The following is a 57671-nucleotide window of genomic DNA, read 5'->3' as shown; positions in this document are numbered from 1 at the left end:
AATCAGCACATCTCCCTCGTCGTTGTTATCCATCCCACCAAGAATGTTCAAAATCGTTGATTTTCCAGCACCAGAAGCTCCAAGAATGATGACCAATTCTCCTTTTTCGATGTCAAAAGAGATGTCATTATTGGCAATGATTTCTGTGTCTCCCATTTGATACCGTTTGTAACTATGCTTCATTTCAATATAAGCCATCGTCTTTTCCTCTTTCAGTTTCCATGTCCAATAAAATAAACAAGCTGTTGATTGAATCCTATCTTTATTATAAAATAGACTTACCATAAAGGCAATCATCAATCATCAACAGAGTGTTCATTTAAGGAGTATTATGGTACAAAATCGGCAAACACGCGCGACCTACTCATTGCCAATCTAAGTTATCTCCAACAAAACCATGACTTGATTTATGCCGTTTCTCAAAGTCATTACCTCAATTTCCGTGAAACAATCCGTGAATTCATGCTTAGCATTGTAACTAACGAGCAGCACAAACTTCAAACCGAACACTTTTTAAAAGAAAATTTCACCATTTCTGAAAAATATGCGCTTGAAGTTTTTCTATCTAGTGTAGAGGGCATTATCTCACTTTGGATTTCAAGTGGCACTAAAGAAACACCTGAAGAAATGACGAATACGATTTTACAAACATTTGATTATGACGCTTGGCAATGATAAAATGAAAAAAACTCTATTTCTAAAAGGGATTTTCCCAATTAGAGATAGAGTTTTTAATATACATCTTTTCTAGCTTAGTTTTCACTATCATCTAAGCGTGATTTTCTAGCAATATCTGCCAAAATATGATTTACAAATTCTGCAACTGTTTCTGTATGCGTTTGTTTTTGACCATAACGGCGGACATTCACTGTACCATCTGCTTGTTCCTTGTCTCCTACAATCAATTGATAAGGAACTTTGTGGGTTTGACTTTGACGAATCTTGTATTGCATTTTTTCATTACGCTCATCGACATCCACACGGACACCACGATTGCGCAGTTCTTTCGCCACTTTCCAAGCATAGTCAGCATGTGCTTCATTAGAAATCGGAATGACCGTCACTTGATGAGGAGCAAGCCAAGTCGGGAAAGCACCCTTGTAAGTTTCAATCAAGTAAGCAATAAAGCGCTCCATAGTAGACACAATACCACGGTGAATCATGACTGGACGATGCTCTTCACCGTCTGCTCCGACATAATGAAGGTCGAAACGTTCTGGCAACAAGAAGTCCAATTGAATAGTGGAAAGAGTTTCTTCATTTCCGAGAGCCGTTTTTACTTGAACATCCAACTTAGGACCGTAGAAAGCAGCTTCACCTTCTGCCTCAAAGTAGTCCAAACCTAAGTCATCCATTGCTCCTTTTAACATGCGTTGAGCATTTTCCCACATTTCATCATTATAAAAATATTTATGTTTGTCATTCGGGTCACGATAAGACAGACGGAAACGATAATCTGTGATATTGAAGTCTTTGTAAACATCAATCATCAAATCCAGCACATGTTTAAATTCTTCTTGAATTTGCTCTGGCATGACAAATAAGTGAGAATCATTCAGTGTCATTTCACGGACACGTTGAAGTCCTGAGAGCGCACCTGATTTTTCAAAACGGTGCATCATACCAAGTTCTGCAATACGAATTGGCAGCTCGCGATAAGAATGCACATGGTTTTTATAGACCTCAATATGGTGTGGGCAATTCATCGGACGAAGAACAAATTGTTCACCGTCTCCCATATCCATTGGCGGAAACATATCTTCTTGATAATGTTCCCAGTGCCCAGAAGTTTTGTATAATTCTACACTTGCAAGCGGTGGCGTATACACGTGTTGGTAGCCATCATTGACTTCGCGGTCTGTAATATAGCGCTCTACGATACGACGAATAGTCGCACCATCTGGAAGCCAGAATGGAAGACCTTGCCCAACTTCAGGAGAAATCATGAAAAGATCCAACTCTTTACCGAGCTTACGGTGATCACGTTCCTTCGCTTCTTCACGCATTTGAAGATAGTTTTTTAGGTCTTTCTTATCAAACCAAGCTGTTCCATAAATCCGTTGCATCATAGCATTGTCACTATTTCCACGCCAGTAAGCACCCGCTACATTTAACAAATGGAAAATTTGAATGCGCCCAGTTGATGGCACGTGAGGTCCACGGCAAAGGTCCACATATTCACCTTGACGGTAGATCGTAAGGCCTCCTTCATCTTCTGAATGCTCCTCAATCAATTCCAACTTGTAAGGATCATTCTTGAAAATTTCTCGTGCTTGGTCTTTTGTCACTTCTTCGCGAATTGACGGGAAATTCTCCTTGACAATCTTCTTCATTTCTTCTTCGATACGAGGCAGATCTTCGTTGGAAATCTGTCCTGCAGCATTGTCCGTATCATAGTAAAATCCGTCTTGAATAGCTGGACCGACACCCAAGTGAATGTCTGGAAAGAGACGACGAGCCGCTTGGGCAAAGAGATGAGCTGTTGAGTGACGCAAAATAGGCAGGGCATCTTCATGGTCAGGTGTGACGATTTCGATGCTACCATCTTCTGTGATAGGGCGAGTTGTGTCAATCAATTTGCCGTTAAATTTACCAGCCAAGGCTTTCTTCGCCAAAGAATTACTGATAGATTGGGCAATGTCAAAAGTTGTGCTGCCTGATTCGTATTCACGAACAACGCCATCTGGGAAAGTAATCTTAATCATATGTTTCTCCTTTAATATCTATTGTATTTGTATGGGGTAATTTTAAGAGCCTGGCAATCTCTTTTGCAGTCTCCTTTTCTGACCGACTGCCATCTGTTATGAGGCTGGGATAGCCTAATTTCTGGGCTTCCTTCCGTACCGGTTGGGCAAACAGAATGTCCCGCTGCATCCCGTTTTCAAAATCCTGCTCAGGATTGGATGAAGCTGAGGCAAAAAGTGTTTCTGCTTCTACTCTTATTTAGTAATAAACGAATAACGCAGTCGGCGATTGGGCTCTTCATTCGCTTTTAAAGCTCGGAAGAGCACCTAATCGCCCTTGCGGGGGCGGGACTACGAACTTAAAATTTTCAAGAGAAGTTCTGTCCCGCTCCCCATTCTCTCTGCCGATAATGCTTTTTCTGAAAATCCGCTACCGGAGTCAGGCATAGATAGGAAACTGCCGGTTCTTCAAGGCCCTTTACCAAGTGAGGCAACAGCCCTGCTCCTTCCAGCAAGAGTGGCTGCTCTTGATGTTCTATCAAGTAAGATGTCACATAAGGAAAAATCTCCTCATAAAAACGCCATTCCTCATCCGCTATCTCCTCTGGACTTCTCAGCCAGATTTGATTCGGACTTCTGTCCTGTCTCAGAAGGGAAATCGGCTTTGCGCTTGCTTTTGCTTGGTCCATCATCTCGTCTACCAGATCATCTAGCTTGATATGAAGCAACCTATACTGCTGAGCAAGAAGGGAAGCGATCGTTGACTTCCCGCTGCAAGGCGATCCACCAATCATATAGAGCATATCTCTGCCTCCTTCCGACAAAACAAAAAGCGACATCCTAAAAGGACGTCGCAACGTGGTTCCACCTTCATTTATGTACAACAAAACAGTTTGTTGACACCTCTGATTGGCTCTAACGTAGCCACCGTTTTATGTTTGCATAAAATCAAACGAGTAGTATCAAATTAGACTTTCTATGCGTTTTCAGCAACCACGCACTCTCTACTAGAAAGGAACTAACTGACTTGTCTCTAAAGAGTATTATAGCACGATTGAAAAATTTTGCAAGTCTTATGAAGTGTATTTTGTTTTGGAACCATTCGAAACAACACAGCAAGTTAAAATAAGGCTTTGTCCGTACTCAAGCTTGCAAAAGCGTGCACCGATTCGGTGCTTTTTTCTTTCTCTTCTTTCAATCAGAAACACAAAAAAACAGCCATGCGGCTGTTTTTACTTTTATCCTACAGAACCTTCCATACTCATATTGATGAGCTGATTAAGTTCGACTGCGTACTCCATTGGGAGTTCTTTGGTAATTGGCTCCATAAAGCCATTGATAATCATGGCAGTTGCTTCTTCTTCGCTAATACCACGGCTCATAAGGTAATAAAGCTGGTCTTCTGAAACCTTAGAAACCTTAGCTTCGTGTTCAAGTGCAACATTTGAATTGTGAATTTCGTTAAATGGAATGGTATCTGAGCTAGACTCACCATCCATAAGAATCGTGTCGCACTCAATGTGAGACTTTGAACCAGCACTGTTCTTGCCAAAACGGACTTGACCGCGGTAATCCGTCTTACCACCGTCTTTTGCAACAGACTTGGAAATCAATGTGCTAGAAGTCTTCGGCGCATTGTGATAGACTTTACAACCCGCATCCAAATGCTGACCATAATTAGCAAAGGACATGGAAAGAACAGAAGTTCTTGCATTGCGGCCATTCAAAATGCTACAAGGGTATTTCATATTGACCTTGCTACCCAGATTTCCGTCAATCCATTCCAAAGTACCGCCTTCTTCAACCGTTCCACGCTCTGTCACCAGATTATAAACATTGTCTGACCAGTTTTGAATAGTTGTATAGCGGAAAAAAGCATCTTTTTTGACAATAATTTCCACATTTGCAGCATGAAGACTATTGGTCGTATAAGTAGGCGCTGTGCAACCCTCAATGTATTGAATAGAGCCACCCTCTTCTACGATAATGAGCGAGCGTTCAAACTGACCGGCATTTTCTCCATTGATACGGAAATAGGTCTGAACTGGCACCTGACATTGAACATTTTTAGGAACATAGATAAATGTGCCACCTGACCAAACAGCACTGTTCAAAGCGGAAAACTTGTGCTCTGCATTAGAAATGACTGTTCCAAAGTATTTTTTTACCAAATCCGGATATTCTTGTACTGCTGTGTCGGTATCGGTAAAGATAATGCCTTGCTTGGCAAATTCTTCTTTCATGTTGTGATAGACTACTTCAGATTCATACTGAGCAACTGCTCCTGACAAAAATTGACGCTCTGCTTCAGGAATACCCAGACGCTCAAAGGTTTTCTTTATTTCATCTGGTACTTCATCCCAACTTCTAGCCCGATCCCCACTTAATTTTTGATAATAGATAATATCATCAAATCGTATGCCGGATAAATCTGGTCCAAAATCAGGCATGGGCAATTTATGGAACAACTCTAAAGAACGCAAGCGATAATCCAACATCCATTGCGGCTCATTTTTAATTTCAGAAATTTCACGAACAACCTCTTCTGTCAAACCTTTGCCTGTCGAGAACAAAGGTTTCACATCGTCATGAAATCCAAAGGCATAATCTCGTTCTTTCGTCATCTCATTCCTCCCATTGATACAAATTCTCTTCTCTTATTATACTATTCTATATTAGAAATGTCAGAATATATGCCTAAAATCGAATAAATTAAGCTAAAAAAGGCTAGGAAAATTTCCCAGCCTTCTTACATGATTACCGTACTTTTTCGGCTAATGCTTCAGCGAACTTCTCCAGATTTTCAATATCTTCATCTTCTGCTGATAGATCGACTTTTACATTTTCAGCACCTTTTTCAGCACCTGTCGCTGCAAAAGCGCGATCAAAGTCATCTACGGCCTTACAAAACTCATCATAGAATGTATCGCCCGACCCGACAACACCATAAATCTTTCCGGTCAAGTCAAGACTAGCTAAATCTTCATAAAAATCAACAATTTCATCAGGCAACTCGCCGTCACCGTATGTGTAAGAAGCAACGATTGCGATGTCTGCTTCTAGAAATTCCTCTGCATCAACCGTTGTGCATTCATCAATATCTACTTCTAAACCAAGTTCTTTTAATTTATCAGCTACAATATCTGCGATTTCTTCTGTGTTTCCTGTCATACTCGCAAATACAATTTTTGCTAAAGCCATAATTTCCTCCAAAAAATTCTATCAATTCATTATAACACATTGAACAAATAGTTGCACTTGAAACCTCTTAAAGGTTTGTTACTCCTCACTTTTGCTTTTTAAAATAGCTATCTTATGATACAATGAATAAAAGGTATAGCGGAGGTTATCATATGGAAATTTTCAAGCAAATTTTACATAAAATTAAAGAATATGATACGATTATCATTCATCGTCACATGCGACCCGATCCTGATGCATTAGGAAGTCAAGTCGGTTTGAAAAAATTACTTCAAGTCAATTTCCCTGAGAAAAAGATTAAAGTAGCAGGAAAAACTGAACCTACTCTTGCTTGGCTAGCTAAAATGGATGAGGTTTCAGACGATGATTACAAACATGCTTTAGTTATTGTTTGTGATACAGCAAATACTGCTCGGATTGATGACGAACGGTACAACAAAGGAGATTTTCTCATCAAAATCGATCATCATCCAAACGATGACATTTACGGGGACATTTCTTGGGTAGATACTAGCTCTAGTAGTGCTAGTGAGTTAATTGCTCTCTTTGCATTGGAAAATAAACTGAAACTAGATGATTATTCTGCTAAACTGCTTTATGCTGGAATTGTCGGTGATACAGGACGTTTCCTATATCCTGCCACAACCGCCCGCACAATGGCTGTCGCAAGTAAACTTCGCGAATATCCCTTTGATTTTGCTGCTTTAGCTCGAAAAATGGACTCTTTCAGTTATCAAATCGCTAAACTCCAAGGCTATGTTTACGACCATTTAGAAGTCGATGAAAATGGTGCAGCTCGTGTTATTCTGACGCAAGAACTTCTCAAAGCCAATCATTTAACAGATGCTGACACTTCTGCTATCGTTTCAGCTCCGGGGCGTATCGACAGCGTTGAATTATGGGGAATTTTTGTTGAGCAAGAAAATGGCAATTACCGCGTTCGACTAAGGAGTAAATTTATCCCAATCAATGAAATCGCTAAAAAACACGATGGAGGCGGTCATCCCCTTGCCAGTGGTGCCAATGCTTACTCCAAAGAAGAAATCGAAGAAGTTTATCAAGAATTGAAAGAATTGGCAAAAAGACCATAAAATTGAGAGAAAAGACTTGTCAAAATAGTTAGAATTTGGTAAACTGTCAAAGTAACGAATCTATGGCTCGCAGAGAGACCATGGCAGAAAGGAAATTTTTAAAAATGAGAAAAGATATTCATCCTGAATACCGTCCTGTTGTCTTTATGGATACTTCAACTGGCTACAAATTCCTTAGTGGTTCTACTAAGTATTCTAGCGAAACTGTTGAGTGGGAAGATGGAAACACTTATCCTTTGATCCGTGTGGAAATTTCATCAGACTCACATCCATTCTATACTGGACGTCAAAAATTCACTCAAGCAGATGGACGTGTGGATCGTTTCAACAAAAAATACGGTCTCAAATAAAAATCGTATTCACATTACAAAGAATGTTGATAATAAGCCTTTTCCAATTTTGGGAAAGGTTTTTTAGTACAATCAAAAAAACTTGGAATCTATGACATTATAACTTCCAAGTTTTTACTCTTTTTTTTGCATTCAGTATTTTAATTGCTGAATAACCAATACATGGCTATCTTTCACACCATATAAACTATGAGGCTCATTGGGTTCCATGGTTAAAAAACTTCCGGGAACGAGTTGGACTGTTTGACCAGATGCCGTAAAATCAACCTTTCCCTCTAGACAGACAACAGTCACCAAAGCATCAGCCTTGTGTTCAGGAATTCCTGCTCCTTCTCCTAAGTGAAGATGACGGATGATGCGACTAGTTTCTTCAACAGGTGTTTCCACGACATCAATAGTAGGGTTCATTGTATAAGTTTTCATGTGTATTGTCTCCTTGTATTCAATTTTAATCCTTATAATCTCCCCCAGCAAAACCGTAATATTCTTCTAAAGATAGTCCTGAATCTGCAATCGCTTTTGCTTCTTTCCCAACATAACGCAGATGCCATTGCTCTGGCATATATCCAGTTTTGTCTTCTTTACCATTTAGATAGCGCACGACAAAACCATATTCAGCTGCATGTTTTAAAAGCCATTGGCTCGCCTTTTCTTCTGTTACTAGATTTCCGTCTGTGCCAATCAAGTCAAATGCCAAACCTGTTTGGTGTTCACTATAGCCAGGTCGAGCAGAATAACGATCTGCTGCTTCTTTCCCGTCTTGATTGACATAATTTTGATAAAGAGTCACCTGTGTTTGGTAACTACGGAAACCGCTATATTGATTACTGATAGGATAGCCTTCACGCTGCATAGCAGCAATCAACTCCAGCAATTTTGCTTTAGCAGTAGGATTTTCACCGGGATTGTAATCTGAAGATAATGGATAATGTTTATTTGCGATGACAATTTCATCGTATTTTCCTTTTACACTATAGTAAGAACCATTATAATGAACTTTTGCTTTTTTCTTTGCTTGCTCAGAGGACGCAACTTTTGCAGATGTTGCTTTTCTTTCTTGTTTCGTTTCCACATTTGTTTTCTTTTCCCCACAAGCTGTCAAAAGAAACAAACTCGCTACTAATAAAATCCCAATCCTTTTTTTCATCTGTATCGCCTCATTTATAGAATTTTCTAATTTTCATTATAAGCGTAGATATACTGTATGTCAATTCAAAAAAGCATGCATTTGCACACTTTTAATTTTTCTAGTTAATCATTTAAGACGACCACTTTACCAAATCCCGCTTGACTTTCGATATAAGAATGGGCTGCTGGGATTTGCTCTAATGAAAAGATTCGTTGAGGAGATACATTTATCTGGTAAGCATCAATATAGCTAAAAAGTTCATCAATAAGCTGCTGGCTCACATTGCCTGAATAAAAACTAGTCAAAAAACTATTATTTTTTATTTCTACGATTGGGTCAAACTCCTCTACATACCATTTGCCACCTAATTGACCAGTGTTACAGATAATTCCTGCACTTTGAATATGGTCAAATGAATTTTTTAGAGTAGCTGGACCGACTAATTCAAGGATTTTATCAAACTTTTCCTCGGTTTGCAAAACTCCTTTTTCATCTAAAATAATCTCATCAAAGCCTTGATGTTGAAGCAAATCTTTTTTAGCAAGAGAACGAACTGCGCCAACTACACGATTCTGTGGGAATTGCGCCTTTACCAATTTTAAGAAAGCTAATCCAACACCACTTGTCGCAGCTCGGACTAAGATTGAATCTCCCTTTTTTATCTGCAGATTTTTGAAGGAGCCAAAAGCGGTATAATAGGTCTCTGGTACCGCTGCTAACTCAGACCAAGGTAATTGGCTATCTACGGGATAAATCTGCTCATTTGGAAGTAGGGCATATTCAGCATAAGAACCGTCAAAAGCACGTCCCATTTCACCCATGATAGAGACAATTTTTTGTCCAATTTGTAAATCTCCCCTTGTTGTTTCAACTACTTGTCCTACACACTCAATCCCTAAAATGCGTGGGAATTGAACAGTTGGAGATAAACCTTTTCGAGTGAAAATTTCTGAATGATTGATACCAAAACCTTTAATTTTTACTAGAGTCCAGCCTGCTTTTACATTCGGAATTTCTCGCTCTTCTAGAACAAATTTTTCTGGACCACCAGGCTCATAAATCACCATGGCTTTCATTTTTTGATTCATAGAGCTTCTCCTTAGCTCGCTAATTCTAGTAGTTTTCTGACAAAATCATTTGCAGGCTGCGTTTTTATTTCCTGTGGAGTGCCATATTGCTGGATTTCTCCCTTATCTAAAACAAGGATTTTCGTGCCTAACTTCAAAGCTTCTGCTATATCGTGCGTGATAAATACGACTGTAATGCCGGTTTCTTCATGCAGTAATTTTAATTCACGCTGTAGCTGATAGCGCGTAATAGCATCCACTGCTCCAAATGGCTCATCCATTAGTAAAATATTAGGTGTTGCAGCTAATGCTCGGGCAATTCCCACTCGTTGCGCCTGCCCGCCCGAAAGAGCTGCTGGGTAGCGATTTTTTAGCTGAGTATCCAAACCAAGCATAGCTAACTTTTCATCGATAATCTTCTCTATTTCTGCTTGATTTTTCTTTTGCAAATTCAAGACAAAAGCGATATTCTCGGCAACTGTTAAATGAGGAAAAAGCCCATTTCCTTGAATCGAATAACCGATGTTTCGCCGCAATTCAATCAAATCCGTGTCCTGCACATCTTGACCATTGATAAGGATTTGCCCTTGATTCGGCTTGACCAAACCATTTATCATCTTTAACAATGTCGTTTTGCCCGAACCAGAAGTCCCCACAACTGTCAGAAAAGTGCCATCTTCAATCTTTAGATTTAGATTTTTAATAATGTCTTGATTTCCATATGATTTGCTGACATTTTTATATTCAATCATTTCTTCAAAATCCCTTTCTCTACAAGATAGTCATGAGCAACTTTTTCTGGTTCCTGTTTTTCTGTGTCAACCTTGTAATTAAGGTCTGACATTGCTGCATCATCTAAGATATTATTTAACTTCGCCAGGGCTGTTTTCAAATCTGGATATTTGTCTAACGTTTCTTTGCGAACAATCATTCCAGCCTGATAGGAAGACCACATCCCCTTGTCGTCTTCCAGCGTAACTAAGCCAGAATTGTGTAATTTCCCATCCGTAGTGAAAATATCAATCACGTCTACTTGTCCTTCTTTTGCCGCCTGATATTTTAAACCACTATCCATGTCTACTGTGGATTTGAAGTTCAGCTTGTAGGTTCGTGCCAAGCGATCATAACCTGCATCTATCGCAAAGAAATCATACTCTGCACCGAAGGTCAACTCTGGGGAGACACTAGATAAATCACTATTATTTTTGAGCCGATATTTGTCGGTCCGCGCTGCATTTGAATAATCAGTCACATGAAGATAAATCACTATTATTTTTGAGCCGATATTTGTCTGCGGTTTCCTTGCTAACAGCAAGTCGATAAGTATTGTTAAAGCCAAAACTTCCAACCCATGTTAGTTGATATTTCTTTGCATAATCTTTTATCAGACTGTCAAATTGATTTTCACTATAAGTACCCTTCTTTTTCATGACCACTTCCCAAAGCGTACCAGTATAATCTGCATAAATATCAAATTCACCTTTAACCATTGCTGGATGGATATTTGAGGTACCACCACCAACACCTTTGGTCATTTTGACCTTAAGATTGGTGTATTCTTCAATAACTTGTTTTTGCATTTCTCCTAAGATATAGTTTTCTGTCTGTGGCTTGGTCGCAATCTTGACAGTTCCACCCATTGGATTCATCTGGAAAAATGCGATTGTTCCTGCCGCCAATAGAGCTATGGAGCCTACAATAGACAGCCATTTTTTGGATACTTTTTTATGGTTTAAGATTGATTTTTCAACCAAAGAAAGGAGAAAATCAAAGACCAGTGCCAACAGAGCTACTAAAACACTTCCGACTAAGGTCAAGGTTTGATTATTAGTGGTAATTCCACGATAGATTGCAACCCCCAGACCACCAGCACCAACGAAAGAAGCAATCCCAGCTAGAGCTATGGTCATTGTCACCATATTGCGAAAACCTGCCATCATGACTGGAAAAGCAAGTGGCAACTGCGCTTTTGTTAAAATCTGCTTGCGAGTAGAACCCATTCCTTCTGCTGCTTCAACGAGAAGTGGATCAACACCTATAATCCCTGTATAAGTGCTCCGTACCATAGGCAAAAGTGCATACAAGGTTAGAGCCACAATTGCTGTCTTGTTACCAATCCCCGTAACCGAAATCAAAATTCCTAAAAGGGCAATGGAGGGAATTGTATAAAGAATATTCACTAAACCAATGATGACACCCGCCCAGCTTTTTTTGAAACTAATGAAAATGCTAAGTCCGACTCCCAAAATTAAGGCAAGAAAGATAGACAAGCCTGATATCCAGATATGATCCCAGACAAGACTTAAAAGAAAATCCCATTGATTAGTTACTAATTTAATGAACTCGTTCATGCTTCATCCTTTCTTGATTGACTTAAATTTACTAAAATGCGCTCCAAATAAGTCTCAAATTCATTGATTTCCAGCTCAGAAAATCCGCTGTAAAAGATTTCAATGATTTTATCCGAAATTGCATCATATTCCTTTTTCAATCCTTTGGCATAATCTGTCAAGCAAATCATCTTTTTTCGCTTGTCTTTTTCATGAGAACACCGCTCCACAAGGTTCATGCTAATCATTCGGTCAATCATTTTAGTAAGTGTGTTCAGCGTCAAACCGGTCTGCTCTGACAGTTCCGTTTGACTTTGATAATCTTTTTGCCAAAGCGCATGTAAAATGCGTCCCTGCTCTCCATTAAAGGCTTGAATTCCTCGTTCTAACAAAATATGATTCATCAGTCGATTGGACAAACGATGAATTTTCCCGATATAAAACCCACTATTGATTACTTTTTTACTCATTTTTCTTCTTTCTAAAATATACGATATAGAAGTTTATGCTCATTCTACTATATAGAACCTTTTTTGTCAAAGATTTTGTTTAAAAAAAGAAGCTGGGAAAAGTGCCTAGCTTCTATTATTTATGCGTTATGCTTGCAAAGCGAAGCGGTTTGGAGAAATTCATTAGGCGCTTCAGTACTAATAAACCACTCTGGTGCAATGAAATCAAAAACTTTTAAATGATCAACTTTTGTTCCACTCTATGAAATAATCTTTTGTACCCGTTCCCTTAAATCAGGGATTACGGTTTCTGCAAACCAAGGATTCTTAGCCATCCAGATTTGATTTCGGGGTGAGGGGTGGACAAGTGGGAAAAATTCTGGCAGGTAGTCTTGATAATGTTTTACTGTATCAGTTAACTTTACAGTTCCCTTTTGATGAAGATAATATTTCTGAGCATATTGACCAATGAGAATCGTCAATTCAAGATCTGGTAACAACTCTAAAATCGACTGATGCCATTTCTCTGCAAAACCCTTGCGAGGTGGCAAATCACCTGACTTTCCATGTCCTGGAAAGTAAAAGTCCATTGGAATCGCAGCAAAATAGCCTGAATGATAAAAGGTATCATAGTCAACACCCATCCATTCGCGTAAGCGATCACCACTCTTATCATTCCAGTACAAGCGCGTTTCCTGCGCTTTAATACCTGGCGCTTGCCCGACAATATTGATACGTGCCGTTTTAGGCGCTGCGAAAAGTGGCTCAATTCCCCGCTCGGTATATGCTTGATTTTGTGAATCAGCCATAATGGCTTTCTTAATACCTTCTAGCGTTTCCATTTCTTCCCTCTATTTTTGATAATTTTCCATCAGATAACTTTTCAAATCAGTTGCCTGCCGTCCTGTGATTGTCCGAAAATCGTCTGTCACAACATCCAAGCAGCCTTGACTTCCAGCTTGATAAAGAGAAGCCAGCACAACACCGAAACCTTTGGGCTGATCATAAAGAGCAGCAAATTCCTCAACTGTCACCGGCTGGTAGCCAATTTCACGGCCTGACACTTCAGACAAAAGGTCAGCTAATTCTAACATTGTATAATTACGATCTTGGGTCAAGATATATGTTTTTCCCTGTAGGGCAGGTGACATAGCCAGTTTGACAATGGCTTCTGCACTGTCTTCCCGCGAAATAAAGCTCATTTTTGCATTTTCCATTGGATAAATAACAGCTTTGCGCTCTATTAACTCAAGTAAATAAGGCACCAATGGATCAGCATACATAGCATTTTTGATAATGCTGTAAGAAAATCCAGCTGATGCTAAACGAGTATTGGCATAAGCAAAGAAAGCCGCCATGTGAAATGGACTATTAACTTGATCGGCGAAAAATCCAACAAAGATAAAATGCTTAATTCCAGCTCTTTCTGCCGCAATTACTGAATTTTCAAACTCGGGTACACGCACAATGCTTGGATGAGAAATACTTGGAATATAAATCAAGACATCCGTTCCGCGCCAAGCTTCAACCATAGAATCCACATCTAAATAATCAGCTGCTCTGACATCAATCCCTGCTGTTGCATATTGGCTCGCTTTTTTGGGACTTCTAACAGATAGCCGAATATCATTAGAATTTAAATGTTTTTGTGCTTCAGCAACAACCTTTTGCCCCAATTGACCTGTCGCACTCGTAATTGTATAAATCATAATTGTCCTCTTTCTTTGAAAGAAACTCAACTATTTCTAGCTGAGTTCACGTCCTTTATTTAATCAATTCATAGATTGCCTCAGCATAAATAGCTGCTGCACGGAAAAGATCTTCCACATCTATAAATTCATTTGCTTGATGCATGGTATCTGTATAGCCTGGGAACATAGCGCCATAAGCAACACCGCGTTTTAAGAGACGACCAAAGGTTCCTCCACCAATGATTTGTTCATGACCTTTCAGCCCTGTTTGCTTTTCATACACGTTCAAAAGCGTTGTCACAAGTGGATCTTCCATTGGAACATAATGAGGAACATGCTCGTGCTCTGACAATGTCACTTTCTCTACAGGCAAGTTTTCCAACTCAGCTTTGATAATTTCTGGATTGGTTCCTTGTGGATAGCGGAAATTAAGGGCAATGGTGTTGTCATCACTTGCCTCATCAAAGCGGAAGACTCCTGCATTCATAGAAAGAGCACCCATTTTTTCATCTATATAGTCCACTTTTAAAGCTTTTCCTTCGTGGTCTTCTAAAAGAATGTTTCCTGCCACTTCAAGATAATCCTTAGCAGAATCTGCAAAATCAAACTGGGTCAAGAATTTCGCCAGATAAGTCGCACCATTGACACCGGATTGTGGAGAAGCTCCGTGAGCAGATTTTCCAACAATCGTAACTGTTATTTGACCACTCGGTAGTTCTTGGTATTCAAATCGAAGTTCGTGTTCCTTTGCAAATTCGTCCAATTTATCTACAAGATTTGGCACATCTCCTGATACTACTGCTGTTGCAGATTCAGGAACCATATTTTCACGAAGTCCGCCAGTAAAGCTATGCAAGCGCGCAGCTCCGCCATTTTCTCCTGCAAAATGAAGATATTCGGTGATATTTCCTTTTTCGCCATTGATAATCGGAAATTCTGCATCTGGTGAAAAACCAAAATCTGGCTCTGACAGACCAACGTGTTTGAAATAATAGTCCATATCAGCCCAGCCAGATTCTTCATCTGTACCAACTACAAAACGAACTTTCTTAGATGTCGGCAAATCTAATTCTTTGATAATTTTCAGTCCATAATAGCAAGCCATCGTCGGCCCTTTATCATCGCTCGCACCACGTGCAAATAATTTACCGTCCTTGATAGTTGGCGTATAAGGATCTGTATCCCAGCCACTTCCAGCCGGCACAACATCCATATGCGCAAAAATTCCAAGCACTTCTTTTCCTTCGCCATATTCAAAATGCCCTGCATAATTGTCAACATTTTTCGTTGGATAGCCATCACGCGCAGCTAGTTCTAAGAATTTTTCCAAAGCCTTAACAGGTCCAGGCCCAAAAGGATGTTCTTTATCTGCTTTCGTGTCATCTCGCTCGGAGTTAATTTCCAAAAGGCTAAACAAGTCAGCCAACAGAGCGTCGCGACGTTTCTCAACTTCTGCTTTAAAATCAATCGTCATAAAATCAGATTCCTTTCTATCAACGTTTTTCAATAATCTCGTCCACTGGCAAACGATAGCTTGGCTCCAGTTTGTCGTCTGTGTAACCAACGGTAATTAAAAGTTCTGGACGGAAGCGTTCGTCAATATCTAGCACTTGATTGGCTTTTGACTTATCAAATCCAAGGATAATATTGGAACCAATTCCTTGATCGGTCAAAGCCAAAACAAGATTCATTGCCACCAAACCAGCATTTAATGCCAAATAATCGCTTTTTTGTTGCTCAGAATAATGCCCATATTCAACCGGTAAATTTTGCATATAATATTGCAACAATTCGTCGGACATATTATTGACCCCAGCTACGCGAGCAATTTTCCGAGCACGTTTAACCAAATCTGTATCTGTAAAAAGAGCAATCGTCACAGGTGCTTCTGTGATTTGGTCTTTGTTTGCACCGAAAGCAATCTCAGCTAACTCTGCATTTTTCTCACGCACAACTACAACTTTCCAAGGCTGGCTATTGTGAGCACTTGGCGCTAAAGTTGCAATTTCAATCGCCGTCCGCACATCTTTCGGATCAACTGCCTTATCATTGAAATGCTTCGTTGCATGACACTTTTTATTTAATTCAAGAAATTTCATAGGGACTTTCCTTTTCTTATTATACTAATTTTATTTTACCATAAATTGGAAGAGCTTGCAGAGGTTTTGATAAGAAATAGACTAATGAACTTGTTTCCCTAAAGTCTAGGAGTTGGTTATCTTTTTATCTGTAGATTTGCTCAATTTCTCCTGCACGGCTTCCGCTACTTTTCGCGGGACACCCACTTCGACAATTTCATCCACGCTGGCTTTTTTGATGTTGGTCAAGGATTTAAAGTGTCGCATCAGATTTTGCTTGCGCTTGGGTCCTAGACCCTCAATACCATCCAATTGCGAAGAAAAGGAGTTTTTTGAGCGAAGCTGGCGGTGGAAGGTAATGGCAAAGCGGTGCACCTCATCTTGAATGCGTTGCAGGAGGAAAAATTCCTGCGAATTATGGGACAGCTCGACTACTTCCAGCGGATCGCCAAAGAGCAATTCATGCGTCTGGTGCTTGTCGTTCTTTTGCAAACCAGCGATAGGAATATCTAACCCTAATTGATTTTGAATGACATCTTTAGCAATATTGACTTGACCCTGACCACCGTCAATGACAATAAGATCAGGCGGTATTAAACCATCGCGCATGACTCGGCTATAGCGACGCTTAATCACTTCTCGCATACTAGCATAGTCGTCAGGACCAACAACTGTCTTAATTTTATACTTGCGATAATCCTTTTTGCTGGGCTTTCCATTGACAAAGACCACCATAGCTGAAACAGCACTGGTTCCCATAATATTGGAATTATCAAAGGACTCAATCCGAACTGGAGTGGGAATATTGAGCAACTGCCCTAGATTTTCAATAGCTCCCTGTGTTTTTTCAACAGATTTCTCCAACAAATCAAACTTCTGCTGCAAACTAACTTGCGCATTTTTAATAGCCAAATTAACCAGCTGTTTCTTCTCTCCTCGCTGAGGCTTAAGCACCTTCGTATCTACCAGTGCCCGCACTGCCTCCTCGTCAATATCAGACGGAATCAAAATTTCATTCGGCACCAAATGAGATTTTTCCTGATAAAATTGACCAATATAGGTCAGAAAATCCTCATCGGGATCATTGTAATAAGGAAACATATTCACGTCTCGCTCGATGAGTTTTCCTTGACGGACAAAGAAAACCTGCACACACATCCAGCCTTTGTCCACATAATAACCAAAAACATCCCGATTCTGCAAATCCTTCGCCATGACTCGTTGCTTAGTGCGAAGCGTCGCAATACTTTGAAGCAAGTCGCGGTACTCAGCTGCTTTTTCAAACTCCATTTTCTCAGCAGCACTGGTCATTTTCCTTTTTAGTTCATCAATAATCTTATCATCATGGCCTTTAAGGAAATCTGCTACTTCCTGAGCCATATCTTGAAAAAAATGTGGTTCATTATGGCAAATAGTATGAGCTCGGCACTGTCCGATGTGGTAGTAGAAACAAACCTTCTCAGGCGGATTGGTGCATTTGCGAAAAGGAAAAATTCGATCCAGCAAGCGCTTAATTTCATTGGCAGCACCTACATCAGGATAAGGACCGAAGTAGAGTCCCCCATCCTTTTTAACCTGACGTGTAATGATTAGACGTGGATAGTTCTCATTGGTAATTTTGATAAAAGGATAGGATTTATCATCCTTGAGCATGATGTTGTATTTAGGCTGATTTTCCTTAATGAGATTGATTTCAAGCAGCAAGGCTTCAATATTAGACTCCGTGACAATAAACTCAAAATCCTCAATCTCAGACACCAGCGCTTCCGTTTTAGTATCATGGCTCCCACGAAAATAAGAGCGCACCCGATTACGCAAATTCTTAGCTTTTCCGACATAAATGATCGTGCCATTTTTATCTTTATGAATATAGCAACCTGGACTGGTCGGTAGCAGTTCTAGTTTTGATTTAATCAAGTTGTTCATAATTATCATTATAGCAAAAATGAGCAAAAGGAAGTAAAAAGGAACACAGAAAGTCTAAATGATTTGCAATATAAAGAAAGACAGGAACACAATTATCCCTGCCTTCTTATCATCAAAACTGCAATTGTCCTAATTGACAATGACCTCTGTTTCGATATTATTCAAAATCAAGATATTCTTTTTCAAGTTCAAGAACTTCTTCCATCGTTGCACATTCTGTAAGAGCACGTTGAGCTAGTTCTTGCATCTTCTTCGTATCCAATTTCTTCATCAAGCTACGTGTACGAAGAACAGATGTTGCACTCATTGAGAACTCATCCAGACCGATACCAACTAGAAGTGGAACAGCAGTTTGGTCACCTGCCATTTCACCACACATACCAGCCCATTTGCCTTCAGCGTGAGCAGCTTTCACCACTCGATCCACTAAGCGAAGGATAGATGGGTTATATGGTTGATAAAGATAGGAAACTTGTTCGTTCATACGGTCAGCAGCCATTGTGTATTGAATCAAGTCATTAGTACCAATTGAGAAGAAGTCAACTTCTTTTGCAAATTGGTCAGCAAGCATTGCTGCTGCTGGAATTTCAATCATGATACCAACTTGAATATTGTCCGCAACTGCAACACCTTCTGCAAGCAATTTAGCCTTTTCTTCTTCCAAAATGCCTTTTGCTGCACGGAATTCAGTCAACAAAGCAACCATTGGGAACATGATACGCAATTGTCCATGTACAGATGCACGCAATAGTGCACGTAATTGTGTGCGGAACATTGCATTTCCTGTTTCCGAAATTGAAATACGAAGAGCACGGAATCCAAGGAACGGATTCATTTCTTTTGGTAAATCAAAGTAAGGAAGTTCTTTGTCGCCACCGATGTCCATTGTACGGACAACAACTGGCTTACCATTCATTCCTTCCAAAACAGCCTTATAAGCTTCATATTGCTCATCTTCTGTTGGGAAATCTTGTGAATCCATATAAAGGAATTCAGTACGGTAAAGTCCGACAGCTTCTGCACCATTTGCATTCACACCTTCGACATCCTTAGGTGTACCGATGTTTGCAGCCAATTCAAAATGTTTTCCATCAGCTGTTACTGTTTCAGCATCTTTCAGCAAATCCCATTCAGCTTTTTGTTTTGCATAAGCTTCACCAGCGGCTTTAAAATCTGCAATTTGTTCTTCAGTTGGATTGATAATCACTTCACCAGTGATACCATTTGCGGCAATAATATCACCGTCTTTCACTAATTCAGTAATGTTATTTGTTCCAAGAACCGCAGCAATTTCAAGAGTACGAGCCATAATAGCTGAGTGACTTGTACGTCCACCAATGTTGGTTACAAAAGCTTTAACAAAGTTTCTATCTAACTGAGCGGTATCAGAAGGAGTTAAGTCGTGAGCAATCACAACCACTTCTTCATTGATCATAGCAGGGTTTGGCAAGCGTACACCAAGCAAGTGAGCCAACACACGTTTGGTCACATCGCGAATGTCTGCTGCACGTTCTTGCATGTATGGGTTATCTTCCATATTTTCAAAGAGAGTGATGAACATGTCTGTTACTTCTTTCAGACCTGCTTCAGCATTCACTTTTTTCGCACGAATTGTTTCTTTAATCTGACCAATCATTTCTGGGTCAGAAAGTACCATTAAGTGAGCATCAAATACTTGAGCTGCTTCTTCTCCAAGGCTATCTACTGCTTTCTCACGGATAACAGAAAGCTCGTTTTGTGAAGCTTCAAGAGCTACATCCAAACGAGCCTCTTCTGCGTTTGTATCTTCGACTGAAGCAGTCTCAAATGATAAATCCGGTTGAACGAGTAGATATGCCTTAGCAACAGCAACACCGTCAGATGCTGCAATTCCTTTTAGCATTTCTGTCATGTTAAGCCAATCCTTCTTTTGTCATTGTTTCTGCGATCGCTACAATTGCATCATCAGCGTCTGCACCTTCTGCAGTAATTGTTACATCAGCCCCTTGACCAACACCAAGGCTCATAACACCCATGATTGATTTAAGGTTTACTGATTTACCTTTGTATTCAAGAGTAATATCTGAAGCAAATTTGCTAGCAGTTTGAACTAACAAAGTTGCTGGACGTGCGTGAATACCTGTTTCTGCCACAATGTGGAAATCTTTAGAAGCCATAGTTTGACTCTCCTTTAATGTAATCTTTTTGGGGTCTCATGTGATAACCCTTACAATTCTAGATTATAACATCTTTGTAAAATTTTTTCAAGAATTTTATGTACATTCAGCAAGCCTTTTTTATGAGAATTACTGAAATTTCATTAAAACAATATTTTCACTATTCAACTTACAGATAAATGTTTAGTCTATAATCCGATAAGAAAAACGTGATGCAACAAGGCTAAAAGCGGGTTGCTTCTCTGAGTTTCCATTTTTCAAAAACACCATATCTAGTATTTTATATTTAAAATAATAAAATATAACACAATATTTAGAGCATAATGGTTGACAAAATTTCCTGCTTTGGATATACTAATTCCATACTGAATTTAAAGAAATTGGGAGTTTATTATGGTAACTATTTACTCAAAAAATAATTGCGTGCAGTGCAAAATGACAAAACGCTTCTTAGACACTAATCATGTAGAATATCGTGAAATCAACTTGGACGAACAGCCTGAATACATCGATCATGTGAAAAGCTTAGGTTTTAATGCTGCACCGGTTGTCCAAACTCCAACAGAAGCATTTTCCGGTTTTCAACCAGGCAAATTGAAAAAACTGTCATAATTTTGTTGCATTTGCATCATAGAACGAACCAGTCAAGTCTGAGATAAAAGTTTTTTCCAGATTCTTACAATTGCTTAGAAGAAAATCTTTTGACTTTAATCCATTAGATTTAACCTGCACAATTGGGAGTGAGAGAGCTAAAATTTGAAAATTTTTAGTTCGTAGTCTCAGCCTCAATTACTGACTGACCGTTCTAATTCCTTGTTCCACAAGGAATGGCGACCAACCTAGTTAACTATGCGGGGGTGGGACGACAAAATCGATTTCTTACGAAATATTGATTTTTTTGTCTCATTCCCACTTTCTTTTGCAAAAATATCATTTAGAAAAAGGAACACTATGGGACTCAAACAATTGGAAGATGTGACGTATTTCCGTCTCAATAATGAAATCAACCGTCCAATCAACGGACAAATTATGCTTCACAAAGATAAGGAATCCTTGGAAGCATTCTTTAAAGAAAATGTTGAACCAAATACGAAAAAATTCTCTTCTATTACGGAAAAAATTCACTATTTAATTCAAGAAAATTATCTAGAAAAAGAATTCATCCAGCTTTATTCACCTGAATACATTGAAGAACTGGCTGCTTTCATTCATGAGCAAGATTTCCATTTCAAGTCTTTCATGGCAGCATATAAATTCTATAATCAATATGCTCTTAAAACAAATGACGGCGAGTATTACCTTGAAAGTATGGAAGACCGCGTTCTTTTCAACGCGCTCTATTTTGCCAACGGTGATGAAGCAATTGCCAAAGATATTGCCAATGAAATCATTCACCAACGTTATCAACCTGCAACTCCAAGTTTCCTTAATGCTGGACGTGCCCGTCGTGGTGAATTGGTTTCTTGCTTCTTGATTCAAGTGACAGATGATATGAACTCTATCGGACGCTCCATTAACTCAGCTCTGCAGCTATCACGGATTGGCGGTGGCGTTGGGATTTCCCTCAGCAATCTGCGGGAAGCTGGCGCTCCTATCAAGGGCTATGAAGGTGCTGCTTCTGGTGTAGTACCAGTTATGAAGCTCTTTGAAGACAGCTTTTCATACTCTAATCAATTAGGTCAACGTCAAGGAGCTGGTGTTGTCTATCTCAACGTCTTTCACCCAGATATTATCGCTTTTCTTTCAACCAAGAAAGAGAATGCCGATGAAAAAGTGCGGGTAAAAACCCTTTCTTTAGGTGTTGTTATTCCAGATAAATTTTATGAATTGGCTCGCAAGAATGAAGAAATGTATCTTTTCAGTCCTTACTCTATCGAACGGGAATATGGCGTTCCATTTGCCTATATTGATATTACTGAAAAATACGACGAATTGGTGGCCAATCCTAAGATTAACAAAACGAAGATTAAAGCTCGTGATTTAGAAACTGAGATTTCCAAGTTGCAGCAGGAATCTGGCTATCCTTACGTAGTCAATATTGACACAGCTAATCGTGCGAATCCAGTGGATGGCAAGATTATCATGAGTAATCTCTGCTCCGAAATCCTGCAAGTACAAGAACCCAGTCTTCTGAATGATGCACAGGAATTTCTACGCTTGGGAACGGATGTTTCTTGCAATCTTGGCTCTACCAATGTGGTTAATATGATGACTTCACCAGATTTCGGTAAGTCTATCCGAACCATGACACGGGCGCTGACATTTGTTACAGACAGCTCTCATATCAAAGCCGTTCCGACTATTGATCATGGCAACAGCTTAGCTCACACTTTCGGACTGGGCGCCATGGGCTTGCACAGTTATCTGGCTCAACAATTGATTGAATACGGAACAGCTGAATCTGTTGAGTTTACCAGCATTTACTTTATGCTCATGAATTATTGGACACTTGTTGAGTCCAACAATATTGCCCGCGAGCGCGGTGTGACCTTCCACAACTTTGAAAAATCTGACTATGCAAATGGTTCATACTTTGACAAATATGTGACTGGCGAATTTGTACCAAAATATGACCGAGTGAAAAAACTCTTTGAAAATATCTTTATCCCTTCTGCCAAAGATTGGACTGAACTGCGCGAGAAAGTCATGACAGACGGTCTTTACCACCAAAATCGCTTAGCTGTTGCCCCAAATGGCTCTATCAGCTATATCAATGATGTCTCTGCTTCAATCCACCCAATTACACAACGCATCGAAGAACGCCAAGAAAAGAAAATCGGAAAAATCTACTACCCAGCAGCAGGACTGTCAACTGAGACGATTCCTTACTACACCAGTGCTTATGATATGGATATGCGCAAGGTCATTGATGTCTATGCAGCAGCTACTGAACACGTAGATCAAGGATTATCTCTGACCCTCTTTATGCGTAGCGACATTCCACAAGGACTCTACGAATGGAAAACCGAGAGCAAACAAACCACGCGTGACCTGTCTATCCTGCGCAACTATGCCTTTAACAAGGGCATCAAATCAATCTATTATGTCCGTACCTTTACAGATGACGGTGGCGAAGTTGGAGCTAATCAGTGTGAGAGCTGCGTGATTTAAGGAGGACTAAAGTTTCTCTTGTTTATGCTAGTACAACAACCGTTATATAAGCCTTTCAGACAAATTTAAACAATCTATAAACGATAAAAATCAACTGGAATAAAAGAAAGTAATCAACATGAAAACCTATTACAAAGCCATAAATTGGAATGCCATTGAAGATGTCATTGACAAATCTACTTGGGAAAAACTGACCGAGCAATTCTGGCTCGATACGCGAATCCCCCTCTCCAACGATTTGGATGACTGGAGAAAATTATCACCTGAAAAAAAAGACCTTGTTGGTAAGGTATTTGGCGGATTAACATTATTGGATACGATGCAATCCCAATCAGGTGTTGAAGCTATCCGAGGAGATATTCGCACGCCTCATGAAGAGGCTGTGTTGAATAACATCCAATTCATGGAGTCTGTTCATGCTAAGTCGTATTCATCTATTTTCTCAACCCTCAACACAAAATCAGAAATTGACGAAATCTTTGAATGGACCAATACAAATCCTTATTTGCAAAAGAAAGCGGAAATTATCAACGAGATTTACCTCAATGGAAATGCTCTTGAAAAGAAGGTTGCCAGTGTCTTTCTGGAAACCTTCCTCTTCTATTCTGGTTTCTTTACACCGCTTTACTATCTTGGAAATAACAAGTTAGCCAATGTAGCTGAAATCATCAAATTGATTATCCGTGACGAATCTGTCCACGGAACGTATATCGGCTATAAATTCCAATTAGGCTTCAACGAATTGCCAGAGGAAGAACAAGAAACGTTCCGGGAGTGGATGTACGACCTGCTCTACACCCTCTATGAAAATGAGGAAGGCTATACAGAAACCTTGTATGACGGTGTCGGTTGGACAGAAGAAGTCAAAACTTTCCTTCGGTATAATGCTAATAAAGCTCTCATGAATCTTGGTCAAGACCCACTTTTCCCTGACACGGCTGATGACGTCAATCCCATTGTCATGAATGGTATTTCAACTGGAACCTCTAACCACGACTTCTTCTCTCAAGTCGGAAACGGTTATCTTCTTGGTGAAGTTGAAGCCATGCAAGATGATGATTACAATTACGGGTTATAAAATAAACATCTGATAACACAAAAACACGAATGAAGCAACGCCAGCAAGTAGCTGGAACTAAAACTCCGTTCGTGTTTTTATTGTGTTATTGTACTATTTTTACATCGCTATTGAAACATCGCAAACAGCATAACGAGAGCTGCTGGTGTGTTGTTTAAAATATGCACAGCTATTGAATCTTTCAGATTTCCTCGACGTGCAAAGGCAACATAAAGCACTAATCCCATAGCAAAATAAAGTGGAAACTCTGTCCATTTTGAGATGTGAGGAAGTGCAAAAATGATAGATGTTATAATCGCTGCCACTATTTTTTGATCTTTCTCAAAGAAAAAGATTGTTGCAAAACCGCGGAATACCAATTCTTCAATTATCGGAGCTATCACTGCAACAGTTACTACATATAACAAAGCAAAAAAGATATGGTCAACAGACATAATTTTTCCTAGACTTTGTAAAGCATTATCGTTACTGGTCGTACTTTGTCCTGTTAAAAGAATATTTAGATAAGTTCCAACTACTGCTACCACTCTTGCCACTAAAAAGAATAGCAGGGCTTTCCCAAAATCTCCCCAAGAAAATGACAGAACTTTGACATCCTCTGAGACATGTGTCTGGTATTTCCTCCATAAAGTGCGGATAGCAAAAAACATGAGTACAAGGTAGGCTAACACCAGTAAAATCTCTATATACACGGGCAAATCTTGCCCTCTAGCTAGAAACAACATAGGAATGCCATTGATGGCCATGACTAAAACAATTAGTCCCAATAATTTTAAAATTCCAAGTCCAATATGGGCTATTTTTTTCATTAAGGATTCTCCCTTTATACCTATTTTATGGAGTTTGTTTTTTATTTAAAATAATTTTTCACCATAGAGATGTTCATGACATTGATGTAAAGATGGATAAATACCACAATTGCAATGGGAAGATATTGAATCTCGCGTAAGCTAAGCGAAATGACAAAGATAAAAATGTAAAGTGCTGGCAAAATGAACTGATTTAACTGAAAAAGAATCTTAAAGCTCTGTTCGTAATGCGCTTCTCTTTCTGCTTCATCATAAGTTTTCATGAATGCTAAAATATCTTCAGGAAATGCAAATACTGGTAATTTAAAATGCCGAACCTGCTCAATTGTTTTTTGGAGATAATACTGCCCATATATGACAAAAAGCAAGGTTAAATAAGGAAACAAACTCATTGTGAGCAAAAGACTATTTCTAGTAATGGCTACACTAAGTGAAGTTAGTATATCAAAAATTACCAAAATTGTCATCACATCTAAGGAAATCGTGCCGTATTCCAGAGTTTTAAACATCTTCTGGTAAAGCTGCTCATTTAACTCATTTTCTTTTCTTGATTCCGATTGTTTCTGAATTTTCCGGCTAGAAGATAGTAAATAAATCGTCATACAGAATAAAATCAGATTGAACACACGAATCATCCACCCGAAAAGTGTGCTATTTAAAAAAGTTGGAAAATGGAAATTTCCGAGCCAGCTACTGGCTACAAAAATTCCTAGCAAAATACTCACTACTATTAAACCGCTAATTTTCATCCATTTTTTCATCGCTATTCTCCTCTAAGTAAAATACATTTTCTATATTTTCTCCAAAAATATGAGCAATCTTCAAGGCAATGATAACAGACGGAGCATACTCTCCCCGTTCGATTAAGCTGACGGTTTGTCGAGAAACTCCTGCTTTTCTGGCTAGTTCTGTTTGATTGAGTCTATCTCTCGCTCGAAGTTCCTTGAGACGATTTCTCAACTTCATACCACATCCTCCTCTCACAATTTTATTATAACATATCCTTGTCATTTTGACAAATATTATTGTCAAAAATAGTATTATCGTTGTCAATTTATCGTATATAGTTATTCAACCCATATAAAAATCCCCCAAAGTTAGTCTGTACCTAACTTTGAGGGAATTCTTAAACATGATATTGATTGTCTTGCTTCAACTATTCATGATTCTTTTTTGAACGTTTTGCTAAGATAAAGATGACAACTCCTAAGATGACGATTCCTGCTAAACCAAGGAAAGTCACTTTTTCACCAGTTGATGGAAGGAAGCCACGTTTTTTTGGTTTCGGCGCTTTTTTAACAACTTTATAATTCACTTTGTAAGTAGAGAAGTGTGTTGTTTTAAAGCTAATCGTTTGGTCTTTGTTGAGAACAAAATCAAATTTTTCTGCTTGTTTTCCGTCTTTCATAGCATAAACAGATTCCACCGTAGCACCTTGCTTCACTGGTACTGTCACTAATGTTGAGCTGACTTGTGACACTGCTTCACCTTTTGGATTGGTCAAGGTAATGTCATAGCTGTCTGCATTTTCTTCAATCGTCTTTTTAACTGCTAATTTGAGATTAGCTTTTACTAAATCCGCATTTTGCAAGCGAACACCTGTGGCTGTATCCACTAAGGTATCAGAAGTTTCGCTTGGTTTTGGTTTTTCAACATCTGATGAACTAGATGTGGAAGTTTCGTTTGTACTTGACGAAGATTGAGATTGAGATGTAGACGAAGTTGAAGATGTGGTTGAAGATGACTCGCTTGTACTTGAAGATGGTTCTGAGCTAGAGCTTGGTGGCGTTTGCTCATTTTTAATCTTTTCTTCCATTTCAGCTTCTAGAGCTTTCATTTCTTTAAAGACTTCCTCTGCACGCTCCATACTAGATGCAGTTACTTCCTCTGACGAAGCTCCACCTGTAGCTGCGTATTGTTCATCCAATTTAGCTTGTTCATCAATCAATCGTGCTTCCAAAGCTTTCCATTTTTCTTGAATGCTATTGCCAAATAATTTTTGATGTTTGGCAGCCATGTCGTAAATGTGAGAGGCAACCCAATACCAAGAATCCTTGTTGTATTGCGTCGTATCAACTTGGTAAGCAGCATAAGTATTGTTAATATTTCCATAATATGGCAAGTATGGAGCAAAGCGAGGACTACCAACAGAAAGCCACATTGTACCGCCACCCATGCTGGCAGGGATATTATCTTTCAATTGGAAAATATGTGCTTCCATTACATTTGGATTTCCAAGTGGATATTTATAAACTGGATCGTTTTTTCCACGTTGAGGAATGCCTTTACCGTCTAATTCCATTTGGTCTAGTGGTTTGAATTGCGTACCTTCAAAACGGTTCCGCTGCATCCGCATCACATCTGCAACGCTGATTTTCTTATTGCTAGATTGCAACAAATCAAAATATTTATCATCATAATTGACTGGTGCGTCTGGGTTCAAAGCCTTAATACCAGCCCAAGCACGCGAACGATCAGCTTCTGCCATCGGCGGATTGTAAGATTGGGAAATATGGAACTTGCCATCAATTTCCTTATAAGAATTAGCATCACGTGCTACTTTTTCCACATTTTCTGAAGCAATGACATTTTCCTTGTCATTAAAATCAACACTTCCTAAGAAGAAGGTGTTAGGGAAAATACTATATTTGTCGTCTGGATATTTAATGGCAACATATTGATGACCAGATAAGATTTCCATGTACCAGACACCTGTCTTATCTGCAATTGTCACAATGTTTCCTTCAGCAGCACCTTGTTTTTTGACAATCTCTGCAATGAGCTCCACACCTTCACGAGCTGTTTTTACATGTGGCAAGACAACCGTTGTCATAATGGATTCTGCTAAACCTTTTTCCACATAAGGATCAACTTTTTGGATAGCTTTATTCGCCTTAGCTGACACTGTAGCAGAAATGGAAACTCCATGCTCATTGAAGCCTACTTCATCAAAAATACCATCTTTCGGTGTCACATCTGAAACAGAAGTATATTTATAGCTGTGCGCAGGTAATTGCCATTCAAAACCATTGGCTTCATCAATCAGCTTTTCTCCTGCTTGATTGTCCTTGGCTGGATGAACTTTAAAGACTTTGTTATGATTAGGCTCCAAATCCTCTGTACGACCATACAAAGTCGAACCGTCTGCTGTCAAATTCTTCCCAACAATAAAGCCTGTGCAGGCTTCAACTGCTTGAAAAGGAAAGAGAATAAGAGCAGATAACATAATTGTTAATCGAAAAATCAATTTTTTCATATATTTCTCCTTTTATGATTGTATGTTGAATACATCAACTTTTAAGAGTGAGCATCACTCTTATCACCTTTTTAAAACCGTATACCTTAAATTTAGTATACTATTTTAAGCCTATTTTAGCAAGCGCTTTCATATATGTTTTATGTGTATTTTAGTTCCTTCTATCTTGAAATTCATAGTAAAAAAACCAGAAAATCATTCCTGGAATTTTTGTTCATATCATAAAATTTCTTGCAGTATTTCTTGGTAATCGGTTATCTCTAAATGATACGTTAACTCTTCTGAAGTGTAGGAATTTTTTCTCAAAAAGAAATCGCTCGGCACTTCTAATCCTAAAGCATTCAAAACGGTCTGAGAAAATTCTACATAGGCAAATCCAATGGCTGTAATAATATTCTTGTCTTTTACAACAGGCTGATGGAGGAAAGTTTCTTTTTCCAAAAAAGAAAAATACTCTACTAATTCCATATACAGACCACCTGTGTAATACCGGCTTCTCAACAAATCAGCTTTTCCTAAAAACATAGGAGATGAAGAAATAGCCGCTACTATCGTCCGCCTTGTATCTATCCTTTCTAAAAAAGAGATTAGTCTGGAATCATAAAGGCTAACCAATGGCTCTAGCGTGCCTGGCAATATGATGCAATCATACTTTACATTTTGCACTTCTTTAAAAGTAAAATCTGGAATAACTTGCAATCCTTCTTCACTCGTATAAACTTTCTTTTCTGAAGCAAGATAATCCAAAGATTGTCCAAAAGAAAGACAAAGTGCTGATGTCAAAGTTGTGGTTTCCTGCAATGAACATGCTGGATACAGCAAAACTGCTATTTTCATAGATGCTCCTTCTAGAAAGATGAGACATACTTCTTCTACAAGATTTTTATTTTCTATGTTTATCAGGATCCCAAACGAAACTTGCGATGAAACTGAAAGCAAATGTCAATAAGCCAACAACAATTGATAATAGCAAAGCAATCAACCGAGGGAGTAGCAATAATATATTTGGACTTTTTTTCGCTTCAAGAGCTGCTACTTCTGCATCTAAACGATCAAATTCTGTCTGAATACGACGGGCGACTTCTTCCACACCTTCATCATTCATCTTTTTGATGTCTGAAATATCAATAGGTTGTCCAAAATCCATATCTACACGTTCGCCTTTTGCTAAACCTTTCAGACTCATCGGTCCTACATAAACAGCCGGAAGAATCCTCACCTTTGCCATTTTAGCAATCAGTGCAACGCCCCCTTTTACATCTGTCGAATGCCGACTTCCACTTGGAAACATAATCAAAGAACGATTGCTTGATTTCAACATTTTAACGGGGTATTTAATAGCAGATGCTCCTGGATTTTCACGGTCAATCGGAAACGCACCACACATGCGAATCCACCAACCGAAGACGCGATTCGTAAACAATTCTTTTTTTGCCATAAAGATAAATTGCTTGGGTCTTGTTGCAAAAGCCATGTAAACAGGATCCCACCAAGTACGGTGTGGAGCCACTAAAATATAATTTTCCTCTTGGTCTGGAATATTCTCCAAATGGTGGTAGTGTGCATTGCCATTTAAGGCCCATAAAATCAACATTACCAATCTTCTCAAATATCTATAAAACATAGGCTCTCCCTTCTTATTTCTTCCATTATACCTTATCCAATGCCTGCTCGCAAACTTTTTCGCCATAAAACTGTCGCAGCTGAATAGATTCTATTAGAAATTTTATTAAAAAAATGGTATGATTATCCTCATGAACATGAAAGAATTTACGGGATTAACCCACCAGCAAGTCCAAGAAAAAATTGCACAAGGACTTACCAATAATTTTACAGCCAATACGAGTACAAGCACCTGGCAAATCGTCAAGCGTAATGTTTTTACGTTGTTTAATGCGTTAAATTTTGCCATTGCTGTGGCACTCGTTACTGTACAAGCATGGAGCAATCTGGTCTTCTTCGCCGTTATCTGCTTCAATGCCCTCTCTGGAATTGTCACCGAATTGCGCGCCAAGCACATGGTTGACAAGCTCAATCTCTTAAATAAAGAAAAGATTAGTGTTATCCGTGACAGGCAAACCACATCTATTGACCCAGAAGAATTGGTTCTAGGCGATGTGATTCGTTTGACCGCAGGTGAGCAAATTCCAAGTGACGCAACTGTTTTAGACGGTTTTGCAGAAGTGAACGAAGCCATGTTGACAGGTGAAAGTGACCTTGTTCAAAAGGAGATTGGGGAGCAATTGCTCTCAGGAAGTTTTCTTGCCAGCGGGCGTGTTATTGCTAAAATCACTCATGTAGGCTCTGATAATTATGCTTCTAAACTGATGCTAGAGGCTAAGACTGTCAAACCAATCAATTCTCGTATCATGAAATCCATGGACAGGATTGCAGGTTTTACAGGAAAAATCATTATCCCTTTCGGAATTGCGCTCTTTCTAGAAGCACTTTTGGTAAAACACTTGCCTGTCAAAGATTCGGTTGTCAATACTTCGACAGCTCTTCTGGGAATGTTGCCAAAAGGAATTGCTCTTTTAACGATTACTTCTCTTTTAACAGCTGTCATCAAGCTGGGCTTACGAAAAGTCCTCGTACAAGAAATGTACTCCGTTGAAACATTGGCCCGTGTTGATATGCTCTGTCTTGATAAGACAGGTACCATTACACAAGGAAAAATGCATGTTGAAACAGTCAGCCCACTCACAGAAGATTTTTCAGAACAAGCCATCTCTGATATTCTTAGTGCTTATATCACTGCAAGCGATGACAATAATCCAACTGCCCAAGCCATTCGCAAGCAATTTACTACTCCGACTGACTATCAAACAAGTAATATGATTCCATTTTCGAGTGACCGTAAATGGGGAGCTATGGAAATGTCGAACTTAGGTACTGTCTTTCTCGGTGCGCCTGAAATGCTCTTTCATGAAGAAATTGAGCTAGCACAGGAAGCTCAAAAGCGTGGTTCGCGTGTGCTCGCTTTAGCTATTAGTCCTGAACGCATTGACCATAAACACATTCACTTACCAAGTAGCATTCAACCCATTGCCATTTTAGAAATCACAGATCCGATTCGTGACGGAGCAGCTGATACTTTGGAATACTTACGCTCACAAGAAGTGGGCTTAAAAATCATCTCAGGTGACAATCCAATTACTGTATCAAACATTGCTGCAAAAGCTGGTTTTTCAAATTACCAAAGTTATGTTGACTGTTCAAAAGTAACGGATCAAGAATTGATTGAGTTGACAGAAAAGACAGCTATCTTTGGCCGCGTTTCTCCTCATCAAAAGAAACTTATCATTCAAACCCTGAAAAAAGCAGGGCATACCACAGCAATGACTGGTGACGGAGTCAATGATATTCTAGCCTTACGGGAAGCAGACTGCTCCATTGCCATGGCTGAAGGGGATCCTGCAACACGACAAGTTGCCAATCTGGTGTTGCTTAATTCTGATTTTAACGATGTCCCTGAAATTCTCTTTGAAGGACGCCGTGTTGTTAATAATATCGCCCGCATTGCACCAATTTTCCTTATTAAAACAACTTATTCGTTCATTTTGACAATCATTTGTATTTCCAGTATCTTACTGGGTCGAGCAGAATGGCTCTTAGTCTTTCCATTTATCCCCATTCAAATCACCTTGATTGACCAATTTGTTGAAGGTTTACCGCCCTTTGTCCTCACCTTTGAGCGGAATATCAAACCTGTTGAACAAGATTTCCTTAAAAAAGCAATTTTCAAGGCGCTACCTAGCGGTTTAATGGTCGTCTTTAGCGTTTTATTTGTCAATATTTTCGGTGAGCTGCATGGCTGGTCACAGGTGGAAATCTCAACTCTACTTTATTATTTATTAGGCTCTATCGGCTTTCTATCTGTTGTTCGTGCCTGCCTGCCACTCAATCTCTGGCGGATTCTGCTGATCCTCTGGTCACTCATTGGCTTCTTTGGAACAGCCGTTCTCCTGCAAAAGTACATCGAAATCGCTACTCTAACCAGCAATAGCTTCCCAATCTATATCATTTTGATGATTTTATTTACAATTATTTTTATTGTCGTGACACACATACAGAACAAACGGGAGCAAAGTTTATAAATCTTAAGAATAATACCTATAAGCAGTAAGAAAAACCGTACATTTTTGTCTTACCACTTATTTTTGTTGCTTCTTTTCCTCTACATCATGGTATAATAAGGATATATGGCAGAAATTCTTTTAAAAGACGGTGAGCGAGTCAATCAGCTCTTTTCTACTGACGTCAAAATTATTCAAAATCGAGAGGTCTTTAGCTACTCAGTAGATAGCGTGCTCCTCTCTCGCTTTCCAAATTTACCTAAACGTGGTCTTATCGTGGAGCTTTGTGCTGGAAATGGTGCCGTTGGGCTTTTTGCAAGCACCCGAACCAAGGCTCAAATCATAGCAGTTGAAATTCAAGAGAGACTGGCAGATATGGCAGAGCGCTCTATTGAGCTAAATGGTTTAACCCACCAAATGCAGGTCATTCAAGATGATTTGAAATATCTCACCCACTATATCGACGGTAGCAAAGTGGACATGATCCTCTGCAATCCGCCTTATTTCAAAGTAGATGAGCATTCTAATCTCAACGCAAGTCAACACTATCTGCTTGCACGGCATGAAATTGCGACAAATCTGGAAGAAATCTGTCAAATTTCCCAACGGGTCTTGAAATCCAACGGACGCTTAGCAATAGTTCATCGTCCCGAACGATTCCTTGATATTGTTGACACTATGACTGCTCACAATTTAGCACCAAAACGCATTCAATTTGTTTACCCAAAAGCAAATCGCGAAGCCAATATGCTCCTCATTGAAGCTATTAAAGATGGTTCTCGTGATGGTCTAAAAATCCTGCCACCGCTTTTCATTCATAATGAAGATGGCAGCTACACTCCAGAAATTCATGAGATTTACTATGGAAATTAAAGCCTATATGTACGTTCTGGAATGTTCCGATGGCTCTCTCTACACAGGGTATACGACCGATGTCAAAAAACGAGTAGACACACATAATGCTGGAAAAGGCGCCAAATATACCCGTGCACGATTACCTGTTACTCTTTTGTATCAAGAAGAATTTCCCGACAAACCTTCTGCCATGTCAGCCGAGGCCCTCTTTAAAAGAAAAACACGACAACAAAAATTAGAATATATTGCAGATAAGAAAAAGTAGAAAGCGGGAGGTCTTTCTACTTTTTTACAATGATTTATTGGTTATTTTTCTTAGAAATGACAGCAACAAATACACTCAGAAAAACAACACCGATACCAGCTAAATATGACATGCTAGTTCCTGTACTTGGTAATAATTCTTTGGTTTTAGCTAATTTTTTGTCACTTGTAGTAGGCAAAGTTCCCTTGTTCCTATTCGTTTGAGAAGACTTCCCATTTTTATTAGACGAATCAGAATCTGTCAACCCAGCATGGGAGTTTTCTCCTTTTTGTTCTTTATTATTAGAATTTTCCTTTGTTTTTTTACCATCTTCATGCTGAACATTAGATGAAGATTGATTTTCTAGTGGTACAAGGGCTTGAATAGCAGTCTGTAATGCTTCACATTCTGCATCAATCTCTGCTTGTGTCGCATCATCTTTTTGTAAAATAGCTTGCGCCTCTTCTACTTGTTCTTTTAAGTTCGCAAGTGAATCCTTTGTATAATGCATAGTTTCCGCTAATTTTTCTTTTGCCGAAGAAAGAGCGGTTTCCAACTTTGTCTTATCTACTCCTTCTCTGGTTAAAAGCAAATCGTCAATTGTTCCCCATGAACCTTTATTTGCTTTCACAAATACTCCCAGTGTCACCTCTGTCTCTTTTGTTAGTGTAAAGTTCAATTTCGCTGTCTGCCAATTTGACCAACCAGCTAGTTTGACTTTTTCACTTTGAACATTTACTGCCTCAGCACGAGCAAAAGCATAAATATCTTCTGAAGCATTTGTATCACCACCTTGAATTTGAGCAGAAAATTGATAAGTTCCTGCTGGAAGTGTTACCTTTCTTTCAACGCCAGTTGTATAATCGCTTGTGCCATTGTAGAAATTCATGGCATACTTGCCTGTTTTAGGCGTGTCTTGTCTACGCTTGATAAAATCGTTAAAAGTATAATCTGAAAGATCTTCTTCCTCAAAGCTAGAATTTGATAACAAACTCTCTTGCAGCTCTGTTTCTTCATTCTTATCATATTCTAGATTTGTATTCAACCCAGTATAAACATATTTAAATGTCGCAAGTGACGGCAAAGCTTTTCCTGTAAAATCAAACAATGCTTGATTATCCCATTCAGAGCCACCGTAATTTTCCTGATTGACATTTGGATCATACCCAATGGCGGCACTAGAAGCCCAGCCCGAACCGTATTTCTCCCAAATAGATGTATTTACTTCTTTTCCTTTGGAACTAACCGGTGTCCAAGCTGGTTCCCAATAAAAGATGCCTAATGTACTTGCTTTATTCGCTGCATCAATGACATCTCGTAAGGCATGCGATTGTCCCTGAACAGAGGCAGGATAACCACCTACCAGCATTTGATTTTGTGTTCGGATAACATTTTGTTGACCATCTCCATCTTCTAATGTATAGGCATAAGAAGTCTCTGCTACAAGTGTCTTTTTCCCATACTTTTCGGTCACTGTCTTTAAAACTGAAGTCAGATTATCTAAATTACCATGCCAAAAACTATAATAACTAGTAGCAAATACATCATAATCAATATGGTGATCTGATAAACCTTTTGCGTAATTCAGTATCGTTTCCGTTTTATCTGGGTTGGTAAAATGAAAAGCTATCAGTATAGTTGCATCCACTTCTCGCACTGCTTTGGCGCCTGCTGCAAACAACTGATAGCGTTCCTCTCCTGCTTCACCTGCTATCCCGCTACTCGTTGTTTCATTACCAACTTGAACCATTCCAACATCGACACCAGCTGCTTTTATTTTTTCAAGACTAGCTTTGGTGTATTGATATAAAGCCTCTGATTTTTCAGACACATTCATATTTGTCCAATCTTTTGGTGGAACTTGACGTCCTGGATCAGCCCAAAAATCTGAATAATGAAAGTCCACTAGTAGCCGCATACCATGTGCTGTAGCTCGTTTGCCAATCTCAATCGCCTTTTCTATATCGCTATTTCCAGCGCCATAACCATGTCCGTTATGATCATAAGGATTATTCCATACTCTGACACGAATATAATTCACACCATTTTCTTTCAAAATATCAAAGATATCTTTGACATTCCCATTTTCATCTTTGTACTCTACACCACTTTGTTCTTGAGCAATTACTGTTGAAATATCCGTCCCCATGATAAAATCAGATGATAAATTTTCTACTTTATCAACACGTATTTTAGTATTTTCATTAGCTTTAATAGGAATGACTCCTCCAAGCAAACAAAGACTAGCAGCAAAAACAAGCGATAATCTTAATCCTATTTTCATACAGTTTTCCCATTTCTATTTAGTTTAATATTTTAGTGTTCGTTTTAAAAAACTGATAAAACAAGAAATAGGTTTTATCAGTTTTTAAACGAACATTTTATAAGAAGGCTAGTTATTCAAAATGCGAAAGAACGAATTGCACAGCACCTTTAGGATCACGCGTCAATTTGATATATTCAGCACCTTTTGTCGCAACAAGTTTGATGCCCAATTTATCCGTATCTTTCTTAATATCTTCATAGTAAGAATTGACTTGTGGAGCTAGCACAATCATGTCAAAATCTTTCATAATATCGTAGTGCGAACCATAAGCACCAGCTGTTGAACTGAGGTCTATGCCTAGTTCTGCTGCACCTTCTGTTAGTGCATTTGCTAGCATGGCGCTTGTCCCTGCACCGGCACATAGAACCAAAATATTATGATGCTTTCCATCTGCAACCGCTTGAATTTGATCGTCTATTTCAGCTTCTGCTGCTTCTTCAAGCTCAATCACTTCTGCCTTTTTCGCTTCTTCTTCTACTAATGAATCATCGTACGCTTTGATAAATGGAAGGTAGATGAGAGAATCAACTACGATCAACAACAGCATCAACACAATAGATAAGATTCCTGCACCCGTACCTAAAATCAAGCCAATCGGTGCTGGTGTTGCCCAAGGAAGGACATACATAAAACTGTTCATACCTAACACATCAACAAAGAACTTGAAAGCACAAACATTGATCATTGGAGTGATTAAAAATGGAAAAAAGAAATAAGGATTTAAAATAATCGGTGTTGCAAACAACAATGGTTCATTGACTGCAAAACAAACCGGAACAAAGGAAGCTTTTCCGACAGCTTTTAATTGCTTAGATTTTGCAAAGAGCATGAAGAGGAATGGAACAACCAATGTTGCACCTGTACCACCCATTGTGCCAACGAAGTTTCCAAGTCCAACTGTCAACACGTTTGAAGCATGATGACCTGCTTTTACCAACTGTAAATTTGTTTCCACATTTGCATAAATAATCGCGACAATAGCTGGTTCTACAATTGAAGGACCATGCACACCAACAAACCAGAAGAGCGCCATTGCTCCCCAAATAATTGAAATTCCTAAATAGCCATCAGCTGCGGTAAACAAAGGTTGGAGAAGCGTGATAACAGCTTCTGCAAATGAATGCCCAAAGAAATAACGTACGATTGTATCAATCAGGACAGCAGCAAATACTGCAAATGAAAATGGAAAGACGTCACGGAAAGTTTGAGAAATCGTTCCAGGAACTTCTTTTGGCATCTTAATAGTAATGTCTTTCAATACACAGAATTTATAAACATTCACCGTGATAAAAGCTGCTACAAAAGCTGCTAAAATCCCTTTTGTTCCCATGTAGCCATTGGCTAAACCGTTTTCAATTTGATCCACACTTAAAAGGAGGAAGCTCACAATGGAAGCCAACATAACAGAAACCGAATTGATAGTCTTGTTGGTCGGCATATTGCGGTTCATTGATTCTGACAAACAACGAGCGGTCGTTGCGGACACGAGAATAGCTACTACACCCATAGAATAGCCATATACTTTCCAAAGCCAGGTGGAAACGTCATTTGGCAACTTAAATCCAAAAATTTCTGGAATTGCTGCTAGCAAGATAAAAATACTTGAAAATAAAATTGCAGGCATGGCGGCTAAAAAGCCGTCACGAATAGCACCCAGATAAATATTGCGTGATATTTTTTCAAAGAAAGGTTTTCCTTTCTCGATTTGTTTGATAATTCCGTTCATGGAATTAGTCCTCCTTGTATTGATTTTTATATAATTCAATAAAATCTATGATTAATTCTTTTAACAATAATGTCGTCATCAAATGATCTTGACCGTGAATAAAGATAAATCCTAAATCTAAATCTTCCCCAGCTGCTTCTTGTGCTAAAATCTGCGTTTGTGAATTGTGGGCTAAATTCAAATTTTCATCTGCTTCTTTTAAAGCAGCATCTACATTTGTAAAATTCCCTTGACGAACCTCTTTCAGCAAATTCAGCAAACAACTACGTGCATCCCCCGAATAAGCTACGATTTCAAATCCCAACATTTGTAATTCGTTTTTATTCATCTTATCTCCCTTCTTAAATCACAATCTTTGTTTCACTAACATGCTTGTACCAATAAGCTGATTCCTTAGGGTAACGCTTTTGAGTTTCAAAATCAACGTAAAACAAGCCATAGCGCTTATTGTAGCCATTTGACCATGAGAAAACATCCATTAAAGACCAAAGAAAATACCCTTTTACCACAACACCAGCATCAATAGCTTTGCTTAGAGATTGCAAATACACTTTCAAATAATCAATCCGTGGCTTATCCATGACGATACCATTGTCAAACTCGTCTTTATAGCCCATTCCATTTTCAGTAATATAAATCTTTTGATAATGTGGATAGTCTTTCTTAATTCTCAATAAAAGGTCATACAAGCCTTCTGGGTAAATAATCCAATCCCAGTCTGTTCGTTCAATCCCTTCCTTGTAAATCCGTTCTCCAATGCCTTTCACTTTATAAACCGAAGTGCCTTTATCACCCGTTCCATTATGATGAATGGTTGATTCGCCCTGATAAGCCTTAACAAAATGACATTGATAATGATTGATTCCAAGATAATCATTTCGGTGACTAGCTTTTTTCATTTCTTCAAAGTCACTTTCAAGGAATTCATAACTAGCATTGTTAGCAGCGCAAATTTCATTAAGAGCTTCCATTGTTTCGTTTGAATAATAACCTAGATAAGTAGCATCTAGCAAGAAACGAATAGAAAGCGCATCATCCAGAAAAGCTGCATACTTATCTTCTTCGCTGTCTGTTGCTGGATATTTTGTTTCCAAAGAATGCACCACTCCAATTTCACCGAGGTAACCCTTTTCCTTAAAAAGATTTACTACACGCGCATGCGCGTACATCATATTGTGCAGGCATTGAATCACCTTACTCAAATCGTACTGAATCCCCGGAGGAAAGACACCGAGCAAGTATTGATTGGTCGCCACAGGATAAATTTCGTTAAAAGTGCTCCAATGATGAACCTCTGGAAATTCTTGAAAACAAAATTCAGCATATTCCACAAACGCTTCAATCGTATCACGATTGAGAAAATCACCTTGATCAAACAAAACTTTCGGAGTATCAAAGTGATGCAATGTAACAAACGGCAGGACGTGGTGTTTCGCACATTCAGCAAACACACGGTGATAAAAATCTATTCCTTCTTGATTCACTTCACCACGTCCATTCGGAAAAATCCGACTCCAAGCAATAGACAAGCGCAAACCATTGACGCCAAACTTCTCACACAACTCAATATCTTTTGAATATTGGTGATAAAAATCGCTGGCTGGATCTGCCAAAAATCGTCCTTGCTTTTCTAAAAATTCATCCCAAGCGACCGGACCTTTTCCACCTTCTTTTGTAGCTCCTTCTACTTGATAGGCAGCAGTCGCACCGCCAAAAATAAAATCTTCTGGTAATTGAAACATGTCTTCTCCTTTACAATAATCTTTGAATATGAATCACCAAATATACCTTTTCATTTGGATGAAGTCCTCCACCCAAATGCTGACGAATGACTTCATAAATATCTTCGCCAATTTGATAGGCTTCTGGATAATCCTTTTTGATATGTTCTTCTAAATTCTTCATGGAAACTTTTGAATCACTGTCATCTTGATCCAAACGCTCAATAAAGTACGTCAAATGAATCATTAAACGATCATAAAAATTACTATTCTTTTTCATCCGCTTAATACCATGTTTTAAGAGCTCCTCTTGCACCAAAGCAATCATTTGTCGGGTCAGTGTTTGTTCATCTTTACTAATCACGACATCTTCGCCTTTCGCATTGATAAACTGTAAGGCTAACCGCCCAATCTCATCTTTTGGAAAATCCACATCCAATTTTTCTTTTAAAATCACCAAAGCATGCTCAGCAATTTTGTACTCCGTCGGATATTGCTCCGACATATCCGGCAAGTGATTACTTTTATAAGTATTTCTTTGCAGCGCTTGATAACTACAATAAATATGATCTGTCAAAGTTACATAGATGTACTCTTGAACTGGAAATTGGAACTGTTGAATACCATAATCAATAATTTCATAACTAGTCGTGATAAAGTCCAAGGGAACATCTTTTAACAAAGCAGAAAAGTTTTCGCACGATTCTTCACTTTTTAGTTGAAAGACTTTTTCTACTCGTTCTTCTGCCAGCAAATCCCCTTTTTTCTTTTTAAAAATGATACCGAGCCCCATGACAACAGCCTGTTCACCACTTTCATTTTTGACCACCGCAACATTATTATTTAGTGGCTGGACAATTCGAAACATTCGTGTCCTCCTTCCTAACAATCTTTCTGTAAAACATAAAAAAGCCATAAACAAACCAAGATTTTTTACTTGGGTCATTTATGGTCTCGCCTAATTTCTTAGTTACAATCCATGTTTTATTTAACTTTATGAATAGAGTTTAACACATTTTCAAACTTTTGTAAACCCTTTCCTACTTTATTTTTTAAAAATTTATACAAAATGGATAATTTGTATAAATTTAAAATCTTTCATTCTACACTTAAAAAAATAACTTACTTCTGCGCAATACCATTTGGGATAATGACTTCTTTGAGCAGTTTCTCTTCTTCCTTGATGCGATTATACAAAACTACCGCATACAGAGGAAATAGAATACAAAATGAAATTAGTGCATGACAAAGTAATGCTAAACCAATCAACTCTGGAACGATATTCAAGAAATAATTTGGGTGTTTGACATAGCGGAAAAGCCAATGATCAACAAATTTATGATCGTTTACAAGCATCAATTTCACTGTCCAAATGTCCCCTAATAATTGCGTCACAACATAGAGCATAAACATTGAAAATAGCAATAGCCCCAAACCTATAGCACTAAGTGCGTCAAACCGAACCTGACGTATCGTAGCTTCAGCAAAGCAAGAAAGGTAAAATAAAATGTGAAGAATAGTGATATACTTGGTATTTTGCACGCCATATTCGCGCCCACCATTTGCCAATATCGCTTTCTCATTCTTCATTGATATTTTTAGAAATACCAACCGAAATATAAACACCGCTAAAACAATAAGTCCTGATAAAGTCATACGACCTCCTTATAATAAAATAATCTATTTTATTATATAAAGAGGGGATTTCCTAAGTCAATACATTCAAAAAATATCATATAAACTGTAGAAAGAATTTACAATGTTGTTAGTTCGATTTCTTCTACAATTCGTTTTACATCGGCTGGGTCTACTTTTGGAGTCCATTGCAGGCAGTTAGCTGTTGCATAAGCACAGGCACAAATGACAGCTTCTCTATCAACTCTCCCCCTACTTTCTAAAGCATGGCAGAGACTTCCAAGGAAAAAGTCCCCTGACGCAATAGGATTTTTAACATGAATTGTTGGAAACGTCAGTTGGAAAACATCATCTTTCAGACGTGCTACGACTCCTTTTCCTCCCATTGTCACAATGAAATAGGGAATTTTAGTATATTCTTTGAGAAGTTTTGCTGCTTCTTCTGCAGTTTCAACTGGACATCCTGTTAATTCTGCCAATTCTTCATCGTTAATTTTTACAATGTCAGGTTGTGCTGAAAAAGCTGCTTTTAGTGCGACACCGCTTGTGTCTACTACTAAATTCACATCTTCTGGCAAAAGACGACCAATTTGTGCAATATAATCATCTGGCATCCCTTTCATCAAAGAGCCAGAAAACACAACGCTATCTCCAGATTGAATGCGCTTTATAAGATTTGAAGTGAATTGTTCTAATAAATCCTTATTCAGCTCAAATCCAGCTTCATACACAAGATAGGTCTTTCCTAATTCTGTATCAATCATAATTGTACAAGTACGCGTATTTTTATCAACTTCTGTCACAACGAGCGGAATACCGTCTTCTTCATTTAATTGTTGAATATATTCGCCCATTTTGCCACCTAACATTGTATGAATGCAAAAATTTCCTTGTTCTTCGCCTTTTTCGCAATTCAGGACATAAGCAACATTAAAACTTTTCCCACCAGCATTCTCGTGAACTTGACTTGGTCGATTGACCACATCTTCTTTAAACTGACTAAGTAAAACTGTCCGATCCAAAGCTGGATTTGGACAAACTAAATGAATCATGTTTCTTCCTTCCTTTTTTTCAATCAAAAGCCAGACTATTTCAAAAGGAATAGTCCAGCTTATTGTTATCTTATTATTCTATTTTGCATTTGTAGCGTATTCTTCATTTCGCTTAATCATTTGTTTTCTATACCAAGCAAAGATACCAATATAGAACACTAGAAAGACAATAACACCAAAGATAGCTTTGATATCGCCTGTTGTAGCATTTCCGATTGTCCAACCAAGTAATTTTTCAATTGGGCCTTCAAGAGTAGAGTGGGTAATCAATTGTGTGCTAGCTACCCCTTTAGGAAATGCATCTACGCCTTTCGCTAAGTCCGTAACAAATGGCGCAATAAGGGTTCCAGAAAGAAGGAAGAGCGGAAGCAATAGAGTTCCAAATACAATCATTCGGATAAGCTTACCGCGTGTAACAACCAGAAGTGCTGGAGTAACACCCATTGCAATAATCCCAGCAAGTGGCAAAATACCATTTCCGACTTTAGAAAGAAGGACTGCTTCTACTAGCATAATTGGTGCTAAAACATTGGCACATGCCCAGATTTCTGCACGACCTGCGATAAATGGCCAGTCAAGTCCAATATTGAATTTACGTCCTTGAAGACGTTTTGTTGCAACATTTGTAATTCCTTGTGAAAGAGGTTCTACTGCCGCGATGAACCAAGAACCAATAAGTGAGAACAATTCCAAGCAGACACCAGCTGTCAAACCAAGAGATAACCAACCTTTGATAACAAGTGACCATTTTGCTGCTTCGGCAACGCCAGATACTGGATGCGGCGTTCCCATAATTCCAATTACAATCCCAAGAATAAATCCAATGAAGAATTTAGAACCCCAGAAACCAATTTTCTTATTCAATTTTGCAGCGTCAAAGTCATATTTATCCAACCAAGGGAAGAATTTATCAAAAATCTTATCCAAAACCATGATAACTGGATTCATCATGTAGTTCATGTGAGTAGATGTCATTGGAGACGAACTTGGTGCATTGAGCAAGTCATCAAATGTTGGCTTCATTAAGTCAGAGTTAATAATTTTCATTACTCCGACAAGTACGACTGCAAGCGTTGCTACAAAGAGCGACACTCCTTGGCTAACACCATTATTATCCGCATACCATTTAATCAATAGACCTGTAATTGATAAATGCCAAATATCAAAAATATCAACATCTAAGGTATCCGTTTTTTTCGTAATTAACATCACAACATTGACGATGAGCATAATGAGTAAGAAGTAAAGCGTCCAAGCAGAACCCCATGTAATCGTCGCCAATGGTGCCCAACCAACGTCTGTAATATTGAGTTGAATTCCTGTATTTTCAACGAATTTCGCAAGTGAAGCCGAGAAAGCACCATTTAACATACCGATAATGGCACCAATACCCGTAAGAGCTATGGCAAGTTTAATACCACCTTCCAAGGCTTTGGAAAACTTCACTCCAAAGCATAAAGCAAGCACCGTCAAGACTATCAACATGATAATTGGTGCACCCATATCCAAAATGGGTTTAAAGAAGCGATTCGCTAAGTCAATAATGACATTCATAAAAAATCCTCCCGATTTTATTTTTTGGATGATAGTGAATGAAAAGTGAAATAACTATTTCAGTAGATAAAAATTGTTTTTATCTAGCGTTTCAATTTTTCATTTTTTTGTTTTTTTCTAATGAATTGCTTTAACTAAGTCCATGTTCCTTAATAGCTGCTTCAATATTGTCATATACTGGTGCACTCATGGCTGGAATACGGAATAAAATTGGTCCTGCTTCAATAACAGGAATCCCCGGTTCAAATCCCAAATCCGTTGCTGCTATTGGGGTGAAAATATCATAACCTTTTATCAAGTCTTCATTCACATCTTTGACCATTACCGCATCGCATTGGACATCATAGCCACGATTTGAAAGTTCTTCTTCAAGAGCATTTTTGATTTGGTGGCTTGAGTTTACTCCTGCTCCACAAGCTGCTAAAATTTTAATCATTGTAAAATCCTCCATTTTTAATGATTTATTGTTTCTGATATATAGTGAAATAGTTTATCTGCCTCATCCAGCTCGGATAAGGACTCTAGGTTGCCGTCAGCAGTAAAGAAATCCATCAATTGAGCCAAGATATTCGTTTGACTGGCATTAGAATTATTGATAATGAAGAACAAAAGCGATACTTGTACTTCATTTGACGGAACAATCATATTATGAAAAGTCACCGGCTGATCTAAGCGGACTACAACCACCTTTTCTGCTAAATTATGGACAATATCCGTATGCGGAATTGCTACATTCGGCAAATTTTTCCCTAAAAATTCCATGTCCAGCCCCGTAGGAAAGGACTTCTCTCGCTCAATCAAGGCGTCTTTATAAGAAGACGTTACAATGTGCCTCTCCTCAAGGAGATTTGCAACCTGATTGAAAAGCTCTTCTTGACTGTCAGCATGCAGACAAAAGACTAAATCTTTATCGAACAACTGATAAAGTTCCATCATAGCCTCCTTCTATTTTGTTCTATTTTGTTTATAAGTAAAGTATATCATTATATGTAAACGGTGTCAATAGTTTGTTATGTTTTTTTATGTTATTTTTTGTTTGACAATATTTGCGTGAGATGTTATGATGTTGTTGTGAAATAAAAAAAGGAGGTATAACAATGAAAGTTATACTAGGTACAGACCGTGATGGTTTTGAGTTAAAAAATAAAGTAAAAACTCATTTACTCCAACTTGGTTATGACATTAAAGATCTCAACGAACAAGAAGGTGCTGCTGATTTTGTCGACTCGACAGATGCTCTTGTTGAAGAATTACGAAAAGATGATACTGCCCGTGGTATTTTGTTTGATCGCTTTGCAGTTGGTTCTTATATGGTTGCAAATAAACACCGTGGCATCATTTGTGCTGCTGTTTCAGATGAGCATTCTGCTATGATGACCATTCGCCACAATTCTACACGCATTATCACTCTCGGTGCAGCTATTCTCGGTGAAGAATTGGCAAATGCCTGTGCAGAAGCTTATTTAAAAGCTGACTATGATGCTGGACGCCACCAAGTTCGCATTGATATGCTTAATAAATTATGTTAAAGGGTAGGAGGAAAAATTATGAAAATCGCTCTTGGCTGTGACCATATCGTAACAGATACAAAAATGAAAATTTCTGAACATTTAAAAGACCTCGGTCATGAAGTCATTGATGTCGGAACCTATGACTTTCACCGGACTCATTACCCAATCTTTGGTCGTCTGATTGCAGAAAATGTTGTTTCAGGAAAAGCCGATCTTGGAATTGCCCTTTGTGGTACAGGAGTCGGTATCTCTGTTTCTGCTGACAAAGTTCCCGGTACTCGTGTAGCTCTTGTTGGTGACGTTCTAACCGCACGCTATGCAAAGAAAGAACTCAATGCAAATATCATCGCTTTTGGTGGACGTATTCTTGGTCAAAATCTTATTCATAATATCGTTGATGTCTTTCTTGAAACAGAGTACGAGCCAACAGAAGCCAATAAACAACTGATCGAAAAAATCGATAACAGCATCAAAGTCAGTCCTGAAGTCGCTAAAAATGACCATATTTTTGATGAAGAAAATGCTAAATGGGCTCGCGGAGACTACCATGATTAAATAAAAACTGATACTCATAAAAACAAGAGGTTGGGAACTTTTGTCTCAACCTCTTATTTTTTATTTAACTATAACACATTTGTATAAGATTTATACTTTTCCTTGACCTTAGGTGAAATATCGTCATCTGTAATCACTGCATCTAAATCATCCAATTGATAGAAACAATAGAAAGAATAGCTGTCAAATTTACTATTATCTGCCACAATATATTTTTCGATTGCATTGTTCAAAATAATGGCATTGCCATTTCCTTCTTCTTCATTAGCAGTCGTAACATTATGACCGTCAATTCCATTGACACCAATAAACGCTTTGGAAACTTTGATTTCCTTCAACAAGTTATTCGCAAATTGCCCTACAAACGTTTGTGTCTTCACCCGATACCGACCACCTATTAAAATAATATCGCAATTAGGATTGTCTTTTAATTTTTCAAAAATAGGGAGCGAATTTGTCACAATACTCACACTTTTATCAGCCAAATAATCTCCGATAAAATCCGTCGTTGTTCCCGAACCGATAAAAACCGTGTCACCAGAAGAAATCAAATTAGCACATTTTTGAGCGATTGTTTGTTTTTCTTTGATATTCAACATCGTTTTTTCAGTATGCGAAGCTTCGTTCAAGCCATTTTTTACCCTCTTATGAGCTCCTCCATGAACGCGAGTCAGTAAGCCCTGCTTTTCTAGGTCAATCAAATCCCGCCGTATTGTCATGTCCGTCACATCCAGCAGTTCTTTTAATTTCTTAACAGAAACAACACCTTGCTGATCCAGTTCTTGAAGAATAACTCTATGTCGTCCTTCTTTCATTTTGTCTCCTTTCTAATTATATTATTAGATTCCTCAAATATATTATACAACAATTTATTCATTTTGAAAAATTAAAAACAATATTTTTTTGATTTTTGTAAATTATTGTTTGACTTTGTTTTGTTTGTGTTTTATAATTGAACTGTACAAAACAAAAGGAGTCTAAACATGACAATAAAGCAAGACAAATTAAAATGTTTATGTGATGAAAGCGGAATCATTGGTGCTTTAGCCATTGACCAACGTGGAGCTTTACGCCGTATGCTGGGCGAAAATACCCCAATTGAGCAATTGGAAGAATTTAAAGTGTTAGTATCGAAACATTTAACCAAGTATGCTTCTTCTATTTTACTTGACCCAGAATTGGGCTGGAAAGCTGCAGCAGCTCGGGATGAAAATGCTGGATTGCTCGTTGCTTACGAAAAAACAGGCTATGACAAAACTATACCCGGTCGCTTCCCCGACCTTGTCGAAAATGTATCGGTCCAACGCCTTAAGGCCCAAGGTGCTGATGCTGTGAAAGTCTTACTCTATGTGGATGTTGACGAAGGGAAAGAGGTTAATGACATTAAAGAAGCCTTTATCGAACGAATTGCTTCTGAATGCAAAGCCGAAGATATGCCATTTTTCCTTGAGTTGGTTTCTTATGACGCCAAGGTGACAGATGAAAAAGAATATGCCAAACTCAAACCTTATAAAGTCATTGAAGCTATGCAACTTTACTCACAAGAACGATTTGGCGTAGATGTTCTCAAAGTCGAAGTTCCAGTCAATATGAAATACGTTGAAGGTTTCGCTAAGGATAAAATTCTTTACAGTAAAAAAGAAGCTGCTACTTTCTACAAAGAACAAAGTGATGCAACTTCTCTTCCATTTATTTTCTTATCTGCTGGCGTTTCAGCTCAACTTTTCCAAGATACACTCCGCTTTGCTAAAGAATCCGGTTCAACTTTCAACGGTGTTCTTTGCGGACGTGCTACTTGGGCTGGTGCTACCCAAGCCTATCAAGAAGGTGGAAAAGCAGCTACGATTCAATGGCTTGAAACAGTAGGCAAACAAAACATTGTCGATTTAGATGCAGTTCTCCAAGAGACTGCTACGCCTGTTGTATTTAAATAACTTTGTATCTCCTTATAAAAATATAAAAAGACGAATTTCTGTTCGCCTTTTTATTATTGCATAGTTATTTATCACCTTTATTGCGGATGACAAAACCTGTTTTCTTTTCACTTGAAGTATTGCGAGGTTTTTTGTGCTCTTTGCGATAGCGTTTTTCCTTGTCAAAATGCTCATTGCGAGCGCCCTTTTTGTAATTGTCACGTCTGCTACCCCGTTCACGGCGATTGCCGCCTTTATTATTCCGATTTCCCTTGTTGGCACCAGGAATATATTTAAATGGTAGTGGTTTTTCACGCGCAATTTCCACTTCTGGAAGAGTATCTGGATCTTGCACCGTCAAGCTCAAAATATATAAGGCTAACTCTTCTGGCGTAAATTCAGCCGCTAGTTTACGAGCATCTTTGCCAAATTTCTCAAAATTGCTACGGATAGTCTCATCTGCAAAATCTCGCTCAATCTTTTTGAGTGCAACTTTTTTCTTAGCTTGAAAGGCTTCTTCTGCAGTTGCTGGCTTCATGCCTTTCATACGTTTTTTGGTTAAGCTTTCAATAATTTGAAGATAACCCATTTCATTTGGTGCAACAAATGTAATGGATTGACCAGATTTACCAGCACGACCTGTCCGTCCGATACGATGCACATAACTTTCTGGGTCTTGTGGAATATCGTAATTGTAAACATGAGTAACACCAGAAATGTCCAATCCACGTGCAGCAACATCTGTCGCAACAAGAACATCCAAATTGCCATTTTTGAAGTCACGAAGAACACGGAGACGTTTTCCTTGGTCTAAATCGCCATGAATCCCCTCTGCGCGGAAACCACGGATTTTAAGCCCACGAGTCAATTCATCAACTCGGCGTTTGGTACGCCCAAAAACGATAGAAAGTTCTGGTTGCTCCACATCCATGAGGCGTGTCATGGTATCAAATTTTTCATTTTCTTTTACACGGATATAATATTGATCCACCAACTCTGTTGTCAATTCTTTTGCTGCAATTTTGACATGCGTTGGCTCTTTCATAAACTTCACGCCAATCCGCTTGATAGCATCTGGCATAGTAGCTGAAAAGAGCAGGGTTTGACGCTCTTCTGGCACGCGTGAGATGATTGCTTCAATGTCTTCTAAGAAACCCATATTGAGCATTTCATCTGCTTCATCTAAAATAAGAGTTTCTACATGATTGAGTTTCAACGCCTTGCGCTTAATGAGGTCTAATAAACGTCCTGGGGTTCCTACAACAATGTGAGCACCTGATTTCAAAGCTTTAATTTGCTTTTCAATGCTAGACCCACCATAAACGGATCGGACTTTCACTCCTTTACTACGACCGAAACGGAAGAGTTCTTCCTGACTTTGAACAGCTAATTCACGGGTTGGTGCAATAACTAGAGCTTGAACAACAGGATTTTCTGTGTTAATTTTTTCAAGAGTTGGAAAACCAAAAGCGGCTGTCTTTCCTGTACCAGTCTGAGCTTGTCCAATCACATCTTTTCCTGCCATAGCAAGCGGGATTGTTTGTTCTTGGATTGGACTGGCTTCAACAAAGCCTGCTTTTTCAATTTCTGCTAACAATTCAGCAGACAAATGTAATTCATTAAATTTCAATTTTTTCTTCTTTCTAAAAAGGTAGTGCGAAGCTACCTTATCAAACATGTTTCGCTTTTCATTCAGCAAATCTGACACAAGTATTCCAATCAAAAAGACTGTATCTTGGTTGCTTGTCAAAAGTGAATGAGAAAGCTGACTATTTTGCAACCTACCTAGTATAACATAAAGAAAGGCAAAAAGATAGGATTTCTACTATTTTACTTTTTATTGGCCAACCATTTCAAAGCTTTGGTCAATATAATCCACAGAACTAGACTGATAACAACAATATAAATCCAAGCATTTTTATCATTAGACAACGGAAGTGGCACATTCATGCCAAAGAATCCCGTAATAACTGCAAGGACTGCTAAGAGGACTGAAATGATTGTTAAAACGGTCAAATTATCATTCAGATTGTTGTTCAAAATATTGTTGTAAGAACCAGATAGTTGGCTGAGAACTTGAGAAATCAAGTCTGTCATTGCTACTAATTGTCGAGCTTCAATCATGACATCGTCAAACTGCTCTTTTTCAATTTCATCTAAATGGCGATAAATTGCATGTCCTTTAATGTGTTCTAACAGCATACGATTTTGTTTTGCAGCTGCTACCAAGTAGACTATGGAAGTTTCCAAGTCTGCTAAAGCAAAGAGATTTCTCTTAGTGGTTGTTTTGTGCAATAGTTGGTTGATATGATCTTTTGTTTCATCCATTTTTTCAATCACAGGATAATAAGAATTACATACCAATTCTAAACTAGCAAATAGAAATTTGTAAACTGTCACAGGCTCATGGTGTTCAACATAATTTTTCATCATGTCTACAACATAAGTATTTGCTTTATTGCTAACTGTTAAGAGTTTATCTTTCTGTACAATAAAAGTCATAGGAACGGTTTCATAGTAATTTTTGTTTCTTGTTAAATTGAGTACATTGAAAATAAAAACAACTGTTCCTGTTTCACGATTGTAGTCCATGTGAGCTCGTTCATTTTTATCCAGCGCATACTCAATCGTTTCTTCATCAATATTGTATTCTTTATAAGAAGCTGGATGTTGACTCAAAATATCTGCATCCAAATTTATCCAAGCCATTCCACTCTTTAATTCTTTTTCGATAAACACTGTTTTCTCCTTTCATTATCAATGGAAAAGGACTGAGAGACACTCAATCCTTGGTAAAATTTAATACATACAATTGAGCAAATCATTGCCATTATTCTATCATATGCCAGCTAGCCTAACGAGCAGATTTTAACAACTATTTGTCACAATATGTGGACAGCTTTGGAATCTCTTGACATACCATCAGACAAATCTCGATAGAATTTATTGGACAGAGTATTAGGCAATCCATTCTAGCAACTGGTATTAAAAGATGGGCGATGATAATCAACATATTTTTAACGAGTTACTAACTGCGTCAAAGCATTTGACTATAATTTTAAGTAATCCGCCTATAGCGGTTACCGTCCAATAAGAAGAACTTTCGTTCCATTGTCAGCACAGCGTTACGACACGAAGTTCGATGAATCGATAACATTCATCGGACGAAGTTAGTAAGGTACTTAGCCATGGTCCCATAGGACATGGCGTAGATTGCTTAGGTTACTCGTAACCAAGCAATTCTGGTAGGTTACGACACGAAGAGGCGAAAACGATATTTTTTCGCCGATGAGTTAGTGAGGCACCTAGCCAAGTTCCATATAGAACTTGGCGTTAGTTACTTAGATTGCTTTGCAATCAAGTAACTTTGGTGCGTTACATCTTCTCTTCCAATTTGACATCTGGGTATTTATCCGCAAACCAACGGAGGGCAAAATCATTTTCAAAAAGGAAGACGGGCTGGTCAAAGCGGTCCTTAGCCAAAATATTGCGGCTGGAGGACATGCGCTCATCCAGATCTTCTGGTCGAATCCAGCGAACCGTTTTCTTGCCCATCGGTGTCATAACCACCTCAGCATTGTATTCATTTTCCATACGGTGCTTGAAAACTTCAAACTGCAGCTGACCGACAGCCCCTAACATGTACTCGCCGGTCTGATAATTGGTGTAAAGCTGGATGGCTCCTTCTTGCACCAACTGCTCGATTCCCTTATGGAAGGATTTTTGTTTCATAACATTCTTAGCAGAAACCTTCATAAAGATTTCTGGAGTAAAGGTTGGTAGCGGCTCAAATTCAAACTTATTTTTTCCGACAGTCAGCGTATCGCCAACTTGATAGGTTCCTGTATCATAAACTCCGATAATATCCCCAGCTACTGCACTGGTAACATTTTCACGGCTTTCTGCCATAAACTGAGTGACATTAGAAAGTTTTACTTTTTTACCAGTTCGTGTCAAATTGACATCCATTCCCTTATCAAATTCACCAGATACAATACGTACAAAGGCAATACGGTCGCGGTGTCTTGGATCCATATTAGCTTGAATTTTAAAGACAAATCCAGAAAAATCCTTGTCATAAGGATTAACTAATTCCCCATCGGTTTTTTTATGTCCGTGCGGTTCTGGTGCGAATTTGAGGAAGGTTTCCAGAAAAGTCTGCACACCAAAATTAGTCAAGGCTGAACCAAAGAAGACTGGCGTCAATTCACCTTTCAAAATTGCTTCTTCTGAAAATTCATTTCCCGCTTCCTGCAAAAGCTCAATATCCTCTTTTACCTGCTCATAGAAAGGATTCGCAGCAAAAAGCTTATCTCCATCTTCTAAAGAGGCAAAACGCTCATCGCCCTTATAGAGCTCCAAACGCTCATTATAAAGGTCATATAGACCTTCAAAGGATTTCCCCATTCCAATCGGCCAATTCATCGGATAACTGGCAATGCCTAGGATTTCTTCCAGCTCTTCCAGCAGATCTAGTGGCTCTCGACCATCCCGATCCAGTTTGTTCATGAAAGTGAATACTGGAATATTACGGTGCTTAACCACTTCAAAAAGCTTTTTAGTCTGCGCCTCAATCCCTTTGGCAGAGTCAACTACCATGACTGCAGCATCTACTGCCATCAAGGTACGGTAAGTATCCTCTGAAAAATCTTCGTGCCCTGGTGTGTCTAGAATGTTCACTCGCTTGCCATCGTAGTCAAATTGCATAACAGAGGAAGTTACTGAAATCCCCCGTTGCTTTTCAATGTCCATCCAGTCAGATTTAGCAAAATTCCCCGTTTTCTTTCCTTTGACAGTTCCGGCCTCACGAATCTCGCCTCCGAAGTAGAGCAATTGTTCTGTAATAGTTGTCTTACCAGCATCCGGGTGACTGATAATGGCAAAGGTTCGCCGTTTTTTTATTTCGTCTTGAATCGTCATCATATCCTCTTTTTCTTTTTTTGCTTATGCTTTTAATTTCTATTTGAAAACTCTTATTACATTAGACTGCTCCTAATACTCAATGAAAATCAAAGAGCAAATTAGAAAGCAAACCACAGGCAGTACTGGAGTACAGCAAGGTGAAGCTGACGAAGTTTGAACTTGATTTTCGAAGAGTATAACTTGTTTCAACCTATCCATTATAGCTGATTTAGGGATTTTTTTCAATCGCTTGAAACATATAAAAATCGCTCTGATGAGCGATGCCTGTCTCCTGAAATCTCACAATAACACTAGCTAAGAGAAAAATTGCTAAGATTAAAATCAAAGTAAAGACATACCAAGTCATGATAGAGCCTCCTATATTTTACGAGTAAACTGCACCAATATATAATCACTTGTCACAGTCAGCAGATAACTCTTAAAGATTGGAATAATACAAATTGGGAAAAACAAAAAAATCCTGCCAAATAAACTTGACATAGGACATGATGATTGGGATTTTAAACCAATTTTGATTGCTTTTTCCATCGCCTTTTAAAATATTCATCAAACAGCATCAAAGCTACAGAAAGTATTGTCGAGACAATCAAATAATTAAAAAAGATACTCTCCCCTTTAATCAAAGGCGGACGTGCCATGAGACCATAATTTCCACCCGTTAATTGATTGATTCCTACTAAAAATAAATCCAGTCCAAAAGTGAAAAGAACAATTATATACTTTTTTAGCAACTTTTTATCATAGTGATTCATCAGATACACTAGCGAATTGACCAGCAAAGCATAGTGACCAAGCAGGAAAGAAAAGCTTGTAATATGCGGAAAATCATAAGGGTCAAAGACTGGATAGCCTAGAGCAAAAACTGCCCCGCTTACACCCATTAGAGCAAAATACTGCTTGCTCCGCCATTTGTCTGGTAAAAAAACAACAGCAAGCATGGCTAAACGACAATGATAAAAAGGCAAACTATTAGCAAATGGCAACCGAAAGCCAACATACCACATATAAAGAACAACCAACTGTGCAATCTGAAGCCATTTAAAAGTTTTCATAAAGCGTGGATTGTCATGATATTTCACCGCCGCATAAATAGACAGTAAGATAAGGGTAATCATCAACCCATACCAAAATAGCGGTATTGGAGGTGGCTCTGTTGTCTGAGTTGTAAAAAAATTATTCATCATAACTTAGTTTTCCTGCCTTACTGTTTCTTCTTGTTCTTGCCTAATTTGTTTAAAGACAAGAGAAATCGACCAAATGGCCAAAATCAAGGTCAATGAAACAAAAATATAATTGCCCATCATTCCATGGTCTCCCACCAGAGGTGGCACTTTCAAAAATCCATAATTTCCACCACTAACAAGGTTCACAAATAGTAATAAAAGATTCATTCCAAAACTAATCTCTACAATTCGCCGTAAACTCAACTGCTCACTATCATAATGATTCATCAAATACGTGAGAGAATTCCCCAAAAGAGCATAGTGACCAATCAGATAGGATACGAAGGTGATATGAGGGAAAGCAAATGGATCAAATATCGGATAAACCAACGCACAGATTGGACCAAATACCCCTAAAAGAGCAAAATATTGCTTATAAACTGAAGAATCAGGCAAAAGCAAAACAGCAAACATCGCTAATCTACAATGATAAAAAGGAAGTGCCTCAGAGATTGGTGATAAGGTTGTGACATACCAGCTATAAAGAACTAGAATCTGTAACCCCTGTACACATTTCAAAAAGATTTGATAACGTTTGTCTTGATGATATTTTACAGCACTATACATGACGTAAATCATTCCCAAAAACATCATTCCATACCAAAACGGGCTTAATTGTGGTGGCTCTGTTTTATGACTTGTAAATAATTCTTGTAGATTCATCTCCTACTAATCCATCCTATTGGTTAATTCTTTTATGACACTTAATTTTCTTGTTGTGGCGACAATGCCTAACTTCTTTTCAAGAAAATTATTATTCAACTTCTTTTTTCTGGCATCTTTTGGCAAATACATATAAAGACAAGTTTCTCCAGTTACAAATATTTCATCTGTAAAGCTCACTTCTGCCACTTCTTTGAGTCTCTCTGTAGATAAAACATTATTTGTAAACAACAAATGAATCCTCGACTGGTCCAATTCCCTAGGAAAAGGATTTTGCAGGACAGCCTTTTCTAAATCTGACTTTTCCTTTATGATAATGGATAAATTCGCACCGATTTTCTCCAAAATCAACTGATGAATGTGCTGAGCCAGTTCTTCAGCGGACATACTCGTTTTGCAAATGACATTGCCTGATTGAATATAGCTTGAAACATTGTCTAAACCAGATTGTTCCAACATTTGAACCAAATCACTCATCTTAGGAATCCGATTTGGTCCTGTTGGCATGACGCCGCGAAGAAGAGCAAGATACTGTACTTGACGATTACTCTTCATTCTCCAATTTCTCCACTAGAGTGGCTAAATTCATAGAATTGCTCCCCTTTATCAACACTTGATCTGCTGGTTTCAGAGTTGCTTTAACAGCTTTTAGCAAGTCAGCAAACTGATCTTTTTCAGCATTTTTTACTAAATAATGGACTTTCTCCGGCGGAAAGATTTCCTGAGCATAAGCAAAGAGAGCCGCCATATCCTCACCATAGAGGAAAACTTCTGACAGAACATCAGGATTGAGACTGGTAATCATAGCTCCGTGCATTTGTTTAGAATCAGCTCCCAGCTCTTTCATATCAGCCAAAACAACCATTTTTCGACCATTTTCATTACAAGGAATCGTTGAAAAAGTCTCCAAAATCAGACGCATAGCTGTTGGATTGGCATTGTAAACATCTGAGAGGATGTCTGCTCCATTTTTAGCCTTTTTCCATTCAGTACGGTTCCGTGTTAATTCAAGTGTCAAAAAGGCTTTTTGAATGTCCTCTTCTGTTACCCCTTCTTTTAAGGCTACATAAGCTGCAATCATGGCATTGGTCGCATTGTATTTTCCAGTTACCGGAAGGTCAATAGCGTTATCTAAGAAATTGGTCTCAAAAGTCAAACTATCTTTTCGTTCTTCTAATTTTGTTAGGAAAATATCTTCGTCTGGACCAAAACGGACTACATTTTGCTGACTTGGTAGAAAATCATTGATAATCTTGTCCGCTGGAACAACCAAAAGAGCCCCGTCTTTCATGCCGTCAGCAATTTGCATTTTTCCTTTTGCAATTTCATGACGACTTTTAAAGAATTCTAGATGTGCTTCACCAATCAGCGTCACAATACCTACTTTTGGCTGAGCAATGGTGGATAGGAGATGAATATCTCCCATGTGATCTTGTCCCATTTCCAGAACCAACTTTTCGGTGTCATCTGGCATGTGTAAAACTGTATAAGGAAGACCAATTTCATTATTGTAATTCCCCTGTGTTTTATAGGTTTTATAAGTCGTTGATAACAGATGAGCCAGCATATCTTTGGTCGTCGTCTTACCGTTAGAACCCGTAACTGCAAAGACATCTACCTTCATTTTTTCCAGATAATACTGTGCCAAACGCTGCAACGCTGCCAATACATCATCAACTAAAATATAAGGATAGTCACCCAATTCTTTTTCTGACAAGGTTGCCGCAGCACCTTTTTCAAATGCTGTCGCAATAAAGTCATGCCCGTCACGCGCACCTTTAAGAGGCAAAAATAAATCTCCCTCTTCAATCAATCGGCTGTCAAATTCTGCCTTTCCAAATGCACAATCTGGAAATTGATGAACATCATTTTTGGCTTTTAAAACAGAAGCTACTTCATAGAACGTTAATTGCATTTTTGTCCCCTATATTAAATATCTCTAACTCTCTCATTATACCACAGAAAAACCGACTTTTACATATACTCGTCAAAGACATACTAAAACAATAGAAAAAAAACCTTTCGGCTCTTTTAATCTTGTCTTACAACAAATGTTTTTCATGTTTTGTAAACGTTTCTTGAGCTAAAAGTACTAATTTCTCAATCAAATCTGTATAAGAAATGCCCATGTTTTCCCAAAGTAGTGGATACATAGACCATTGAGTGAAACCTGGCATCGTGTTCAGTTCGTTGAGGAAAATCTCACCCTTGTCGGTATAAAAGAAATCACAGCGAGCTAAACCGACACCACCAATAGCATGGAAAGCTTTTTCTGCATGTTGACGCATAGCGGCAATAACATCTTCAGAGAGTTTTGCAGGAATATCCATCGTAATTTTGTTGTCAATGTACTTGGCTTCGTAGTCATAAAAAGCAACATCCTTCACTACCTCACCTGGCAAACTGCTTTTGGCTCCTTCATTTCCAAGTAAACCAACTTCAATTTCACGCGCATTGACACCTTGCTCAATCAAGACACGGCTATCATATTTGAAAGCCAGCTCAAGAGCAGAGCGCAGTTCATCTTGATTCTCAGACTTAGAAATGCCAACGCTAGAGCCCATATTTGACGGTTTTGTAAAGACTGGATAAGTCAGATTTGCTTCTACTTCTGCAATTTTTTCTTCTATGTCTTCCCCTTCCACCACTGCTACATACGGTACTTGCGGAATGCCAGCAGAAGCTAACACTCGTTTTGTCGTGATTTTATCCATAGCAACACTAGAAGAAAGGATATTGCAACCTACATAAGGCATTTTCAACACCTCAAGAAATCCTTGGATAGACCCATCTTCTCCCATTGGACCATGAAGAACAGGAAACACAACTGCCCCTTCTTCGTAAATATCACTTGGTTTAATCTTTTGACTTTCAATGACGGTATCATTTGTCATCAATTTTTCATCGTCGGTAGGTTTGCTTGAAAATTCTTGCGTCTTGATGAAGTCACCTGCTTGTGTGATAAAATAAGTCTTCACAAAGAATTTGTCATAATTAATCGCACGCATGACACTCTCAGCTGATAAGACAGAGACCTTTCTTTCCGCACTGCGACCACCGTAAAGAAGAATGATTTGTTGCTTTAGCATTTTTATACCTAACTTTCTCTATTATCTTTAGAAAAAATCTACAAATTTAACTGCTTTTTAGTATATCATATTTTAGAATGTTTTTGAATCGATAAATTGTAAAATATAGTTCAACAAAAAAACTCATAGCGTTTCATTGGTGTAAACTGTAAGTAACCACACAAACAGAACCCGAGGAAAAACTATGAGCTACTCCCAT

General features: G+C 38.5%; 54 protein-coding genes and 4 pseudogenes (1 of these 58 running past the window's edge). 12 read left to right on the top strand and 46 right to left on the bottom strand.

All coding sequences use genetic code 11. The annotated features are described in order from the left end of the window. Positions 1–198 carry the 5' end (the start) of an ABC transporter ATP-binding protein gene (locus FQ204_RS03965; protein WP_144208859.1) on the bottom strand. It extends 504 nt beyond the left edge of the window, so only the first 198 of its 702 coding nucleotides appear in the window; it begins with the start codon at positions 196–198; its stop codon lies beyond the left edge, outside the window. A gap of 141 nt (positions 199–339) precedes the next feature. Here FQ204_RS03965 and FQ204_RS03960 point away from each other — a divergent pair. After that, a pseudogene (locus tag FQ204_RS03960) lies at positions 340–675 on the top strand (TetR-like C-terminal domain-containing protein); the annotation flags it as partial. A gap of 77 nt (positions 676–752) precedes the next feature. Here the strand turns inward: FQ204_RS03960 and thrS are convergent. The 5 genes and pseudogenes from thrS to FQ204_RS03935 form a co-directional block, all read right to left on the bottom strand. After that, complete coding sequence (gene thrS / locus FQ204_RS03955) at positions 753–2705, bottom strand: threonine--tRNA ligase (protein WP_144208857.1); 1953 nt, start codon at positions 2703–2705, stop codon at positions 753–755. Next, positions 2698–2904, bottom strand: a pseudogene (locus FQ204_RS10670) (AAA family ATPase); the annotation flags it as partial. The gene thrS and the pseudogene FQ204_RS10670, both read right to left, overlap by 8 nt. Positions 2905–3076: 172 nt before the next feature. Beyond that, positions 3077–3487 (bottom strand): annotated as a pseudogene (locus tag FQ204_RS03945) (AAA family ATPase); the annotation flags it as partial. 435 nt (positions 3488–3922) lie between these two features. Further along, on the bottom strand, positions 3923–5308 hold the full coding sequence (sufB, locus tag FQ204_RS03940; protein ID WP_106100957.1) for a Fe-S cluster assembly protein SufB: 1386 nt from the start codon (positions 5306–5308) through the stop codon (positions 3923–3925). A 133-nt stretch (positions 5309–5441) separates the two neighbouring features. Beyond that, the gene (locus tag FQ204_RS03935) at positions 5442–5885 is read right to left on the bottom strand and encodes a flavodoxin (RefSeq protein ID WP_003030007.1); all 444 of its coding nucleotides are present in this window, start codon (positions 5883–5885) and stop codon (positions 5442–5444) included. A 152-nt stretch (positions 5886–6037) separates the two neighbouring features. Here FQ204_RS03935 and FQ204_RS03930 point away from each other — a divergent pair, with 152 nt between their 5' ends. Continuing rightward, on the top strand, positions 6038–6976 hold the full coding sequence (locus FQ204_RS03930) for a DHH family phosphoesterase (protein ID WP_144208855.1): 939 nt from the start codon (positions 6038–6040) through the stop codon (positions 6974–6976). Between the two features lie 104 nt (positions 6977–7080). Beyond that, complete coding sequence (locus tag FQ204_RS03925) at positions 7081–7326, top strand: type B 50S ribosomal protein L31 (RefSeq protein ID WP_003023866.1); 246 nt, start codon at positions 7081–7083, stop codon at positions 7324–7326. A 132-nt stretch (positions 7327–7458) separates the two neighbouring features. Here the strand turns inward: FQ204_RS03925 and FQ204_RS03920 are convergent, their stop codons facing one another. The 14 genes and pseudogenes from FQ204_RS03920 to FQ204_RS03860 all read right to left on the bottom strand — a co-directional run bounded on the left by FQ204_RS03920 (position 7459) and on the right by FQ204_RS03860 (position 20152). Then, positions 7459–7749, bottom strand: coding sequence for a cupin domain-containing protein (locus tag FQ204_RS03920; RefSeq protein WP_144208852.1), 291 nt, complete (start codon positions 7747–7749; stop codon positions 7459–7461). A 25-nt stretch (positions 7750–7774) separates the two neighbouring features. Continuing rightward, complete coding sequence (ldcB, locus tag FQ204_RS03915; protein ID WP_144208849.1) at positions 7775–8473, bottom strand: LD-carboxypeptidase LdcB/DacB; 699 nt, start codon at positions 8471–8473, stop codon at positions 7775–7777. Between the two features lie 104 nt (positions 8474–8577). Next, a complete protein-coding gene (locus tag FQ204_RS03910; protein WP_186286769.1) occupies positions 8578–9543 on the bottom strand; it encodes a zinc-binding alcohol dehydrogenase family protein in 966 nt (321 codons plus the stop codon). Between the two features lie 11 nt (positions 9544–9554). Next, entirely contained in the window at positions 9555–10274 is a 720-nt protein-coding gene (locus tag FQ204_RS03905) for an ABC transporter ATP-binding protein (RefSeq protein ID WP_144208846.1), read from the bottom strand. Then, a complete protein-coding gene (locus tag FQ204_RS10665) occupies positions 10271–10774 on the bottom strand; it encodes a glycine betaine ABC transporter substrate-binding protein (protein ID WP_260843551.1) in 504 nt (167 codons plus the stop codon). The genes FQ204_RS03905 and FQ204_RS10665 overlap by 4 nt, the downstream gene beginning before the upstream one ends. Before the next feature lie 21 nt (positions 10775–10795). Continuing rightward, positions 10796–11873 (bottom strand): annotated as a pseudogene (locus FQ204_RS03900) (ABC transporter permease/substrate-binding protein); the annotation flags it as partial. After that, positions 11870–12322, bottom strand: coding sequence for a MarR family transcriptional regulator (locus tag FQ204_RS03895; RefSeq protein WP_144208843.1), 453 nt, complete (start codon positions 12320–12322; stop codon positions 11870–11872). The gene FQ204_RS03895 and the pseudogene FQ204_RS03900, both read right to left, overlap by 4 nt. A gap of 239 nt (positions 12323–12561) precedes the next feature. Beyond that, on the bottom strand, positions 12562–13143 hold the full coding sequence (locus FQ204_RS03890; RefSeq protein WP_144208840.1) for a uracil-DNA glycosylase family protein: 582 nt from the start codon (positions 13141–13143) through the stop codon (positions 12562–12564). Positions 13144–13152: 9 nt separating this feature from the next. Further along, the gene (locus tag FQ204_RS03885) at positions 13153–14010 is read right to left on the bottom strand and encodes an SDR family oxidoreductase (RefSeq protein WP_144208837.1); all 858 of its coding nucleotides are present in this window, start codon (positions 14008–14010) and stop codon (positions 13153–13155) included. A gap of 55 nt (positions 14011–14065) precedes the next feature. Then, positions 14066–15466: a dipeptidase PepV gene (gene pepV, locus FQ204_RS03880; protein ID WP_144208834.1), complete on the bottom strand. Its 1401-nt coding sequence runs from the start codon at positions 15464–15466 to the stop codon at positions 14066–14068. A 19-nt stretch (positions 15467–15485) separates the two neighbouring features. Then, positions 15486–16091 carry a nitroreductase family protein gene (locus FQ204_RS03875; protein WP_144208832.1) on the bottom strand — a complete coding sequence of 202 codons (606 nt, stop codon included), beginning with the start codon at positions 16089–16091 and terminating at the stop codon, positions 15486–15488. 105 nt (positions 16092–16196) lie between these two features. After that, positions 16197–17996 carry an excinuclease ABC subunit UvrC gene (uvrC, locus tag FQ204_RS03870; RefSeq protein ID WP_144208830.1) on the bottom strand — a complete coding sequence of 600 codons (1800 nt, stop codon included), beginning with the start codon at positions 17994–17996 and terminating at the stop codon, positions 16197–16199. A 157-nt stretch (positions 17997–18153) separates the two neighbouring features. Next, a complete protein-coding gene (ptsP, locus tag FQ204_RS03865) occupies positions 18154–19887 on the bottom strand; it encodes a phosphoenolpyruvate--protein phosphotransferase (protein WP_144208827.1) in 1734 nt (577 codons plus the stop codon). 1 nt (position 19888) lies between these two features. Further along, positions 19889–20152, bottom strand: coding sequence for a phosphocarrier protein HPr (locus tag FQ204_RS03860; protein ID WP_003023815.1), 264 nt, complete (start codon positions 20150–20152; stop codon positions 19889–19891). Positions 20153–20545: 393 nt separating this feature from the next. On the opposite strand from FQ204_RS03860, the gene nrdH reads away from it, so the two are divergent. The 3 genes from nrdH to nrdF all read left to right on the top strand — a co-directional run bounded on the left by nrdH (position 20546) and on the right by nrdF (position 24341). After that, positions 20546–20764 carry a glutaredoxin-like protein NrdH gene (gene nrdH / locus FQ204_RS03855; RefSeq protein WP_003023812.1) on the top strand — a complete coding sequence of 73 codons (219 nt, stop codon included), beginning with the start codon at positions 20546–20548 and terminating at the stop codon, positions 20762–20764. 339 nt (positions 20765–21103) lie between these two features. Then, the gene (gene nrdE, locus FQ204_RS03850; protein WP_144208824.1) at positions 21104–23263 is read left to right on the top strand and encodes a class 1b ribonucleoside-diphosphate reductase subunit alpha; all 2160 of its coding nucleotides are present in this window, start codon (positions 21104–21106) and stop codon (positions 23261–23263) included. Between the two features lie 118 nt (positions 23264–23381). Next, positions 23382–24341 carry a class 1b ribonucleoside-diphosphate reductase subunit beta gene (nrdF, locus tag FQ204_RS03845; protein WP_144208822.1) on the top strand — a complete coding sequence of 320 codons (960 nt, stop codon included), beginning with the start codon at positions 23382–23384 and terminating at the stop codon, positions 24339–24341. A 107-nt stretch (positions 24342–24448) separates the two neighbouring features. Here nrdF and FQ204_RS03840 read toward each other — a convergent pair whose 3' ends face one another. The 6 genes from FQ204_RS03840 to FQ204_RS03815 form a co-directional block, all read right to left on the bottom strand. Continuing rightward, positions 24449–25150, bottom strand: coding sequence for a CPBP family intramembrane glutamic endopeptidase (locus FQ204_RS03840; protein ID WP_144208819.1), 702 nt, complete (start codon positions 25148–25150; stop codon positions 24449–24451). A gap of 41 nt (positions 25151–25191) precedes the next feature. Then, complete coding sequence (locus FQ204_RS03835; protein WP_260843549.1) at positions 25192–25911, bottom strand: DUF3169 family protein; 720 nt, start codon at positions 25909–25911, stop codon at positions 25192–25194. Next, on the bottom strand, positions 25889–26116 hold the full coding sequence (locus tag FQ204_RS03830; RefSeq protein WP_144208817.1) for a helix-turn-helix transcriptional regulator: 228 nt from the start codon (positions 26114–26116) through the stop codon (positions 25889–25891). The genes FQ204_RS03835 and FQ204_RS03830 overlap by 23 nt, the downstream gene beginning before the upstream one ends. Before the next feature lie 190 nt (positions 26117–26306). Beyond that, a complete protein-coding gene (locus tag FQ204_RS03825) occupies positions 26307–28406 on the bottom strand; it encodes a C69 family dipeptidase (protein ID WP_144208814.1) in 2100 nt (699 codons plus the stop codon). 219 nt (positions 28407–28625) lie between these two features. Next, a complete protein-coding gene (locus FQ204_RS03820) occupies positions 28626–29243 on the bottom strand; it encodes a DJ-1/PfpI family protein (RefSeq protein ID WP_144208811.1) in 618 nt (205 codons plus the stop codon). 46 nt (positions 29244–29289) lie between these two features. Beyond that, the gene (locus tag FQ204_RS03815; protein ID WP_144208808.1) at positions 29290–30030 is read right to left on the bottom strand and encodes a lysophospholipid acyltransferase family protein; all 741 of its coding nucleotides are present in this window, start codon (positions 30028–30030) and stop codon (positions 29290–29292) included. A 118-nt stretch (positions 30031–30148) separates the two neighbouring features. Here FQ204_RS03815 and FQ204_RS03810 point away from each other — a divergent pair, with 118 nt between their 5' ends. The 3 genes from FQ204_RS03810 to FQ204_RS03800 all read left to right on the top strand — a co-directional run bounded on the left by FQ204_RS03810 (position 30149) and on the right by FQ204_RS03800 (position 33602). Further along, complete coding sequence (locus FQ204_RS03810; protein WP_144208805.1) at positions 30149–32503, top strand: cation-translocating P-type ATPase; 2355 nt, start codon at positions 30149–30151, stop codon at positions 32501–32503. 105 nt (positions 32504–32608) lie between these two features. Then, positions 32609–33355, top strand: a complete 747-nt coding sequence (locus tag FQ204_RS03805; RefSeq protein WP_144208802.1) for a tRNA1(Val) (adenine(37)-N6)-methyltransferase — start codon at positions 32609–32611, stop codon at positions 33353–33355. Next, a complete protein-coding gene (locus FQ204_RS03800; RefSeq protein ID WP_003031921.1) occupies positions 33345–33602 on the top strand; it encodes a GIY-YIG nuclease family protein in 258 nt (85 codons plus the stop codon). Before FQ204_RS03805 ends, FQ204_RS03800 begins: the two co-directional genes overlap by 11 nt. 34 nt (positions 33603–33636) lie before the next feature. On the opposite strand, the gene FQ204_RS03795 is transcribed toward FQ204_RS03800, so the two are convergent. The 10 genes from FQ204_RS03795 to FQ204_RS03750 all read right to left on the bottom strand — a co-directional run bounded on the left by FQ204_RS03795 (position 33637) and on the right by FQ204_RS03750 (position 44528). After that, positions 33637–35865: a glycosyl hydrolase 53 family protein gene (locus FQ204_RS03795; protein WP_144208799.1), complete on the bottom strand. Its 2229-nt coding sequence runs from the start codon at positions 35863–35865 to the stop codon at positions 33637–33639. Positions 35866–35977: 112 nt separating this feature from the next. After that, on the bottom strand, positions 35978–37633 hold the full coding sequence (locus FQ204_RS03790) for a PTS lactose transporter subunit IIBC (RefSeq protein WP_144208796.1): 1656 nt from the start codon (positions 37631–37633) through the stop codon (positions 35978–35980). A 4-nt stretch (positions 37634–37637) separates the two neighbouring features. Beyond that, on the bottom strand, positions 37638–37961 hold the full coding sequence (locus FQ204_RS03785) for a PTS lactose/cellobiose transporter subunit IIA (RefSeq protein ID WP_070241836.1): 324 nt from the start codon (positions 37959–37961) through the stop codon (positions 37638–37640). 13 nt (positions 37962–37974) lie between these two features. Next, positions 37975–39375, bottom strand: a complete 1401-nt coding sequence (gene lacG, locus FQ204_RS03780; RefSeq protein WP_144208794.1) for a 6-phospho-beta-galactosidase — start codon at positions 39373–39375, stop codon at positions 37975–37977. Positions 39376–39385: 10 nt separating this feature from the next. Then, positions 39386–40222 (bottom strand): PRD domain-containing protein, encoded by an 837-nt coding sequence (locus FQ204_RS03775; RefSeq protein WP_144208791.1) that lies wholly within the window; start codon positions 40220–40222, stop codon positions 39386–39388. Between the two features lie 254 nt (positions 40223–40476). Then, the gene (locus FQ204_RS03770; protein ID WP_126467404.1) at positions 40477–41010 is read right to left on the bottom strand and encodes an isoprenylcysteine carboxyl methyltransferase family protein; all 534 of its coding nucleotides are present in this window, start codon (positions 41008–41010) and stop codon (positions 40477–40479) included. Between the two features lie 98 nt (positions 41011–41108). Next, the gene (locus FQ204_RS03765; RefSeq protein WP_144208787.1) at positions 41109–42041 is read right to left on the bottom strand and encodes a 1-phosphofructokinase family hexose kinase; all 933 of its coding nucleotides are present in this window, start codon (positions 42039–42041) and stop codon (positions 41109–41111) included. A gap of 78 nt (positions 42042–42119) precedes the next feature. Further along, complete coding sequence (locus FQ204_RS03760; RefSeq protein WP_003023771.1) at positions 42120–43595, bottom strand: PTS galactitol transporter subunit IIC; 1476 nt, start codon at positions 43593–43595, stop codon at positions 42120–42122. Between the two features lie 130 nt (positions 43596–43725). After that, a complete protein-coding gene (locus tag FQ204_RS03755) occupies positions 43726–44031 on the bottom strand; it encodes a PTS sugar transporter subunit IIB (protein ID WP_003023769.1) in 306 nt (101 codons plus the stop codon). A gap of 17 nt (positions 44032–44048) precedes the next feature. Further along, positions 44049–44528 carry a PTS sugar transporter subunit IIA gene (locus tag FQ204_RS03750; RefSeq protein ID WP_144208784.1) on the bottom strand — a complete coding sequence of 160 codons (480 nt, stop codon included), beginning with the start codon at positions 44526–44528 and terminating at the stop codon, positions 44049–44051. A gap of 164 nt (positions 44529–44692) precedes the next feature. Here FQ204_RS03750 and lacA point away from each other — a divergent pair, with 164 nt between their 5' ends. Next, positions 44693–45124 carry a galactose-6-phosphate isomerase subunit LacA gene (gene lacA / locus FQ204_RS03745; RefSeq protein WP_003030052.1) on the top strand — a complete coding sequence of 144 codons (432 nt, stop codon included), beginning with the start codon at positions 44693–44695 and terminating at the stop codon, positions 45122–45124. A gap of 18 nt (positions 45125–45142) precedes the next feature. Continuing rightward, on the top strand, positions 45143–45661 hold the full coding sequence (gene lacB / locus FQ204_RS03740) for a galactose-6-phosphate isomerase subunit LacB (protein WP_144208781.1): 519 nt from the start codon (positions 45143–45145) through the stop codon (positions 45659–45661). A gap of 68 nt (positions 45662–45729) precedes the next feature. On the opposite strand, the gene FQ204_RS03735 is transcribed toward lacB, so the two are convergent. Next, positions 45730–46476 (bottom strand): DeoR/GlpR family DNA-binding transcription regulator, encoded by a 747-nt coding sequence (locus FQ204_RS03735; RefSeq protein WP_144208778.1) that lies wholly within the window; start codon positions 46474–46476, stop codon positions 45730–45732. A 168-nt stretch (positions 46477–46644) separates the two neighbouring features. Here FQ204_RS03735 and FQ204_RS03730 point away from each other — a divergent pair, with 168 nt between their 5' ends. Next, positions 46645–47595, top strand: a complete 951-nt coding sequence (locus FQ204_RS03730) for a tagatose 1,6-diphosphate aldolase (protein WP_144208775.1) — start codon at positions 46645–46647, stop codon at positions 47593–47595. A gap of 64 nt (positions 47596–47659) precedes the next feature. Here FQ204_RS03730 and FQ204_RS03725 read toward each other — a convergent pair whose 3' ends face one another. The 9 genes from FQ204_RS03725 to FQ204_RS03690 form a co-directional block, all read right to left on the bottom strand. Continuing rightward, entirely contained in the window at positions 47660–49204 is a 1545-nt protein-coding gene (locus tag FQ204_RS03725; protein WP_144208960.1) for a DEAD/DEAH box helicase, read from the bottom strand. 200 nt (positions 49205–49404) lie between these two features. Further along, complete coding sequence (locus FQ204_RS03720) at positions 49405–50313, bottom strand: magnesium transporter CorA family protein (RefSeq protein WP_144208773.1); 909 nt, start codon at positions 50311–50313, stop codon at positions 49405–49407. A gap of 636 nt (positions 50314–50949) precedes the next feature. Continuing rightward, positions 50950–52494, bottom strand: a complete 1545-nt coding sequence (locus tag FQ204_RS03715) for a peptide chain release factor 3 (RefSeq protein ID WP_144208770.1) — start codon at positions 52492–52494, stop codon at positions 50950–50952. A 211-nt stretch (positions 52495–52705) separates the two neighbouring features. Further along, entirely contained in the window at positions 52706–52843 is a 138-nt protein-coding gene (locus FQ204_RS10475; RefSeq protein WP_186286767.1) for a hypothetical protein, read from the bottom strand. Positions 52844–52997: 154 nt separating this feature from the next. Then, positions 52998–53678, bottom strand: coding sequence for a TIGR02206 family membrane protein (locus tag FQ204_RS03710; RefSeq protein WP_186286771.1), 681 nt, complete (start codon positions 53676–53678; stop codon positions 52998–53000). 6 nt (positions 53679–53684) lie between these two features. Then, entirely contained in the window at positions 53685–54383 is a 699-nt protein-coding gene (locus FQ204_RS03705; protein WP_144208765.1) for a TIGR02206 family membrane protein, read from the bottom strand. Between the two features lie 6 nt (positions 54384–54389). Next, a complete protein-coding gene (locus FQ204_RS03700) occupies positions 54390–54938 on the bottom strand; it encodes a DUF1697 domain-containing protein (RefSeq protein ID WP_144208762.1) in 549 nt (182 codons plus the stop codon). Continuing rightward, positions 54928–56298, bottom strand: coding sequence for a UDP-N-acetylmuramoyl-tripeptide--D-alanyl-D-alanine ligase (locus tag FQ204_RS03695; RefSeq protein ID WP_144208759.1), 1371 nt, complete (start codon positions 56296–56298; stop codon positions 54928–54930). Before FQ204_RS03695 ends, FQ204_RS03700 begins: the two co-directional genes overlap by 11 nt. Positions 56299–56425: 127 nt before the next feature. Next, positions 56426–57472, bottom strand: coding sequence for a D-alanine--D-alanine ligase (locus FQ204_RS03690; RefSeq protein ID WP_144208757.1), 1047 nt, complete (start codon positions 57470–57472; stop codon positions 56426–56428). Positions 57473–57671 lie beyond the last annotated feature (199 nt).

The organism is Streptococcus constellatus, from assembly GCF_902167705.1.
Lineage (GTDB): Bacteria > Bacillota > Bacilli > Lactobacillales > Streptococcaceae > Streptococcus > Streptococcus constellatus_A.
Note: the sequence above shows the minus strand (reverse complement) of the source record. Positions and strands in the feature narration are given on the sequence as shown.

Bases quoted from the DNA above. Each gene is read 5' to 3' on its own strand.
- thrS (WP_144208857.1), bottom strand. From the start codon at position 2,705: ATGATTAAGATTACTTTCCCAGATGGCGTTGTTCGTGAATACGAATCA.
- sufB (WP_106100957.1), bottom strand. From the start codon at position 5,308: ATGACGAAAGAACGAGATTATGCCTTTGGATTTCATGACGATGTGAAA.
- FQ204_RS03935 (WP_003030007.1), bottom strand. From the start codon at position 5,885: ATGGCTTTAGCAAAAATTGTATTTGCGAGTATGACAGGAAACACAGAA.
- FQ204_RS03930 (WP_144208855.1), top strand. From the start codon at position 6,038: ATGGAAATTTTCAAGCAAATTTTACATAAAATTAAAGAATATGATACG.
- FQ204_RS03925 (WP_003023866.1), top strand. From the start codon at position 7,081: ATGAGAAAAGATATTCATCCTGAATACCGTCCTGTTGTCTTTATGGAT.
- FQ204_RS03920 (WP_144208852.1), bottom strand. From the start codon at position 7,749: ATGAAAACTTATACAATGAACCCTACTATTGATGTCGTGGAAACACCT.
- ldcB (WP_144208849.1), bottom strand. From the start codon at position 8,473: ATGAAAAAAAGGATTGGGATTTTATTAGTAGCGAGTTTGTTTCTTTTG.
- FQ204_RS03910 (WP_186286769.1), bottom strand. From the start codon at position 9,543: ATGAATCAAAAAATGAAAGCCATGGTGATTTATGAGCCTGGTGGTCCA.
- FQ204_RS03905 (WP_144208846.1), bottom strand. From the start codon at position 10,274: ATGATTGAATATAAAAATGTCAGCAAATCATATGGAAATCAAGACATT.
- FQ204_RS03895 (WP_144208843.1), bottom strand. From the start codon at position 12,322: ATGAGTAAAAAAGTAATCAATAGTGGGTTTTATATCGGGAAAATTCAT.
- FQ204_RS03890 (WP_144208840.1), bottom strand. From the start codon at position 13,143: ATGGAAACGCTAGAAGGTATTAAGAAAGCCATTATGGCTGATTCACAA.
- FQ204_RS03885 (WP_144208837.1), bottom strand. From the start codon at position 14,010: ATGATTTATACAATTACGAGTGCGACAGGTCAATTGGGGCAAAAGGTT.
- pepV (WP_144208834.1), bottom strand. From the start codon at position 15,466: ATGACGATTGATTTTAAAGCAGAAGTTGAGAAACGTCGCGACGCTCTG.
- FQ204_RS03875 (WP_144208832.1), bottom strand. From the start codon at position 16,091: ATGAAATTTCTTGAATTAAATAAAAAGTGTCATGCAACGAAGCATTTC.
- uvrC (WP_144208830.1), bottom strand. From the start codon at position 17,996: ATGAACAACTTGATTAAATCAAAACTAGAACTGCTACCGACCAGTCCA.
- ptsP (WP_144208827.1), bottom strand. From the start codon at position 19,887: ATGACAGAAATGCTAAAAGGAATTGCAGCATCTGACGGTGTTGCTGTT.
- FQ204_RS03860 (WP_003023815.1), bottom strand. From the start codon at position 20,152: ATGGCTTCTAAAGATTTCCACATTGTGGCAGAAACAGGTATTCACGCA.
- nrdH (WP_003023812.1), top strand. From the start codon at position 20,546: ATGGTAACTATTTACTCAAAAAATAATTGCGTGCAGTGCAAAATGACA.
- nrdE (WP_144208824.1), top strand. From the start codon at position 21,104: ATGGGACTCAAACAATTGGAAGATGTGACGTATTTCCGTCTCAATAAT.
- nrdF (WP_144208822.1), top strand. From the start codon at position 23,382: ATGAAAACCTATTACAAAGCCATAAATTGGAATGCCATTGAAGATGTC.
- FQ204_RS03840 (WP_144208819.1), bottom strand. From the start codon at position 25,150: ATGAAAAAAATAGCCCATATTGGACTTGGAATTTTAAAATTATTGGGA.
- FQ204_RS03835 (WP_260843549.1), bottom strand. From the start codon at position 25,911: ATGAAAAAATGGATGAAAATTAGCGGTTTAATAGTAGTGAGTATTTTG.
- FQ204_RS03830 (WP_144208817.1), bottom strand. From the start codon at position 26,116: ATGAAGTTGAGAAATCGTCTCAAGGAACTTCGAGCGAGAGATAGACTC.
- FQ204_RS03825 (WP_144208814.1), bottom strand. From the start codon at position 28,406: ATGAAAAAATTGATTTTTCGATTAACAATTATGTTATCTGCTCTTATT.
- FQ204_RS03820 (WP_144208811.1), bottom strand. From the start codon at position 29,243: ATGAAAATAGCAGTTTTGCTGTATCCAGCATGTTCATTGCAGGAAACC.
- FQ204_RS03815 (WP_144208808.1), bottom strand. From the start codon at position 30,030: ATGTTTTATAGATATTTGAGAAGATTGGTAATGTTGATTTTATGGGCC.
- FQ204_RS03810 (WP_144208805.1), top strand. From the start codon at position 30,149: ATGATTATCCTCATGAACATGAAAGAATTTACGGGATTAACCCACCAG.
- FQ204_RS03805 (WP_144208802.1), top strand. From the start codon at position 32,609: ATGGCAGAAATTCTTTTAAAAGACGGTGAGCGAGTCAATCAGCTCTTT.
- FQ204_RS03800 (WP_003031921.1), top strand. From the start codon at position 33,345: ATGGAAATTAAAGCCTATATGTACGTTCTGGAATGTTCCGATGGCTCT.
- FQ204_RS03795 (WP_144208799.1), bottom strand. From the start codon at position 35,865: ATGAAAATAGGATTAAGATTATCGCTTGTTTTTGCTGCTAGTCTTTGT.
- FQ204_RS03790 (WP_144208796.1), bottom strand. From the start codon at position 37,633: ATGAACGGAATTATCAAACAAATCGAGAAAGGAAAACCTTTCTTTGAA.
- FQ204_RS03785 (WP_070241836.1), bottom strand. From the start codon at position 37,961: ATGAATAAAAACGAATTACAAATGTTGGGATTTGAAATCGTAGCTTAT.
- lacG (WP_144208794.1), bottom strand. From the start codon at position 39,375: ATGTTTCAATTACCAGAAGATTTTATTTTTGGCGGTGCGACTGCTGCC.
- FQ204_RS03775 (WP_144208791.1), bottom strand. From the start codon at position 40,222: ATGTTTCGAATTGTCCAGCCACTAAATAATAATGTTGCGGTGGTCAAA.
- FQ204_RS03770 (WP_126467404.1), bottom strand. From the start codon at position 41,010: ATGACTTTATCAGGACTTATTGTTTTAGCGGTGTTTATATTTCGGTTG.
- FQ204_RS03765 (WP_144208787.1), bottom strand. From the start codon at position 42,041: ATGATTCATTTAGTTTGTCCAAATCCAGCTTTGGATCGGACAGTTTTA.
- FQ204_RS03760 (WP_003023771.1), bottom strand. From the start codon at position 43,595: ATGAATGTCATTATTGACTTAGCGAATCGCTTCTTTAAACCCATTTTG.
- FQ204_RS03755 (WP_003023769.1), bottom strand. From the start codon at position 44,031: ATGATTAAAATTTTAGCAGCTTGTGGAGCAGGAGTAAACTCAAGCCAC.
- FQ204_RS03750 (WP_144208784.1), bottom strand. From the start codon at position 44,528: ATGGAACTTTATCAGTTGTTCGATAAAGATTTAGTCTTTTGTCTGCAT.
- lacA (WP_003030052.1), top strand. From the start codon at position 44,693: ATGAAAGTTATACTAGGTACAGACCGTGATGGTTTTGAGTTAAAAAAT.
- lacB (WP_144208781.1), top strand. From the start codon at position 45,143: ATGAAAATCGCTCTTGGCTGTGACCATATCGTAACAGATACAAAAATG.
- FQ204_RS03735 (WP_144208778.1), bottom strand. From the start codon at position 46,476: ATGAAAGAAGGACGACATAGAGTTATTCTTCAAGAACTGGATCAGCAA.
- FQ204_RS03730 (WP_144208775.1), top strand. From the start codon at position 46,645: ATGACAATAAAGCAAGACAAATTAAAATGTTTATGTGATGAAAGCGGA.
- FQ204_RS03715 (WP_144208770.1), bottom strand. From the start codon at position 52,494: ATGACGATTCAAGACGAAATAAAAAAACGGCGAACCTTTGCCATTATC.
- FQ204_RS10475 (WP_186286767.1), bottom strand. From the start codon at position 52,843: ATGACTTGGTATGTCTTTACTTTGATTTTAATCTTAGCAATTTTTCTC.
- FQ204_RS03710 (WP_186286771.1), bottom strand. From the start codon at position 53,678: ATGAATAATTTTTTTACAACTCAGACAACAGAGCCACCTCCAATACCG.
- FQ204_RS03705 (WP_144208765.1), bottom strand. From the start codon at position 54,383: ATGAATCTACAAGAATTATTTACAAGTCATAAAACAGAGCCACCACAA.
- FQ204_RS03700 (WP_144208762.1), bottom strand. From the start codon at position 54,938: ATGAAGAGTAATCGTCAAGTACAGTATCTTGCTCTTCTTCGCGGCGTC.
- FQ204_RS03695 (WP_144208759.1), bottom strand. From the start codon at position 56,298: ATGCAATTAACGTTCTATGAAGTAGCTTCTGTTTTAAAAGCCAAAAAT.
- FQ204_RS03690 (WP_144208757.1), bottom strand. From the start codon at position 57,472: ATGCTAAAGCAACAAATCATTCTTCTTTACGGTGGTCGCAGTGCGGAA.